This is a genomic window from Aureimonas flava (assembly GCF_003583935.1).
Lineage (GTDB): Bacteria > Pseudomonadota > Alphaproteobacteria > Rhizobiales > Rhizobiaceae > Aureimonas > Aureimonas flava.
In genome coordinates this window covers 1-57,671 of record NZ_QYRN01000010.1, presented here as the reverse complement: position 1 = coordinate 57,671, position 57,671 = coordinate 1, and the positions used below count along the sequence as shown (strand labels likewise).

Here is a 57,671-nt window from a genome sequence, read left to right as displayed (position 1 = left end):
GCGCCGCTGATCGGCGTCGTCTACGCCTCGCTCGACTTCGACGCTGCCAAGGAACCGGAAGCCGCGCCCGCCGCGCCGCTGGTGCCGGCCGTCCCGGTCAAGAAGTCGGTGACGCCCGACTACTTGATCTGCCTGGAGGACGGTAAGCAGTTCAAGTCGCTGAAGCGCCACCTCAAGACGCATTACGACCTGACGCCCGAGGCCTATCGTCAGAAGTGGGGCCTCGCGCCCGACTATCCGATGGTCGCCGCCAACTACGCCGCCAAGCGCTCCGAACTCGCCAAGAGCATCGGCCTCGGCCGCAAGGCCGCCCCGGAAGCGGAGCCCGAGGTCGCTCTGCAGGCGGACGAACCGGCGCCGCGGGCCGAGGCGGCCGACGAGAAGCCCGCCAAGCGCCGCCGCGCCCCGAAGAAGGCGGCCGCCGCGGAGTAGCACGACCGGCGGGCCGTCCGCGGCCCGCCTCCGACCGCGACTGCGCGGGGGCGCCGGCCCGGATCGGTCGTAAGGTCCCGCCGCGCTCCGCCCGCCGTTCCGCGACCCGATGCGACAACGCGACCCGCGTGTGTCGCGGAACGATTGCTCCGCCCCGCTATTGCGCCCTTCGACGCAGCCGGTCGGAGAGATCCCACGATGAGACCGCTTCCCACCGCGTTCACCGTCCTGCTGCTCGCGGCCGGGGGGCTCGCGGCCACGTCCTACGTCTACGGCTGGCCGGCGCCGCTGGCGGCCATCCTGCCGGGCGCGGGCGAGCGGGACGAGGAGACCGAGGACGCGGAGCCGCCGACGCCGGTGGTGCTGGCCGAGGCGGGCCTTGCCGACATCGCGCTGACGCTCGAGGCGGTGGGCGACACGGTGGCGCGCGAAAGCGTGACCGTGACGGCGCGCGTGTCCGGCCGCGTTGAGACGATTGCCTTTACCGACGGGCAGGACGTGGCCGAGGGCGACATCCTGGTGCGCCTCGACCCGGCCGACGCGCAGGACCAGGTGCGCGTGGCGGAGGCCGCCGCCGAGGAGGCGCGCCAGGCATTCGGGCGTGCCGCTCGTCTCGCCGAGGATGGAACCGGCCCGCGCGCGGTGGCGAACGACCTCCAGCGCCAGGCCGAAGCGGCCGAGGCCGAGGTCGCCTCGGCGCGCGAGCGGCTCGACGACTACAACATCCGTGCGCCCTTCGCTGGGCGCCTGGGCCTGCGCAACATCAGCCTCGGCGCGCTGATCCAGCCGGGCGGCGAGGTGGCCGTGCTTGATGCGGTGGACCCGATCGAGATCCGCTTCACCGTTCCCGAACGCTATCTCGGAGAGATCCGCATGGGCGCGCCGATGGAGGCGGCCTCCGTCGCCTTCCCCGACGAGCGGTTCCGCGGCGAGGTGACGGCGATCGCCACCCGCGTCGATCCGGCGCTGCGCACCGTGCTCGTCGAGGCCAGCGTGCCGAACGGCGAGGAGAAGCTCCTGCCGGGCATGCTGATGAACGTGACGCTGGAGACCGGGCAGCGCGAGGACGCGGTGACCGTGCCGCCGATCGCCGTCCAGATCGAGGGCGCCAACCATTTCGTGTTCGCCGAGACCGAGGGCAGGGCCGAACGGGTCGAGGTGCGCGTCGGGCAGCGCGACGCCGACCGGGTGGAGATCGTGGAAGGGCTGGAGGCGGGACGCCGCGTCGTGGTGGAGGGCTTCCAGGACCTCGCCTCGGGCCAGGCGATCGAGCCCCGTGACCGGTCCGAGGGCGACCCGCCGCCGGCGCGCGACGGTCCCGAGGCCGGCGACGCGCGGACCGCCGCGCCTGCTGCGCGCGGCTGACGCGCCATGCGGCTCCTCGACACCGTCATCACCCGGCCGATCCTGGCCGCCTCGTTCAATCTCCTGCTGATCGCGGTGGGCATCGGCGCCATCCTGTCGCTGCCGATCCGGGAGTTTCCCGACGTCGATCCGCCCTCGGTCACGGTCAACACGATCTATCGGGGCGCCCAGGCCGAGGTGGTGGAGCGCGAGGTGACGCGCATCATCGAGGAGAACCTGTCGGGCATCGCCGGCATCCGGCAGATCCGATCCACCACGCGCGACGAGAATTCCGACATCGACCTCGAATTCCTCGCCGGCACCGACATCGACGCGGCCGCCGCCGACGTGCGCGACAAGGTCTCGGCGGTGCGCAACGACCTGCCGGACCTCGTGGAGGAGCCGGTGATCGAGAAGGCCTCCGCCGACGACCAGCCGATGATGTATCTCACCGTGCGCTCGGACGAGTACGACACGGCCGCTCTCACCGACCTCGTGGACCGGACGGTGGTGGACGCGATCGGCGCCGTGTCGGGGGTCAGCCAGGTGCAGATCGGCGGCGAGAAGCGATACGCCATGCGCATCTGGCTCGACCGGCGCGCCATGGCCGCGCGAGGCGTGACCGCGGGCGACGTCTCGGCCCGCCTCGAGGCGGAGAACATCGAACTGCCGGCCGGCGAGCTCGAGACCGCCACCCAGGCCATCACGCTCCGCGCCGACACCCGCTTCGCCTCGGCCGACGAGTTCCGCGAGCTCTCCCTGGTGGATCGCGGGGGCCAGCGCGTGCGGCTCGGCGACGTCGCCACCGTCGAGGTGGGGGTGGAGGACCGCAATTCCGGCTTCCGCGTCGACGGGGGGGACGCCATCTCGCTCGGCGTGGTGCGCCAATCCAACGCCAACACGCTGGAGATCGCGCAAGGGGTGATCCGCGAGCTGGAATCGGTGCGCGGCCAGATCCCCGCATCGGTGGAGATCGCCGTCGGCTACAACGAGGCCGTGTTCATCCGCGAAAACCTTGCCAACGTCGCCTCCACCCTCCTCCAGACGGTGGCGGTGATCGTGGTGGTGATCTTCGTGTTCCTGGGCTCGGTGCGCTCCACCGTGATTCCGGCGGCCACCATTCCCGCCTCGGTGATCCCGGCGGCGATCGTGGCGGTGGCGCTCGGCTTCTCCTTGAACGCGCTCACCATCCTCGCGGTGATCCTGGCGATCAGCCTGTGCACGGACGACGCGGTGGTCATCATGGAAAACATCCGGCGTCGCCAGCAGGCGGGCGAGCCGCTGCTCTTGGCGGCCGCGCGCGCCACGCGCCAGGTCGGCTTCGCGGTGTTCGCCAGCGCGCTGGTGCTGATCGCGGTGATCCTGCCGCTGGCCTTCCTGGGCGGCAACGTGGGCCTTCTGTTCCGCGAGTTCGCGGTGGTTCTGGCGGCCATCGTCGCCTTCTCCACTACGGCGGCGCTGACGCTCGCGCCGATGCTGTCCTCCAAGCTGTTCGCCGACCGGTCCGAGCCGACGCGGATGGAGCGCTTCGTGGGCGCGAGGCTGGAACGGCTCGGGCGCGGCTACAAGCGGGTGCTCGGCGCCGCCGTGCGGCACGTCTGGCTGACCTTGCTGGCCGGGCTCGCCTTCGCGGGCATCGGCGTCCTCGCCTTCGGCGCGGTGCCTGCCGAGCTCGCCCCCGACGAGGACCGCGGCGCCATCATCGTGCGGGCCGAGGGGCCGGAAGGCGCCTCACCGGCCTACATGTCCGAGAAGATGCGCGCGCTGGAGGCGGTCGTGCGCCGCGCCAACGGCGAGGACGGCCCGCTGCGCGCCATCCTCACCGTCCTGTCGCCCGGCCGCACCGGCCAGGGCCAGCCGACGGTCGGCATCCTGATCGTGCAGCTCCGGGACTGGGCCGACCGCGACGAGACGCAGATGGCGTTCCAGGAGCGCCTCCAGGACGAGCTGCCCGCCGTGACGGGCGTGCGTGCCTTCGCGATCAACCCGAACGGGCTCGGTCAGGGCGGCGGGCGGCCCGTGTCCATAGTGGTGAAGGGGCCGGACCGGGCGGTGCTCGACGCCTGGTCGCAGCGGATCGTGGAGGCCGGCCGCTCGATCCCGGGCCTCGTCAATCTCGATTCCGACTACGACGACACCAAACCGCAGATCCGCGTCGGGCTGGACCGCTCGCGCGCCTCGGCGCTGGGCGTGGACGCGCGCGCCATCGGCGAGACCCTCCAGATCATGTTCGGCGAGGCCGAGGTCACGCGCTACGTGGAGCGCGGCGAGGAATACGAGGTCATCCTCCAGGCCCGCGCCGACGACCGGCTGACGCCGGGCGACATCGACAACGTCTTCGTGCGGGCCGGCGGCGGCGAGCTGATCCCCCTGTCCAGCGTGGTGACCCGCGAGGAGACGGGCACCGTGCGCGAGCTGGAACGGCTGGACCGCCAGCCCTCCATCACGATCGGCGCCAACCTCTCGCCCCGCCTCTCGCTCGGCGACGCGCTCGGGCAGCTCGAGCGGATCGCGCGGGACACGCAGCCGGCCGGCACCGAGATCGCCTATACCGGCCAGAGCCTCGACTTCCAGGAGACCGGCTCGGCGGTCCTCTTCATCCTCGCGATGATCCTGGTGCTGGTCTACCTGCTGCTCGCCGGACAGTTCGAGAGCTTCGTCCATCCGCTGGTGATTCTGATAGCCGCGCCCGCCGCGCTGGCCGGGGGCGTGCTGATCCTCTGGGCGATGGGTCAGACGCTGAACATCTACAGCCAGATCGCCATGCTCCTGCTGATCGGGCTGGTCGCCAAGAACGCGATCCTCCTGGTGGAGTTCGCCAACCAGCTCCGCGAGGAAGGCGCCGAGCCGTTCGAGGCGGCGGTGGAGGCGGCGGGCCAGCGGCTGCGCCCGATCCTGATGACGACGCTCGCCACCATCCTGGGCGCCGTGCCGCTTCTCCTGGAATCGGGCGCGGGCGCGGAGGCCCGCACCACGGTCGGCGCCGTGATCGCCGCCGGAACCACGCTCGGAACCGCGCTGACGCTGTTCGTGGTGCCGGCGCTCTACGTCCTCCTGTCGCGCTTCTCGCCCCCGCGCAACGCCCTGGAGGCCGAGCTCGGCAGGCTGGAGCGCGAGCACCCCGCCGAGGGGCGGGCCGAGCCGGCGGAGTAGCCGGCCGAACGCGCCGTCAGCGGGCCCGCGCCTTGAGCCAGCGGTCGAAGGCGACGGCCAGAATCAGGATCAGCCCGATCACCACCTGCTGGGTGTAGGAGGAGACGTTGTTGAGCACGAGCCCGTTCACCAGAACCCCGATCAGCGCCGCGCCGATCACCGTGCCGCCCACCGTGCCGACGCCGCCGAAAAGGCTGGTGCCGCCGATCACCACGGCGGAGATCACGGTCAGCTCGTAGCCGATGCCCGCCACGGCCTCCGCCGAGTTGAGGCGTGCCGCGAGCACGAACGCGGCGAGGCCGCAGAAGAAGCCGACGATCAGGTAGACCGAGACGAGGATCGCGTCGACCTTGAGACCCGACAGGCGCGCGGCCTCCGCGTTGCCGCCGACCGCGTAGACCGCCCGGCCGTAGCGGGTGTAGCGCAGCACCAGATGGCACAGGAGGGCGGCCGCGGCGAAGATGACGACAGGCACGGGCACCGGCCCGACGAGACCCGTGCCGAACCACCGCATGGAGGCGTCGAACCCGGAGATCGGCCCGCCGTTGGAGAGGGTCAGCGTCAGGCCGCGGAAGATCGTCAGGCCGCCGAGCGTCACAACGAAGGGCGGAACCTTCAGCCGGGTGATGGCGAGACCCTGGATGGCGCCGCACAGCGTGCCCACGCACAGGGCCGCCAGCAGCGCCGCGAACCAGCCGTAGCCGCCCGCCGCCGCCCCGCCCAGCGACAACGTGTTGGCCGCCCCGCCCTTGGCCACGATCGCCGCCGCCATGCCCGCCAGCGCCACCAGCGAACCGACCGACAGGTCGATGCCGGCGGTCAGGATCACGAAGGTCATGCCGAGCGCGATCAGGCCGGTGATCGAGATCTGGCGCATGACGTTGAACAGGTTGGTGGGATTCAGGAAGTTCGGGTTCACCAGCGCGAACACCGCCATCAGCACCAGGAGGAACAGCAGCGGCCCGAAGGTCTTGAGGACGCGGAAGAGATTGACCGGGCGACGCCGCGCCGCCTCGTCGATCGCGCTCATGGGCGGGCCTCCTTCGGGCGGCTCAGCGCCATCAGCGCCATCAGGGATTCCTCGCTGGCGCGGTGCGCCGGCATCTCGCCGGTGACCCGGCCTTCGCGCATGGTGACGATCCGGTCGCTCACCGCCAGGATCTCGGGTAGCTCGGACGAGATCACGAGCACGGCGATGCCGCGCGCGGCGAGCGCGACCAGGATCTGGTGCACCTCGGCCTTGGCCCCAACGTCGACGCCGCGCGTCGGTTCGTCGACGATCAGGATCTTGGGATCGCGCGCCAGCCAGCGGGCGAGGACCACCTTCTGCTGGTTGCCGCCGGACAGGCCGGCGATGAGCTGGTCGGGGCCCGCCATGCGGATGTTGAGCGCCTTGCGATAGGCCGCGAGGTCCCGGCTCTCGCGGCCCTCGGCCATGAAGCCGAGGGCGCCGGCGTAGGCCGCGAGGGAGGCGACGGAGAAGTTCGGACGGATGCCGAGCGCGGGGAAGATCGCCTGATGCTTGCGATCCTCCGGCACGAGGCCGATGCCGTGCCCGATCGCCTCGGCCGGCGAGGCCGGGGCGATCGGTCGCCCGTCGAGGCGGATCTGGCCGCCGGCGATCCGGTCGGCGCCGAAGATCGCGCGGGCGAGCTCCGTGCGACCCGACCCGACCAGCCCGGCGATCCCCAGGATCTCGCCGGCCCGCAGGTCGAGATCGACGCCCTTGAGGACGATCGCATGCGGCGCCTCCGGGTTCGGCAGCGTCCGGAGGCCGCGCACCGACAGGCGCACCTCGCCGGCCGGAGCGCGCTCGGCGGGGCGGGCGTAGAGCTCGGACGCGGCGCGCCCGACCATGCGCTCGATCACGGCGGGCACCGGAATGGGATCCCGGTCGCGCCGAAGCTCGCCCGCCAGGCGCCCGTCGCGCAGCACCGTCATCCGGTCGCAGACCTCGGAGGCCTCCTCCAGCCGATGGGTGACGAACATGATCGACACGCCCTCGGCCTTCAGCCGGCGCATGATGTCGAGGAGCCGGGCGACCTCGGCCTCCGAGAGGGCCGAGGTCGGCTCGTCCATGACGATCACGCGCGAGGACAGGCTGAGCGCCCGCGCGATCTCGACCATCTGCTGCTCGGCGACCGAGAGCGCCGAGACCGGGGTCCGCACGTCGAGCCGCAGCCCGACGCGCGCGATCGCCCGACCCGCGACTTCGCGCATGGCGCGCCAGTCCACCAGCCCGAGGCGGTTCACCGGCGCGCGGCCGACGAAGATGGTCTCGGCGACCGAAAGCGTCGGGATCAGCGAGAGCTCCTGGTAGATCGTGACGATCCCCGCCCGCATCGCCTCGCTCGGACTGGCGAAAGCGACCGGCCGGCCGTCGAGCCGGATCTCGCCGCGCGTGGGCGGCTGGACGCCGGACAGGATCTTCAGGAGGGTCGACTTGCCGGCGCCGTTCTCGCCCATCAGGCCGAGGATCTCGCCGGGATGAAGGCGCAGGGACACGCCGTCGAGCGCGCGCACGCCCGAGAAGTCCTTGACGATGCCGCGCATCTCGAGAAGCGGGGCGGCGGCCGGAACGGCCGGCGGGGGAGCGGAAGGCGCCAGCATCGGCGGGCGGCCCGCGCCCGCCCGGCCGACGCCGTGCGGCGTCCGGCCGGGCGCGGGCCTCGTCCTCAGCCGGCCTCGCCCAGGCGCTCGGCCTTGTCGAGATTGTCCTTGCCGATCACGATCGGCGTCAGGAGAACCTGCGACTGCGCCGGCTTGGTGCCGTCGCGGGCGAACTCCACCGCGATGCGCACCGCTGTCCGGGACTGCTCGCCCGGGAACTGCTCCACCGTGCCGGCCAGCTTGCCGTCGCGCACGGCCGCCAGCGCCTCCGGCAGGGCGTCGAAGCCGTAGATCAGCACGTCCGTATGGCCCGCGGCCTCGCAGGCCTCCATCGCGCCCAGCGCCATGTCGTCGTTGGCGCAGACGATCACGTCCGGCTTTCCGTGGGCGGTCAGGCCGGCCTCGGTCACCGAAAGGGCCTCGGCGCGGGCGAAGTTGGCGGTCTGCTCGAAGACGATCTGGTACTTGTCTTGGCCGTCCAGCACGGCGTGGACGCCCTTGTTGCGGTCGATCGCCGGGCCGGCGCCCGGCTGGCCCTGGAGGTGGAAGATCTTGGCGCCGTCCGGTTTGGCGGCGATGATGGCGTTGGCCTGCGCCTCGCCGCCCTTGGCGTTGTCGGCGCCGACATGGGCGAGGATGCCCTCCACCCCGTCCACGCGCCGGTCGATCGTCACCACCGGGATGCCGGCCTGCACGGCCTGTTCCACCGCCGGGGCGAGCGAGTTCACGTCCAGCGGCGAGATGACGATGGCGTCGACCTTCTGGACCACGGCGGCCTCGACGTCGCCCGTCTGCTTGGGCGCCGAGTTCTGGCCGTCGCTCTCGATCAGCGTGATGCCGCCGATCGACTGGGCCTCCGCCTTGATCTGGTTCAGCATGTGGACGAAGAACGGAAAGCTGAGGCTCGGCACGGAGCCGAGGATCGTCAGCTCGGCGCCCTGCGCCAGACTTCTTCCGGCGCCGAGGGCGACCACGCCCAGGGCAGCCGACGACAACAGGAACGAACGCCTGTTCATGATCTGTATCCTCCCGGTTCGGCCATCGCCCCCCGCTCTCCGGCGGTTCGGTGCAAGGCGCGGTCACGGTATCACGCGCGCCTGGGCGTGCAAGACGCGCAGCAGCCGGGCGTGCGTGAGAGCGCGTGGCCGCGCAAAGATCGGCCGGAGCGCTCCGTTCAGCGGGAGGGCCGCGTGAGAAGATAGGCGGCGACGCAGGCGAGGATCGCCGCGACACCCGCCACGACGAAGCGGGGAGCTCCGGACCACGCCAGGATCCCGAGGCTTGCGCCCATGGACAGGACGGCCAGGACCTTGGCGCGGCGCGGCACCGCCCGACGCTCGCGCCAGTTGACGAGGAGCGGCCCGAGCCTTGGATGGGTCTCTATCCGCGCGGCGAGTTCCGGCGATCCGCGCGCGGCCGCCCAGGCGGCCAGAAGCAGGAAGGGCGTGGCCGGCAGGCCCGGCAGCACCACGCCGGCGAGCGCCAGGAGAAGCGACACCGAGGCGAGGGCATGGAAGGCGAGGCGGCGCAGACGGCCGCCTTTCGGCGCGTGACCCGACGCGCCGATGGCCCCCTGCCCCTCCGTGTCGTCGGGGGGCGCGGTCAGCGGACCCGCCGCCACGAGGCTCGGGCCCGCCGGCGCACGCGTCAGGACGTCGATCCGGGCCGGTTCCGAGGCGCGGGCGCTTCGGCGAAGCCGACGTCCAGCACCTCGATCAGGCCCTTCAGGTGATGGCGCACCTCCGGATTGTCGATCCGGCTCAGCGCCGCCGACAGCGTCTGCGCACCGGACGCCTCCGGGGCGCACTCGCCGTCGCCTGGGCCGAGCCCCGCGAAGAAATAACCGGGCTCGACCTGGAACAGAAGCGACAGGTTGTAGAGTCGACTGGCGCTCAGGCGGTTTTCGCCGCTCTCGTACTTTCGGATCTGCTGATAGGTCAGCCCGAGGTTCCGACCGACCCCGCCCAGCGTCATGCCGCGACGCTCGCGCACGGCCCGCAGCCGATTTCCGATGTGCACATCGACGGGATCTTTGCTGGTCACCAGGAACTCTGCAGCGTGAGACATGCCCGGTACCGGAACGGGTCCGCGCGGGCATGCCCGACCGCGACCCATCGACAAGATCGATCGAGCGCAGCCGGAATGGATGGAGGGAAGGCAGCCGACGTCCGTCGCCGGCCCTTAGATACCGGGTGAACTCGGCCGACCGAGATTCGTTCCCGGCAAAGATAACGTTGCGTCACGGCCCAGGAGTTAAGGCCGCGACGTGGCGGAACTGCGACAATCCATGGATCACATCGGCGGGATCGGGCGTTGGGCGATGGGGAACGCCGCCAACGCTCGAGGGGAGCCAGCATGAAGTCCGCCGCCCGCCGCCCACGTCGCCTCCGCCTGCAGACCGGCGACATCGTCGTCGGCGCCGCCTCGCTCGGACTTCTGGGCGCCATCGGCCTGTTTGCCAGCCGCTCGCCGCCCGACGACGACGACGACGACCTGCGTGGCGACCTCGGGGCCGGTCTCGGGGCGGGGTCGGCGAAGGGCGGCTTCCGGGACGAGGGCGTCGGCCACGCCGACGCGTCGGCCGTCATGGAAGGCGGGCGTGGGCGCAGGGCCGAGCATCCCGGCCAGATTCCGGCGCGGGGCTGGAAGGACGTCCTGTGGCGGACGGTGCAGGAATTTTCCGCCGACCGGCTGATGCTGGTCTCGGCCGGCGTCACCTTCTACGTGCTGCTCGCTTTGTTCCCCGCGATTACGGCCATGGTGTCGATCTACGGCCTGTTCACCGACGCCTCCAACTTCGGTGACCAGATGCGCCTCCTGTCCGGCTTCCTGCCCGGCGGCGCCATGGACATCATCTCGGAGCAGATGGCGCGCGTCGCATCCAAGGGCGACGCGAAGCTGGGCTTCGGCCTCGTGTTCGGTCTCGGGCTCGCGCTGTGGAGCGCCAATGCCGGCATGAAGACGCTCTTCGACGCGCTCAACATCGTCTACGAGGAGGAAGAGAAGCGCAGCTTCGTCCGGCTGACGCTGGTGTCCCTGTTCTTCACGCTCTGCGCCATCGTCTTCCTGATCCTGGCGCTGGCAGCCGTGGTGGTCCTTCCCATCGCGCTGGAATTCGTGGGACTGGGCGGGGTCGAACCCTGGCTCCTGTTCCTGCGCTGGCCGCTGCTTCTCGCGGTGGTGGTGGGTGGACTGTCGATCGTCTACCGGTACGGGCCGAGCCGGGCGCGAGCGCGCTGGCGCTGGGTCACGCCCGGAGCGGGCCTCGCCGCCCTGCTCTGGGTGATCTTCTCCATCGCCTTTTCTTGGTACGCCCAGAACTTCGGCAACTACGACGAGACCTACGGATCGCTCGGCGCGGCGATCGGCTTCATGACATGGATCTGGGTCTCCACCATGGTCGTGCTCGTGGGCGCCGAACTCGACGCGGAGCTGGAGCATCAGACGACGCACGATTCCACCACCAGCCCGCCCCGGCCGATGGGCCGGCGCGGCGCGACCATGGCCGACACGCTGGGCGAGGCGCAGGGCTGAACGCGCGGCGCGGTCCATGGCGCACGGCGTGACGCTGGGCCTTGCCCCGACGGGTGGCGGAGCGTAGGGGAAAGGTGACCCTGAAACTCCACATAGCCGCCCGATGCCTCGACCAAAGCTCCATCGCCGGGCCCTTCTCGCCGGACTGATCGCCGCCGCCGGCCTGCCCCGCGCGGTGCCGGCCGCCGCGCCCTTTCCGCGACGCATCGCCTGCTTCGACTACGCGCTGGCCGAAACCCTGCTGCTTCTGGGGGTCGAGCCGGTGGCCGTGATGTCGGCGGCGGACTGGCCGACCTGGACGGGCGAGCCCCCCCTGCCCCCCGGCGTCGCCGATCTCGGCGCTTCGCAGGAACCCAACCTCGAACGGTTGGCCGCCATCCGGCCCGACCTCATCCTGTCGACCGACTACACCGCGATGGTCGAGCCCGCCGCCGCGCGCATCGCGCCGGTGGAGCGGCTCAGCATCTACGGCGCGGCGTCCGACCCGCTGCCGCGGGCGCGCGAGGTGACGCTCGCGCTCGGTGACATGCTCGGGCTGGCGCACCGTGCGGCCGACGCCGTCGCGGGGGTGGATGCGCAGATGGCGGCGCTGCGCGACCGGCTTCCGCCGAACCCGCCGCCGCTTCTCATGGTGGCCTTCATGGACACGCGCCATGCCCGCGTCTTCGGCCGCGCCAGCCTGTTCGGCAACGCGGTGGAACAGATCGGGCTGCGGAACGCCTATCCGGGCGAAGTGAACCCCTGGGGCTTCGCCACGGTGGGCGTGGAGGAGCTGGCGCCCTTCGCCGACGCCTTCCTCCTGTCGATCGACCCCGCTCCCGCCGACACGTGGCCGACGCTGGCACGCAGTCCACTCTGGACCGAGCTGCCCTTCGTGCGCGAGGGACGTGTGCGACGGTTGGCGCCGGTGCTCACCTTCGGCGCGATGTCGTCGGCCGCGCGATGCGCCCGGCTGGTGACCGAGGCGCTGGCGGAGCAGGCGGCATGAGCGCCACGGCGCTGCCGCGCCCGCGAGGCGGCCTGCTTCTCCTGGCGCTCGGTCTGCCGGCGCTGGCGCTGGCGGCCTTCGTGGTGTCCGGCCCGCTCGCAGCCCTCGTCCGGATGCCGGCGGCGGAGGGCTACGACGTCGGCCGCATGGTGCTTCTCTACGCCACCCTGCCCCGGTTCGCGATGGCCGTCCTGTGCGGCGCCGCGCTGGCCGCCTCCGGCGCCTTCATGCAACAGGCCTTGCGCAACCCTTTGGCCTCGCCGACGACGCTCGGCGTCGAGGCCGGCGGCCGGCTGGCCCTCGCGCTCGCCACGCTCGTCGCCCCCGGCTTGTTCGGCTGGGGCCGCGACCTCGTGACCCTGGCCGGCTGCGGCGCCGCGGCGCTCCTGGTGTTCGCGCTGGTGCGCCGGCGGCATTTCGCGGCCGTCTCGCTGATTCTCGCCGGACTGGTGGTCGGCCTCTATGCCGGCGCCCTGTCCGCGCTTCTGACCCTTCTCAACGACCGGTACCTCGCCAGCCTGTTCATCTGGGGATCGGGGTCGCTGTCGCAGCAGGGCTGGGACCCGTTCTGGGCCTTGTCCGCGCGCCTCGCTCTCCTGGTCCCGCCCGCGCTCCTGCTGATCCGCCCGCTCGGCCTTCTCGACCTCGACGACGCCAGCGCGCGCGCGCGCGGCCTCGACCCCGCCCGGCTGCGCGGACTGGCCGTGCTGCTGGCCGTGGCGATCTCGGCCTTCACCGTGAGCGCGGTGGGCGTGATCGGCTTCGTCGGGCTCGTCGCCCCGCTGCTGGCGCGGCTGTCGGGCGCCCGATCCTTCGGGGGGCGTCTGGCGCTGTCGGTGGGGCTCGGCGCGGCGATCCTCCTCCTGACGGACGCGGCCCTCCAGGCGGTGCCCACCCCTTCCGGCACCTTCCTGCCGACGGGCGCGGTCACAGCGATCATCGGCGCGCCGCTCCTGCTCCTGCTCCTGCCGCGTCTGGCCGCCGCCGACCGGGCACCGATCCCGGCCGAACCTGCCGTCCGGCAAAAGCTCGGCCCCCCACGCCCCGGCCGGCGCATCCTGCTGGCCCTTCTCCTTCTGGCCGGCCTCGCGGCTGTGGCCCTCTTCGTCGGCCCCGATCCGGTGACCGGGCGCTGGGGGCTCCTGTCGCCCGCGCTGTTTTCCGAGATCCTGCCGCTGCGCTGGCCGCGCATGGTCGGCGCGGGTGCGGCGGGCGCGATGCTGGGGACGGCGGGCCTGCTGCTGCAGCGCCTCACCGGCAACGAGATGGCGAGCCCGGAAGTGCTGGGCGTCGGCGCGGGCGCCGCCTTCGCCGCCGCGGTGGTCCTGTTTCTCCTGGCCGCGCCCGGCCCGGCGGCGATGGGCACGGCGGCCGTGGCCGGCAGCCTCGGCGTGATGGCCGCCGTGCTCGCCTTCGGCCGGCGCTCCGGCTTCCAGCCCGAGCGCGTTCTTCTGGCCGGCATCGCCCTGAACGCCCTTCTGGACGCCGTGGTCGGCCTCCTGTCGGCGAGCGGCGACCCGCGCGCGCTGATGCTGTTCGGCTGGATGGCCGGCTCCACCAGCGGCATGACGCCGGCGGCGGCGCTCGGCGCCGGGGCAACGGCGGCGACCCTGGTGCTGCTCGCCGCACTGGCCGCCCGCCCGCTCGCCATCCTGCCGCTCGGCACCCCCGTCTCGCGCGCGCTCGGCGTGCCGCTGGGGCGGACGCGGCTCGCCCTGTTCGCCCTGGCCGCGCTGCTGACGGCGGCCGCCACGCCGATCGCCGGTCCGCTGACCTTCGTCGGGCTGATGGCACCCCACCTCGCCCGCCTCCTCGGCGTCCGGCTCCCGATCCCGGCGCTTGCCGTGAGTGCCCTGTCGGGCGGGACGCTCCTGATCCTCGCCGACTGGCTCGGGCGCACGCTCGCCTTTCCCTGGACCCTGCCGACCGGCATCGTGGCGGCCCTCGTCGGCGCCCCCTGCCTGATGCTGCTTCTCGCACGCGGGACACACGCCCGATGAACCACGTCTCAGCCCCGCCCCGCCCCGCTCTCGCCTTCGCACTGGAGGACGCGTCCTTCGCGGTTCCCGGCCGCGTGCTTCTCGAACCGCTCACCCTCGACCTGCCGCCGGGGCGCGTCGTCGGGCTGGTCGGCCACAACGGGTCGGGCAAGTCGACGCTGCTGAAGCTCCTCGCCCGGCAGGAACGGCCGACCTCGGGGCATGTGCGCTTCGGCGGGCGCGAGCTCGGCGCCTGGGGCGAGCGCGACTTCGCCCGCCACGTCGCCTACCTGCCGCAGACGACGCCGCCCGCGCCCGGCCTCCTGGTGCGCGAGCTCGCCGCCCTCGGGCGGTATCCCTGGCACGGGCCGTTCGGGCGCTTCTCCGCAGCCGACCGCGCCCATGTCGAGGAGGCCCTGGAGGCGACCGGCACCCTGCCTTTCGCCGACCGGCCGGTGGACGCCCTGTCCGGCGGCGAGCGCCAACGTGCCTGGCTCGCCATGCTGGTGGCCCAGGACGCCGGCTGCCTGCTCCTGGACGAGCCGATCTCGGCGCTCGACGTCGCCCACCAGATCGAGGTGCTCGGCCTGGTGCGCCGTCTCAGCCACGCGAGGGGCGTCGGCGTGGTGGTGGTGCTGCACGACATCAACATGGCCGCCCGCTTCTGCGACGAGATCGTTGCGCTGAAGGGCGGACGACTGGCGGCGCGCGGTGAACCCGAAGCGGTGGTCACCGCCACGGCACTGGAGCGGATCTACGGCGTGCCCATGGCGATCCTCGCCCATCCCGGCCGGCCCGAGCCGGTGGCGATCCCCCTGTGACGGGAGGACCCCGCAACGGGCCGACCAGATCGTAAGTTAGTTCAACTATAAGTCGATATTAGATGATATCCCATCTTGACGCCTCGTGACCATGCCGATAACTCGCGCCGTCTCAACTCCGGATTGAGTGGCGGTCGTTGGAACGACTGCGGGAGGAACCGTGAGCCGCGCCGTCGCGATATCGCCGAGGGACGACCATCTGCTTCGCACCGTGAAGGGTTCGCAAGCCGCGCCGCACGGAACGTGCGCCCGTCGGAACGTGTTCCGACACCACGTGATCACATCGGACGACTTCGAGAAGCTGACCGAGGCGGCGGACACCCCACACGTGATCCGTCCGCTGGGCCTCCGCACGCCCGAGTTCGACCTGTCCGGGGTCTGCGTGCCCGATCTGGCGATCTGGACCGTCGCCTCGCCTACGGGTCTCGAAAGCGTGCCGGTCGCCGTTCGTGACGCCTTCACGATCCGCATTCCGCTGGATGGCGGCCTGGTCGTCCGATCCGCCGGCCATGAGCGCGAAGTTCCGGTGGGGAGCGCCAGCATCCTCCAGTCCCAGGAGACGCTCGCCACCCGCTTCGAGCCGGGCGCGCACGTTCTGTGCTGTGCCGTGGGCATGCGCGAACTGGCGATCCGCCGCGAGGCACTGGAAGGCGAGCGCGCGCCGTTCGTCCGCTTTCAGCCGACGGTGAAGCTCGAGGGCCCGCGCCTCAACGCGCTCGTGCACACGATCCGTCAGATCGGTGCCCACATGGGCAGCATGGCCGATATGCTGACGGGACCGCTCCTTGTCGATCTCCTCCTGAACCAGATCCTGTCGGCCTGGCCGAGCGACAGCTCGGACGCATCGAGCAACGCCGCGGCCGTCGTGGCGCGTGGTGTGGACTACATCGAGGCTCACCTCGGCGAGGCGCTCACGGTGGGCAGCGTCGCGGCGGCCGCCCGGGTCAGCGTCCGCACGCTCCAGTCGGCCTTCCGGGCCCATACCGGCCGCACGCCCCTCGGCTACATCCTCGACCGCCGCATGGAACGCGCCCATGCCGACCTCCTGGCCAATGGCGGGCGGCTCGCGGTGTCGCAGATCGCCTATCGCTGGGGCTTCCTCCACATGGGCGAGTTCTCGCGGCGCTACCGCCAGCGCTACGGCTGCACGCCCTCGCAGACGAGCCGCCGGGTCGCCTGACGCCGCGACCGGAGGGTGGGGCGGACGAACGACGCTCCGGTCGATTCAGGCCGAACGCCCCGACGAGGCGTCGGCCCCCGCGCGTGGCTCCGCCAGGGCGAGCGCCCGGCCCATCGCCTGCCGGAGGCGCTGCCGGAAGGGGATGTCGTAGAACTGGGTGAGGAGCGGCGTCGCGAGGCAGAAGGCCGCGACGAGGCCGACCATGCCGACCCAGGGCGGAATTCCCGCCTTGCCCGCCGCGAGGCTGCCGATCGAGAGCAGCGAATAATGCAGCGCATAGACCGGATAGGAGATCTCGCCCAGCCATTTCGCACCGAGGAACGACCGGCTGTTCGCCCCGAGGATCAGGAAGGCGGGCGTGAGCACGACCACGAACACGAGGTCGTAGAGCGGGTGCGCGATCGGCGCGGCCAGCGCGGCGAACAAAAGGGCGACCAGGAGATAGGGATTGAGCGTCAGCGCCGGGAAACGTTCGCGCAGACCGTGCAGGAGCAGGCCCATGGAGAACGAGAAGATCACCCGGACCAGGCCGACATGGAAGGTGTCGATCGTGCCGCCGGCGCCGAACAGGCCGGCGTAGGCCACCGGCACGAGGAGGACGCCCGAGACGAGGAGCACGCCGACCAGCGCGCCGCTGGTCAGCAGCCCCACCCACCGCGCATAGGCGAGGTTGGCGATGATCTCGAACATCAGGGACCAGGCCGGCACGTTCAGGAACATGTAGGCGCCGACGATCGGGGTCGGCAGGAGAACGAGGTTGAGCGTGCTGCCGGAGACGAGCTCCTCGATCGACGGCGCCCCCGGATCGCCAAGCAACAGGAGCGCCGCGCCGCGCATGGACGCGAGAAGGAAGCCGAGCAGGAGCACCGGATAGAGCCGCGCGATGCGCAGCATGGTGAATTCGGCGAAGGACATCCCGTCGAGGAGCCGCCTGCGGTAGGCGTGGGCGATCACGAACCCGCTCAGCGCGAAGAAGAAGTCCACCGCGAGGTAGCCGGACGGCGCCCTCAGGTGGGGCACTGCGGCGATGTGGTAGAGCACGACGGCGAGCGCCGCGACGCCGCGCATGCCGTCGAGCGCCAGGTAGTGCCGCGTCATGGCGTGGCGGCCTTTCCCGCGAGGTTGCCCTCCGTCGCCCCGAAGCGGCGCGGCGCCCCCCGCACCCGCGACGGTGCCGCCGGCGGGCGGGCCGCCGCCTCGTTCCGGTGGGTGCCGCAGGCGGCGAACATGCCGACCAGCACGAGGAGGAAATGGGTGGGGGTGGCCAGCGCGTTGTCGGTGATCGAGATGGCGAGGAAGCCCGCCAGCGCGAAGAGCGGGACGGGGTCCCGCCCGCCCCATATCGTCTTCGTGTACCAGACCGTCGCGACCAGGAGGATGTAGAAGACCCAGACCCCGACATGGCCGAGTTCGACCAGGAGCCGCAGGTAGTCGTTGTGCGCGGCCATCGAGGAGAACAGGATGTAGATCTCGCGCGGCGTCGACCAGTACTGGTGGCCGAAGCCGATGCCGAAGTCGGGATACCTGGCCGAGAGCTCCTCCAGCCACGGCCACATGATCTCGCGCCCGCTCAGCCCGCTGCCCGACATGCGCGCCGCGTAGCGCACGTAGGCGATCGGCCCGATCACGCAGGCCGCCGCGACGCCGGCCGCGATGCCGGTGATCTTCTGGCTCGCGGTGCGCCGTTTGGAGAACAGGAAGGCCAGACCGCACACGCCGACCGCCACCGCGAGGGCGACGCGCGCACCGGTCGCGATCATCACGCCTGCGTTCAGCAGGAGGAGGATATAGTAGCGGGGTCGTCCGAGTTCCGTCAGGAGCAAGGAGGCCAGCATGCCCGACATGGCGAACCCACCGAGGAACGCGGCGTTGAGGGAACCGGAGAAACGGTTCTGCCCCGTGTTGAACTCGACCGGGAAGGCGGTGCGCAGTCCCGCAACCTGGTACATGAGCCCGAGGACGGAACAGGCGACGGCGAACCAGGCCGCCGAGATCAGGACCGTGTCCCGGTCGGCGGCGGTGGGCCGCGCCGACAGGAGCAGGTAGATCAGCATGTATTGGTTCAGGGCGTTGAGCAGATAGGACCACTGGAAGTCCGGGTAGTCGGTCATCGACCCCAGGAAGAAGATCATCACGGTGACGATCAGGAGATTGGCCAGCGCGAAGGGGTTCAACTCCCGGCCGACCAGGAACAGCGCGCCTGCCAGCAGGAACAGCGACTTCACCAGCGCGTTCGCCGCCTCGATCTTGAAGAGGTCGCCGAGGTTCAGGATGAAGGCCGCGTAGGCGGCCAGATACATCAGTCGGAATGGCATCGCTGGCCGGCCCTGCGTCGCGTTCGGGTGGACACTGCCCGATCGGCGTGTCCGCCACAAGGCGGTGCACCGCAACATGCCGCGCTGGACCGTCGGGCGGTGCCTGGTCCCGCACGGGGTTGGGAAGCGGGACGGGGTCGCAGATCCCGGCCTCTGACCCCCGCGGAGATGGAGGCGCCGCGTGCGGGTCGGGCGAGCAGGATGCGGTCGTCGGCGAGCGCGACGCTCTTGTCGATGAAGGCGATGTCCTGGGCTGCGGCCGAACCGGTGCCGTCGGCGTCGCACAGCAGGGAGCCGGTGGCCGTGTCGCGGATCACCCGCGCATGGTCGGCCGTCGCCTCGGCGCCGATCGAGAAGTCCGAGGCGTCGACGATCGCGTCGACACGGCTGCCCGCCTGCGCTGTGACGTCCCCCGAGGCGGGGAGCAGGCGGTCGGATACGGTTTCGTCGCCGAGACGGGTGCTCGCGCGGCCCCCGGTCGGCTCGACCGGCACGTCTGCGCGCGCTCCGGTTCGCGGTCCATTCGATAGGATTGGGAGGCTTGCGCCGCGTCCGGGCTCGGCCCGGTTCGGCTCGCGACCGCGTCAGGACGAGGACGAGGCCCCCGTCGCGGCTGCGGCGCGCGCTTCCCGCACGCGGACCTCCTCCGCCTCCCACAGCGCGTTGCCGGTCGCGTTGGCACTGGGAAAGCGCCCGTAGGGACCGACCTCGACGTCGCTGCGGATGATCCGCGCCGGGTTGCCGGCGACGACGGAGCGGGGCGGCACGTCCTTGGTGACGACGCTGCCCGAGCCGACGATGCTGCCGTCGCCGATCTGGATGCCCGGCAGGATGATGCTACGGGCGCCGATGAAGCAATGTCGGCCGATGCGGGTGTGGAGATAGAGGCCGCGCGTCATGTCGTGCGTGAGGATCGCGGCATCGAACGCCACGTAGCTGCGCTCGCCGACATGCACGCCACGCGGAAACGTCTTGTCGAAGCGCGCGCTCAAGGAGAAATTGGCCGTGGGATGGATATCCATCTGCCAGACGCGGCAGTAGATCCACCACTTCGACCGGACGATCAGCTTGCGGATCCCGAGGAAGCGGTTGAGGCTGGGTAGCGTTCGCGCCTTGGACATACCTATTCCGTTCTCCAGCTTGGCATCCCTGCCGCGCCCCCGAACTCGACCGGCGCGGGAAACGCCGCCGGGCTGCGGCATCGAGGATGCTGCATCGCAATGACGACGGTTCTAGCCGCATGCGTGCCTGTTGGATAGATCGGGCCCGGCGCGCCGCGCGTGGACGCGGTCGCCCCGCGGCTCAGGCGAAGAGGACGTTCGCCGCCGTCAGCGCCGCGAGCTTGGTGTTGAGCAGCGTGACGCTGGAATGGTCGGCGATCTGGATCGTCACGTCCGTGCCGATCTGATGCGCGCCGGCCATCACATCGGCGAGACTGTGGAAGCCCGTCCCTTCGAAGCTGAGGATGTCGCCACCGGCCGAGGCCGCGCCGCCCCGGAAGTCCCGGACCACGTCGTTGCCGCCGTCCGTGCGGAACACGAACGTGTCCGAGCCGCCGTTGCCGGTGAAGAAGTCGTCCGACGCCGTGCTCACGAACCTGTCGTTGCCGACGGTGCCGAGCACGTGGCGCTCGTCCGGCGTCGTGACGTTTCCGGCCGCATCCTCGGCCTGGAAGGTGAAGACGTGCATCTGGTTCGGATCGGCCACGAGCTTCTTGAACCAGGTCGTCGTGGCCGAATTCACCGTGGCCGTGGCGACGCCGTCCTGGAACACGGTGACCTGCACCGGCGTCTCGCTGATCGTGCCGCGAAGCTGCACGTCGCCCGAGGCCGTGGCGGTCAGCCGGGACACGGTCATCTCGGGTGCGTCGTGGTCGACCACCACGTCCCGCCAGCGCGAGACGCTTCCCGTGTTGCCGGCGATGTCGGTCGCGGTGGCGGTCAGGCGGTGGCTTCCGGCCGCGAGATCGCTCACGGCGAAGGACCACGTGCCGTCCGCGGCAGCGGTGGTGCTGCCGATCGCGACGCCGCCGTCGTAGAGGTCCACCCGGGACAGCGCCTCGGCCGTGCCGGTCATCACCGCCGCGCCGTCGTTGCTGTAGAGCTTGCCGTAGGCGCCCTCCATCACGGGCCTTGCGGGGCCCGTACCGTCCACCACCATGGAAACGCTCGCGGAGGCCTCGCTCCTGTTGCCGGCGACGTCGGTCTCGATCACCGAGAAGACGTGCTCCCCGTCGTTCAGCGTCCAGGTGTCGAAGGTCCAAGCACCGTCGGCGTCGGCGACGGCGGAGCCGATCACTCTCGCCCCGTCGAGGACCTTGATGCTGGAGCCGGCCTCCGCCAGGCCCGACAGCGTCGCCGTCCGGGCGTTTGTGATGCCGTCGCCCTGGACGCCGCTGTCGACGAAGGCGAGGGTCGGCCGGTCGGCCTCCGGCGTCTTGGTATCCACCAGCAGCTTGTCGCCGAGATTGCCGCCGAGCGTGCCGGCGTCCACCGCCAGCCCGGTCACGGACGAGCGCACGGCCGCGTCGCCGAGCTTCAGCCCGACCGCCGAGAGGTCGGCCGCGTCCTCTCCCGCGGCCACCTTGTAGGTGAAGACCAGGGTGTCCCGCCCGTTGCCGTAGGCATAGTTCGCGACCGCCCCGTTGCTGAGGGCGACGCCGAGGCCGCTGCCCTTGACGTTCACCACCTCGTCGAAGTGCACGGCGAGCAGGACCGTCTCGCCGGCCCTGGCGGACCCGTCGGAGTTCAAGAAGCTGAAGCCGAGCGCGACGGAGGCCGGCGCCACCGGCTGCGTCGCGCCGCCGTCCGCGGCGCCGGAGGATCCCGAACCGGCCGAGACCGCCGCGCCGAGCGAGGCGGTCGTGTCGGACAGGCGCCACTGGACGTTGGCCGCCGTGAAGGCGCCGGCGTCCACGCCCTCCAGCGTCGCCAACGCGGTCCAGCCGCCATTGCCGTCGGCGGCCTCGATCAGCGTGTCGGCGCCCGCGGCCGTCGCGCGCAGCTCGCCGGCCGCGAGCGGATCGCCCGTGCCCCAGCCGAGCCGAGCCGCGAGCACGGACACGTCGATGATGTCGCCGTTCGCCCCGGCCTGGAAGTCGGTGATCGTGTCCCCGCCCTCGGCGAGCGCGTGATAGGCGAAGCGGTCGCGGCCCTCGCCGCCGGTGAGGCGGTCGGCCTCCGCGCCGCCCCAGAGGTAGTCGCTGCCGCCTGCGCCGTCGAGGACGTCGGACCCCTTGCCGCCCAGGAGCATGTCGGCCGAGGACGAACCGGTCAGGACGTCGTCCAACTGGGTGACGGAGTCCTTGATCGTCGAGTTCACCATCGACACGACGCTGGACTTGAAGTTGTAGCCCTTGCCGACGCTCTCGAACACGCTGTCGGTGACCGTGTTGTTCCGCGTGTCGCCGGAGATCATGAAGCTGTATTTCTGCGTCTCGCGCGCCACGACGTTCGAGATCGCCGCGTCGCGGCCATCGCCGTCGCCGTATTCGAAGAACTGCAGCGCGTAGTCGTTGTTGACGCCGCCGCTGTCCTTCAGGCCGTTGCCGATGCCGCGGAAGTCCGCGATCATGCGGGAATCGAAGGCGAGCACGTTCTCGTAGAGACCGTCGCGCGATTCCGAATGGAAGTCGAAGGCGGCGCGGTTCGCGTCGTAGGCGACCGCGTTCTGGGCGTGGAACTCGATGTCGGCGCCGTAGCTGGTGGCGCTGGTCGAATTGGCCGCGTTGCCGACGCCGTGGACGATGACCGCGTGGTTGGAATGCTCCACGAACAGGCCGTTGATGTCCGTCGAGTAGGAGGCCGAGGACTGCACGCCGGCATAGACGTTGTGGGCCGACACGTCGGTGACCTCGGCGTTCACCCCGTTGACGATCTTCACCCCGATGCTGCCGTTGAGAAGGTTCAGATCGGACACTTCGGCGTTGACGACGTTGCGCAGCTGGATGAGGTCGGCGGCCGTGCTCGCGGTCTGGAAGTCGCCGCGCCCGCCGTCGATCGTGCCGTTCTTGATTGCGAACTCGGCGGTCGAGAAGGTCGCGGCGCGCACGTTGGTCTGGTACAGGGTCTGATCTACCAGGGCGCCCTTGAGGACCACCGTGTTGCCGTGGATCGCGACCACCTCCGCCGCCTGGCCGAGCCGCGTCGGCTGACCGTTGTCGGTGGAATCGATGTGGTCGCCCGGCAGCGCGTCGTCGGACACGACCTTGACCCAGCTTCCGACCTTCAGGTCCGAGGGAAGCTCGCCGTAGGTGATCGTCGCGTTGCCGTCCTGGCTTCCGAGCACCACGGACGACAGGCCCGACGGCTTCGCGTCGACGTAGAGGATGCTGTTGGCGCCACTGCCGACCAGGGTGCTGCCGTTCAGATCGAGCGTGACGTTGTGCTCGCTCAGGAACAGGACGATCTGCTTGGTGATCGCGATGGTCGCGTCCTTGGGCAGGATGAGGGTGCCGCCCGTCGCCTTCAGCGCGTTCAGCCCCGTCTCGATATCGGCCTGCGTTGCAGATGTTCCAAGCTGAATGGTCTGGGCCATGAAAATCCCCGAAACGCTGGGCACGCGATCGACAGCGCGAAGTTCAGTAAACCCACCCTACAGAACAAACTTTTTCAGACTGCTCATCGATCCGAGCAATTTTAAATCAAAACCTATATTTGATGTTGCTTGTCGGCTCCGGGTTCCCCGATATCGGCGCGGCTCGCACGCCGCCTCGATCCACAGCGTGCGGACCCGCGCGCCGACACACCCCGGGTCGGGCGGTTCGAGCGATAGGAGGATAGAGATCGGGGACGGGCGCGACGGTGGCATCGCGCGCGGCGCGCGCAAAGCCGAAGCGCCGCCCGGTCGCTGGAAGGGTTCGGCGCCCGGAACCGCCGGGCGAGGAACCGGCGCGGGCCGGGGCTAGCCGCCGTCGCGACCTACCGCGACAGGCGGCGCGGCGCCCTTAGTGCGCGCAGGCGCCGGGCTGCGGAGGCGACACGCGATCGCTGATGTTCATGGCGATGAAGGGCGAGGACAAGGGCCCCAGCTTGGCGGCCGCGCATTCGAGGCGATGCGAGATGGCCGGGTCGGCATGCCGGAAATGGTCGCGCAGCAATTCCACGAACGACGGCAGGGCCTTCGGCATCTCCTGGGGTTTTGGGGAATAGGCGCGCAGCAAGGACGGGTCGTCCCAGGCGTCGAGGGTGAAGCGCGTGACGGCCGCAAGCTGGCTCGCCTGCGCGCCCGTCAGCTCACGGCCGTTCGCCTCGACCACGCGCACCAGGAGCGCGATCGCGTCCAATGCGAAGATCTGGTAGTGCAGCGCCTTGCCGCCCCGCCGCAGCTCCTGCGGCATGGCGCCTTCGGCGGTCGCCGTGCCGAGCGCCCGCCCGAGCTGGAAGGCGGCCAGATCGACGCCGCCCTCGTCGCCGCGCGCGATGGCCAGCATGGCGAGCGCGGTGGCGCCCCAATGGGCATGGTTGGTGGTGGGCTTGCTCCAGCCGGACGCCCGCGGCGACGGCGGCAGTTCGGGGAAGCCGCCGCCGATCGCCTCGGACAGCCGGCCGAACCAGGCGAGCACCTGCGCGCGCTCGCCGGCCGGCCATTCGCCCCGGTCCGCCGCCTGAAAGCCGTTCACCGCCCCGATCGCCGTCCAGCTCGCCAGGAGCGCGGCCTGGCGCCGTCCGTTCGCGTCGTTCCGGTCGTGCCCTTCCAGCATCGCACCGGCCCGCGCCCAGGCGACCAGCATCTCCTGGAGGCACCGGGCCGCACCCGCGCGGCGCGCAGGCTCGCGCTCGTAGCGCGTGAGCCACAAGAAGATCGCGCCCTTGAAGCGCTCCATGCCGTTGATGCGGCGCACATAGGCGCCCATCTTCTCCCGGTCCACGACCGACTGGCTGGCGCCCGGTCCGTAGAACGAGAACAGGCCCGACATGTCGACCGTCGGCTTCACGACGTGCCCGCACCGCACCGCCTCCTGCGGTTCGGAGGGCGAGCCAACGGCCTGCGGCAGGTCGAACGGATAGCACGGCGCCGAGAGGGCGGGCGCCACGCCGAGAACCGCAGCCAGCGCGGCAAGGACCGGGATCGCTCCGGCCGGGCGCGACCGCGCCTCGCGTATCGGTTTCATCGGCACATCCTTCTGCGCATCGGCCGGGCGACCCGCTCGGGCGACCGGTTTCGGACCCATTCGTGGCGAAGGCACGACGGCGCCCCGGGCGACCCGCCGCAACGGCCGCACGCCCCTCGTGCCCTCGACGACCAAGTTCTTCACCACAGCGGCCAAGCAAAAACACAACCTTTGCGTGCAGTTGACTCGTCAGGGCGAGTTCTGTCTAACCCCGCCTCGACCGGATCCAAGCTGACGGGAAGTCGCCTCGGCCTCCGACTGCTTGACCACCGTATCGGAATCAAGCGATATCCTGGAATTGTGCGACGCAGCAAGAAGCAACGCGGTGAGCCATCGCGCATCGCGCTTGGAAGACCGGCCCTTTCCGTCCGGTCGTAGCCGGTGCCGCCGGATGGCTCCGGCAGGATTTCGCGGGGACATGTGACCTCAGTCAGAACGAGCCTGATCTGGTCCGCCGCGCGCAACTGGGGCACGCGACTTGGATCGGTCGTTGTCTTCATCGTCGTCGCGCGGGTGCTGCCCCCGAGCCAGCTCGGACTGTTCGCCACCGCCGCGACGGTGATCGCGGTGGCCGAACTGGTGGCCGAGAACGGTCTCGGCGAGGCGGTGGTGCAGGCGCCCGAACTCGACGAGCGCATGCTGTCGGCAGCACTGATCGTCAACGTCCTTCTCGGCGCGGCGGTCGCCGGCGTGCTGCTCCTGGCGGGCCCCTGGCTCGAAGCCGCGCTGGACGCCTCGGGCCTCGGCGCGATCCTCAGCGTCGTCGTGCTGGTGATCCTGCTCAACGCGTTCAGCTACGTCCCGCAAGCCTATCTGCGGCGGCGGTTCGAGTTTCGTTGGCTGGCCTTCCGGGCGCTGGTGGCCACGGGCGTCTCGGGGGCCGTCGGCATCGCGATGGCGCTGTCGGGCTTCGGCGTCTGGAGCCTGGTCGCGCAGGCGCTGCTGGCCGCGCTTCTGAACCTCGTCCTGATCTGGCGCGCCAAGCCCTGGCGTCCGCGCCTGGTCGCCCCGACCGCCGCCGCGCCCCTGTTCAAGGTCAGCGGCCACATCTTCGGCTCCAAGCTGGTCGACTTCGTCGCCAACCGAGGCATCGAGCTCGCCATCGCGGCCGGCGCGGGTCCGGCGGCGCTGGCGCTCTGGGTCATGGCGTCCCGTCCCTGGGCGGTGCTGATGCAGCTCATCTCGGCGGTGACGATGGACGTCGCGCTGCCGAGCTTCGCGCGGCTCGCCTCCGAACGCGACGCGCTGCTGCGCGCCTACTACGTCTCGATCCAGACCACGGTCGCGATCGGCACCCCGGTCTTCGTGCTCCTGGCCATGGTCGCGCCCGAGGTGATGGCCGTGCTGTTCGGCGACAACGGCCGCGACGGCGGCTTCGTGCTGACGCTTCTGTCGCTGCTGGGCGCGATGCAGCTCCTCCAGTACTACAACGGAACTCTGCTGAACGCGCTGGGGCTATCGCACAAGTCGTTCCGGATCTCGCTCGTCAAAGCCGCCGCGATCAGCGTCGCTCTCTTCGTCACGTTCGGGCAAAGCCTCTGGAACGTGGCGCTGGGCTTCACGGTGGCGCAGGTCCTGGTCACCCCGCTGAGCTTCGCGATCGCGAGCCGGGCGGTGAACTATTCGATCTCGCACCTCCTTCGACTGATCGCGCCCTTCCTCCTGGCCGAGGCGGTCGCCTGCGCCGCCATCCTTCTTGCGAGGGAATGGGGGCCGCACATCGACAGCGCACTCCTGCGCGGCCTATCGCTCGGCGTGCTCGGCGGCGTCACCTATCTCGCCGCCGCCTTCCTCTTCAATCGGCATGCCCTGATGCGGATCGTCTCCAGCATCGTGTCTCGATAGATACGGAGTTCCCATGACCATCGTAGACGGCAACAAGAAGACGTTCCGGGAGCTTGCCCGCGAGGCGATCGTGGGACCGCGCATGTTCCGCGAATGGAAGGGATTGCTCCGCACGCCCGTGCGTCGCGTGGCTCCGGGCGCCGCCATGAAGGTCGCCATCGTCCCCAGCATGCCGAGGGATCCGTTCGGGTCGCGCGGCGACGAGGCGATGGCCCAGGCAGTGATCGACTCGCTGCGCCAGATCGGCATCACGGGCCCCATCGGAATGGTCACGGAAAAAGCCTCCCTGCCGCCCCAGATCGCCGCCCAGGGCGTGGTGGCCGAGCCGTGCTGGACCACACCATGGCGGCTCGCGACGGTCTTCGACCGGATCAAGGACTATGACGCGGTCGTCGTGATCGGCGCCGACGTGATGGACGGCTACTACTCCAGCATCTCCTCGCTGCGCCTTTGGATGGTGGCCGATCTCTTCAGTCGCGTTCGGACCGCCGGCATCACCACGGGCTTCTCCTTCAACGCGTCGCCCCGCTGGCCCGTGCGGGCGTTCCTGAAGCTGCGGGGGAACTCGCCGATGGTCGTCAACCTTCGCGATCCGGTCTCCTTCAAGCGGTTCGAGAAGGCGGCGCCCGGCGTCGGCCGGCTCGTCGCCGATTGCGCCTTCCTGCTTCGGCCCACGACCGGCGAGGCGAATGCCGCAGCGCGAGGATGGATCGAGGACCGGCGCGAGACGACGACGGTGGTCGGACTGAACGTCCACCCGATGCTGTCGCCCGAACGCGACGCGGAGACGATCGAGAGCATCGTCCGGGCGACGGCCGAAGCCGTCCGCACCCTGATCGACAAGCGCGACGTGTCCGTCCTTCTCCTGCCGCACGATTTTCGGGCCAGCAACATCGGCGACGTCGCCATGCTCGATCGGGTGGCGCGCCAGATCGATCGCCCCGATCGCGTGCGCGTGCAGTCCAAGGAGTTGTCGGCGTCCGACATCAAGGGCCTCGCCAGCCAGTTGGATCTGGTGTTCTCGGCGCGCATGCATCTTGCGATCGGAACGCTCGGGTCCAGCGTTCCGGTCGTCGGCATCAACTATCAGGACAAGTTCGAAGGCCTGTTCGAACAGTTCGGTCTGCCCAAGGCCTTCCTGATCGACCGCACGCGCGCCGGCGACGCCGCGCTCATGACGCGCGTCTTCGACGAGGCCTTCGTCGCTCGTGCCGATCTGCGCGCGGCGGTGGAAGCGCGCGTCGGGGCCGTGAAGGCGCTGTCGCGCTCGACCTTCGACGCGCTCACCGGCACGTTGCACGGATGAGCGGTTCCGTCGACGGGTCGCCGAAGGCCGCACCGAGGGCCGTGCTGGTCTGCGAGGAGGTGCCGGTCGCCGGCACCAACGGCGCGGGAAGCTACAACCTCACCATCCTGCGCGCCCTGCGCCTGCTGGGATGGCGGGTCGACCTCCTGGTGACCGGACGACGCGTGCCCGCGACGATGCCGCAGGCGGACTGGGGCGGGCACGTCGACTTCCTGCATGCGCGCCCCGTCGGGCGCTTCCTGGTGCCGACCTCGCCCGGCGCCCTGGCGCGCTCGGCCTACCGGCTTGCGAAGCGCCGACGCGCCGCCGACGTGCGGGCGGCGGGCCGCATCGCGATCGGCCGTTTCCTGGGCGAGACGGAGGTCCGGGCCGTCGGCCGCCGCCTGGCCGCCTCGCCGCCGGACGCGATCTTCGTCGACACGATCTTCCGCGCGGGCGTGCTGGACGCCGCGCCGGCCGAGACGCGCCACCGCGTGCTGATCGGCCACGACGTCTTCCACCACCGCGTCGCCTCGCTGCGCGCCAACGGCTTCGAGGCCGTTCCCGCGGTGGACCGCGACGCCGAGGCGCGGCTCTACCGGCAGTTCTCGGCGATCGTCGCCATCAACGCGGCGGACGAGCGCGCCGCCCGCGAAATGGCGCCGCAGGTGCGGCTCGCCACGGTCCTGCCCAGCGCCGGCGTCGGCGACTCGCCGCTCGCGGCGGACGGACGACCCGCCGCCGAGCATCGCCTGTTCTATCTTGGCAGCGTCGGCGCCCACAATGTCGACGGGCTCGCCTGGTTCCTCGATGCCGTGTGGCCGGCGGTCCGCGCCCGCCTTCCCGACGCGAGGCTGGAGGTCGCCGGTGCGATCGCCGAACGCTTTCCGGCCCCGGTCGAGGGGGTGACGTTCCACGGACGGGTGGGCGATCTCGCCGCTCTCGCCGGCGGCTGCGCGACGGCGATCAACCCCGTGCGCATGGGCAGCGGCATCAAGATCAAGATGGTCGACTATTTCGGCCTCGGCCTCACCTGCGTCGCGACGCCCAAGGCCGCGGAAGGCTTTCCCGAGGATCCGGCGCCGCCGTTCGAGGTGGCGAGCGAGGCGGAGTTCGCGCAAGCCGTGGTGGAGCAGCTCCTCGACACCGACCGGAGGACCGCGCTTGCCGGGCGCATCCCGGCCTATCTCGCCCTGTTCTCGGACGCCGTCGCCGCCGAGCGGATCGCGGGGCTCCTGGAGGGCTGAGGCCGGCGCGCCCGGACGCGCGTCGGCCCGGTCGGCGCGCTCAGACGCCCCGCACGGCCCTGCCGTCGGCCTGGGGCGCGAGGCGCGCATAGGCCGCCACGTATCGCGCGGCCTCGCGGTCCCAGTCGAACTGCGCGTCCGCCAGCGCCTTGGCCCGCTCGCCGGCGGCGCGGCGCAGCTCGAGATCCTCGATCAGCGGGCGGGCGGCGGTGGCAAGGCCCGCCGGCGTGGCGTCCGCGGCGTAGCGGCCGGCCTCGCCCAACAGGCGGCGGGTCTCCGTGAGGTCGTAGGACACGGACGGGATGCCGAGCGCGGAATACTCGAACACCTTGTTCATGCTGATCTTGTCGTTGTACTCGTTCACCGGGTCGGGGATGATGCCGATGTCGAAGGTCGACAGCGCCGCCAGGAGGTCTTCGCCGCGCAGATAGCCGGTGAAGGTGATGTGCTCACCGACGCCGAGCTCGCCCGCCAGCCGCTTCACCGATTCCAGCGCCGGACCGTCGCCCACCACCACCGCCCGGATCGACCGGAGGCCGTGGTCCGTCGCGAGGTGATGCACGCAGCGCACCAGATGGTCGACGCCGTCCTGATCGGCGATGATGCCGACATAGCCGAGCACCGTCTGCGCCCCGGCCCGCAACCTCTCGTCGGGCGCGACGCGACGGATGCGGGCCTTGTCCGGCACGCTGTAGACCGTGACCACGTCCTCCGGCTTCTTGCCGCCGCGCGAGATGGCGAGGCTGCGATAGGTCTCGTTCGCCGAGATCACGAGGTCGGCGGTGCGGAAGGTCGCCTTCTCGGCGAGCAGCAGCAGCTTGTGGAAGAAGCCCTTGCGCTCGAACTTCGCGACGAAGAGCTCCGGGCAGACGTCGTGGTGGTCGAACACGAACCGCTTGCCGAAGAGCTTGAAGGGCGCGGCGACCAGGAAGATCAGGTCCGGCGGGTTGCAGGCCTGGATGACGTCGAAGCCGCGCCGGCGGCCGACCTTGAACAGGAGGCGCATCTCGTGGAAGAGCGCCGCCGCGTATTCGAACAGGAAGGCCGTGCGGCCGGACGCCTCGAGCGGCAGATCGTGCCGGAAGATCTCGATGTCGTCGATCGTCTCGAAGGCGGCCGAGAACTGCTTGCTCTTGGGGCAGATCACCGAAACCGTCCAGCCCGCGTCGCGCAGCGCGCAGGCCTCCTGCCAGACGCGCCGGTCGAGCGGCACGGGAAGATTCTCGACGATGATCACGCAAGACGGCATCGCGGGCCCTCAATTCCTCGGGGACGATCGGTCGTGCGCAGCGCGGCGCCGGCACCGACATCCAGCCTATAGAGGATGGAGGTCTAACTTGCTGCGGCGCAGCAATCAAGGTTCGGCGGCCGCGCCGCCGGGCGACCGCGGGCTATGGTGAAGACCGGCGCTCGCGCCCCCGACCGAGGCTGATCGTCGTGGCGGCGGCCAGGTAGGTCGCCAGGTAGGCCGCCATGCCGGGGATCTGGACGGAGAAGTCGACCAGGCCGTGCAGGGAGACGAGGATCACCGCGCCCAGCGCCAGCAGCGGGACGGCACGCAGGCGCCGCCGCTGGCGCAGGCCGCGGACGAGATTGGCGAGGACATGGGCGTAGCCGAGGAGAAGCACCGGCACGAAGCCGACGCCGAGCCCCACGAGGCCCTCGATATAGACATTGTGGGCGCGCAGGATGACGTCCGTCGGCGACACGCAGCCTGCCGTGCGATGCATCGGAAACACCGAGGCGAAGGTGCCGAACCCGGCGCCGAACCGCCAGTTCTGACCGAAGGCGTCCAGCGCCGACCAGTAGAGGCACAGGCGCACGCCGTCGACGCCATGCACCTCCATCCGGTAGATCGTCAGCCCGCCGAAGAGTCCGGCGACCAGCAGGACCGCGAGCGCCACCGTCCCGAAGGCGAGAAGCGCGCGCCGCCACGACGCCGGGTGGGCGGTCCGGGACCGGCCGTTCCGGTCCAGGATCAGGAACGGCGCGACCGCGATGACGGCGACCATCGTGGACAGGAGGGCCCCGCGCGAGCGCGTCAGGAACAGGGCGATCAGCACCACGAACGCCGCCAGGACCAGCGGCCAGGCGGCCGGCCGCCGCTCGCCCGCGCGCGGCGTCGGCATGTGCCTCTCGCCGCCCCGGCGCGGCAGCGCGCGGACCGCCAGCGTCGCCACGATCAGGCTCGCCACGCCGAGAAACGTGCCGGCGGTGTTGCGGTTGACGAAGACGCTGGTGAGGCTGTCCAGGTAGTCGGTCTTCTCGACCAGCAGCAGCCTTCGAGGGAAGAAGGCGACCTGCGCGATGCCGAAGAGGGCGAACGCGACGCCGAACGCCCCCAGCCAGAAGAGGAGGCGCAAGGCCCCCTCGTCGCGCGGAAACAGCGCCAGGGCGGCCGCGTAGAAGACGAACGGCGAGACCAGGAGGAAGGCGGCGTCGAGCGTCGCGGCGGGATCCACCGAGACGGCACCGCCCGGGATCCCCGCAAGGCGCGACACGAAGCTCCACAGCGGGTTGGCCAGCGGATTGCCGACGAAGCTCCAGGACTGGAGAAGCAGGAAGGCCGCGAGGCCGCCCGCCATCACGAGCGCGAGGCGGAAGGAGCGAAACGTCCGCGCCTCCGCCGGCGGCGACAGCGATCCGAGCAGCAGCGCCGTGCCCGCGAGCAGCAGCGCTCCCAGAAGCGCCACGGGCGACACCGCCCCGCGCAGCGCCACGCAGACGACCAGCGCGACGAGAAGCAGCGCGCGGCCCGCGAGCATCCGGCGGGACGTCCCGCTTTCGGCGAGCGCCGAGGCACCGCCGCGACCGGGGAGCCGCCTGGGGAGCCGACCGGCCGAACGCCGGACTGGAGCCTCGCGCTCCGCGTGTGGGGAAAGGGATCCGGTCATGGCTTGGATCGACGTGTCGTGCCCTGTTCTCGGCCGACCCGGAGGGCGGTCCTCGGCGCGGCGGGGTGCCGTGGGGGTCGGTCGGCGGACCGACACCCGGCCGCCGGCCGACCGTTGCTTAGCGCAAGGTGAGGTCGCCCGCCACCGGGCCCGGCGCGTCCGCGCCACAGTTTCCGCAGCGACGGAGCGGCGGCGCAGGCGGTTCCGCACGCGCTTCACCAAGCAGTCGTCAACGTTAACGAAATCTCATCGTCGCCGCCGGGATCCGAGCTTTCTTGTGTTCACTGTTCTATGATAGTTGGATAAGGAGTATTGAATGACTTGTCCTGTGTTGACGTCGAGGTTGGCGATGAGGGGATTCTGGGCTGGGGTGATGGGACTGGCGCTGGTGGCGCCGGCGGGCGGCGCCTTGGCGCAGGACGCCGGGGCAGCTCCGGCCCAGCCGCCGGCGGCCGTGCAGACCGGCGTGACGCCGGCCGCGCCGCCCGCCGAGGACACACAAGCCTCGGGCGAAACCGCGACGGCGACCGGCGAGGCGACGGTGGCGGGCTGGGAAGGCCCCATTCCCGAAGCCCCGGCCGGCGGCCGCAACCGCCTGACCGCCAGCGCGGTGGACGCCTGGATGGCACAGCCCCACGCGCTTCTGGACGACAATCCCGCCGGCGGGCGCGCCATGTCCCAGTTCGTTCGCTCGCTGGCCGGAACCGACAACCGCACGGTGGCGACGCTGGTCGGCCTCGCCCTCCAGCCCGACGTGCGCGACGCGCAGGTCGGCGCGACGGCCGAAGGCCTGGCGAGCGCCATGCGCGACGCGGAGGTCGGGGCCCCGGGATACGCCGCCTATATCCAGTGGGCGGTCGCCCAGTCCGGTTCGCGCGAGCTGATCGAGGCGTTCGAGCGCGCCTCGGGCGCCGAGGAGGACCGCACGGCGGCGATCGGCGCGGGCGGCGGCGGCGGTGGCGGCGCGGGAGGTGGCGCGGGCGGCAGCGGATCGCTGTCCGGCGGCGGCGCGCCCGGGCCCTCCGGTCCGGTCGGCGGGAGTTCGACCGTCGCCCAGTCGGGATACGGTTCGGGTTCGCGCGGGAGCACAGGCAGCGTGGCCTACAGCGAGGGCGACAGCCTGCTGGACGGCGCGTCCGGCCGCATCGTGGTCCTCTGCACGCAGGACGCGAGCGCGACGGGTTGCCAGGTCGTCAACTGAAGGGCGGGACGTCGCGAGGCGGCGTCCACGCCATAATTTGGTCCCGGATTGGCAGACATCGGGGACCGGAAGCCGGGAGGGCCGGCCACGCTCGGGCCGTGCGACACGCGGCGGCGGGCGGGGCCCGATCATCGCCGTCGGCCAGAGCCCGCGGCGCGCCGCTCCGTCGACCCTCCGGTCGTCCGCGGTGCGGCGCGCATCGGGGCCGGCGCCTGTCCAGAAGCCATTCCTGAGGCGTCATGCTGCACTATTCCGAGATGACCGCACACGACAGCGCCGCGTCCAAGGGCGGATCGAGCGAGTTCCTCAACGTCGAGCGTATCCTGGCAATGGTGCGGCGCCAGGTCGGCCTGGTAGTGGCGGCCGTGGCGGCGGGCCTGTTCCTCGGCTTCGTCTACCTGATGACGGCCGTGCCGATCTACACGTCCTACACCGACATCCTGATCGACAAGGGCCAGTCCAAGCTCGTGGACGAGCTGGCCAGCGCCAGCGGCGTGTTCCAGGACGAGGCGGAGATGCTGAGCCAGGTCGAGCTCCTGAAGTCCCGCCAGATCTCCGGGACGGTGGTGGACGAGCTCAAGCTCGACCAGAACGACGCGTTCCTGGCCGGCAACCCGTCTCTCCTGCGCTCCGTGCGCTCGGCCGTCGGCGGCCTGATCGCGGCGGTCCGGCCGGAGCTTCCGGTGGAGCAGGCCGACGCCTCGGCGCAGCGGCGCGAGGCGGCGATCGACATCCTCCAGGGCGGCCTCGACGTCCAGCGCGTCGGCCGGACCTATGTGCTGCGGCTGACCTTCGATTCGCCCGACCCGGTCCTGGCCAGCAACATCGCACGCGCCTTCGGCAGCGCCTATCTCGACGACCAGCTCCAGGCCAAGTACGCCGCCACCCGCCGGGCCAGCAGCTGGCTGCAGGACCGCATCGCGGACCTGCGCCAGCAGTCCTACGATGCCGACCTCGCGGTGCAGAAGTTCCGCAACGACAACGGGCTTCTGCTTACCGGCACCGGCCTCGTCTCCCAGCAGCAGCTCAGCGAGATCAACACCCAGCTCACCGCCGCGCGCGCCCAGACCGCGCAGGCCAAGGCGCAGCTCGACCAGATCGAGGCGATCATCCGGGACGGGCGCACGGACGCCCTGGTCAACGACGCCCTCCTGAGCACCACGATCAACACCCTGCGCGGCAAGTATCTCGATGCCGCGCGGCGCGAGAGCGAGATCTCCAGCAAGCTCGGCCCCAACCACATCCAGTCCGTCCGCCTGAAGGCCGAGATGAAGGAGTACGAGCGGCTGATCTTCGGCGAGCTGCGCCGGATCGCCGAAAGCTATCGCAGCACCTACGCGGTCTCCCGGGAGCGCGAGCGCTCGCTCCAGGCGAGCCTGGCCGAGGTCACCGCCGTGAACGCCGACGACAACACGCTGCAGGTCCGCCTGCGCGAGCTGGAGCGCGAGGCGGAAGCGTATCGCGCGCTCTACGACGACTTCCTGCAGCGCTACCAGCAGACGGTGCAGCAGCAGTCGTTCCCGATCACCGACGCCCGCGTCATCACCGACCCCAAGGTGCCGGACAAGCCGAGCGCGCCCCGCGCGCCGATGATCCTGGCGCTGTTCGCGATGATGGGCGCGGCGGCCGGCACGGGCGTCGCCGGCTTCCGCGAGTATCGCGAGCGCTTCTTCCGCGTCGGCAGCCAGGTGCGCAGCGAACTCGACATGGAGTTCCTCGGCTTCGCGCCGATCCTCGACCCCGAGGAGGTCAAGCCGGGCGAGCAGAAGGCGGCCCCGTCGCAGCTCTGGCCCGCCGGCGCACTGGCGACCTATGTCCGGCGCCACCCGATGTCCTCGTTCGCCGAGACGCTGCGCAACATCAAGGTCGCCGCCGACCTCGGCATGCCCGACATTCCCTGCAAGGTGATCGGCGTCGTGTCCTGCGTCCCGGGCGAGGGCAAGTCCTCCGTGGCGGCCAGCTTCGGCAACCTTCTGGCGCTCCAGGGCATGCGAACGCTGCTGATCGACGGCGACATCCGCAATCCGGGCCTGACGCGCGGCCTGGAGCGCAAGCCCGAGCACGGCCTCGTGGAGGTGATGCTCGAGCAGGCGAATGCCGACGACGTGCTCCTGCGCGACGATCCGATGCCCCTGACGCTGCTGCCGACCGTCATGCGCAGCCGCGTCACCAACACGAGCGACCTCCTGGCCTCGGCGAGCATGGGTCGCCTCCTCACGCGCTTCCGCGGCCAGTTCGACTATGTGGTGGTGGATCTTCCGCCGGTCGGCCCGGTGGTGGACGCCAAGGCCTTCGCGCAGCGGGTGGACGCCTTCGTCTTCGTGGTGGAATGGGGCAAGACGTCCCGCCAGCTCGTGCGCAGCGCGATCGCCAGCAACCCCGTGTTCCACGACAAGTCGCTCGGCGTGATCCTCAACAAGGCTGACAGCAAGAAGATGCGGCTGTACCGGTCCTACGGGTCGCCGGAATACTACGCCTCACGCTACGAATCCTACTACCGCGACTGATCATGTCGGGGCGCCGGGCGGACTGGTTGGCATGCCTGGGGGCGGCGGTGCTGCTCGTGGCCAGTGGCTTCGCGCTGGCCGGCGCGATCTCCGCCGAGCCATGGGTCCGCTACGCGCTGCGCCTGGAAGCGGCGGAGGCGCCCGTGGACATGCCGGGTGGCGTCCGGGACCGGCTGGGCGTGGAGCTGACGCGGGAAGACGCGCCGTCCTGCGGCTGGGATCTGCCGGAAGCGCGGGTGACGGTGGCGTTGGAGCTCTTGCGGCGCAGCCGGTCGGACGATCCCGGCTCGTCGGCGCGCGCCGAGGCGCAGCACACGGCCGAGCGGACGGTCCGTTGGGCGCTCGGCTGCAACGCGGCCGACGGCAACCTCTGGTATCTCATGGCGCTCCTGGAGCAGCGGGCCGGTGCGGACTGGGCGCGGGTCCAGGAGCTTCTCGCCCTGTCGGCCGCGCTCTCGCCCTACGAGGCCGATCTCCAGATCAGGCGGAGCCGGCTCGTGTCGTGGGAGCTGACGCGCGACGACGTGGCGCTGCCGCTCGACCTCGAGGCGGATCTGCGCCGGACGATGGCGACCGCGCGGGTCGGGCCGGCGGCGGCGATCCTGCGCGGCCTGCGCGAGGGCGGCCCGGCGGGGCTGGCGGACGAGCTGGTCGCCGGCCTGCCCGAGGCGCGCCGTCAGGCGCTGGAGGCGGGTACGGGCTGGCGCCGCTCCACGTTCGGGCGACCCGAACGGTATCGCCGCTACGACTATCGGCCGTTCGGCGAACCGGACCGCTGAGGACCGGCCGGGGCGGCCGAACACAGGCGACAGGGCGGGTGCTGCGACCCGCTGGGCCGCCGCACCGATACCGGGCCGCGCGCCCATTCGGGAAATCGAAAGCGTGGCCGGACTAGGATCTTGCCGTTCGCCCGGCTTCGGGAAACGGACCGGGCGACATCGGACGGGGTTGAGCGCATGACGGAATCTTACGGGGGCATGAAGCGCCCTGGCCGGAATCTGGAGCTCCTGCGGGCGATCGGCACCTGCCGATGGGCCTTCGTGGGCATTGCCCTTCTGAGCTGCGTCCTGAACGTCCTGTTCCTGACCGGCTCGTTCTACATGCTCGAGGTCTACGACCGGGTGCTGCCGAGCGGCAGCGTGCCCACGCTTGTGGGTCTCGCGATGATCGTCGCCGTGCTCTACGTGTTCCAAGGCCTGATCGACGCGATCCGCGGGCGCCTCCTCGCCCGGGTCGGCACCGCCGTGGACGCGCAGCTCAACGGCCGGACCCTCCAGGCGCTGACGCGCCTGCCGCTGATGACCGCCGGGGTCGACAGCACCCAGCCCTCGCGCGACCTCGACACGATCCGCAACTTCCTGGCGAGCCCCGCGCCCACGGCCCTGTTCGACCTCCCCTGGATCCCCTTCTATCTCGTGATCTGCTTCGCCTTCCATCCGGCGATCGGCTGGGCGGCGACGGTCGGCGGCCTGATCCTTGTGGTGATCGCGCTGTTCACCGAGATTTTGTCGCGAAAGCCGGTGGAGACCGCCTATGTGCTCGGGCGCCAGCGCAGCACCCTGTCGGACACATTCCGGCGCAATGCCGAGGTGCTGCGCGCCATGGGCATGGAAGGGCGCCTCGGCCAGACCTGGACGTCGATCAACGACCAGCTCGCATCGGCCCAGCAGCGCAGCGCCGACCTCAACGCGGCGCTCGGCTCGACCTCCAAGGTCACGCGCATGATGCTCCAGTCGGCGGTCCTCACGGTCGGCGCCTATCTTGTGATCGATGGCCTGGCCACCGGCGGCATCATCATCGCGAGCTCGATCCTGAGCGCCCGGGCCCTCGCCCCGGTGGAACTGGCGATCGGCCAGTGGCGCTCCTTCATCTCGGCCCGTACGAGCTGGCAGCGCCTGTCGGGCATCCTCCAGCACCTGCCGGTCGCCGCGGAGCCCCTCGACCTCCCACGCCCGTCGCGGCAGCTTTCGGTGGAGAATCTCAGCGTCGCCCCACCGTCCGGCCGCCTGCCGATCGTGCGCGACGCCAGCTTCCGCGCCAAGGCCGGCGACGGCATCGGCATCATCGGGCAGAGCGCGTCGGGCAAGTCCAGCCTGGTGCGGGCGATCGTCGGGGCCTGGGCGCCGCTGCACGGCGCGGTGCGCCTGGACGGCGCGTCGATCGACCAATGGTCGCCGGACCGGCTCGGCGTCCATGTCGGCTACCTTCCCCAGGAACTCCAGCTCTTCCCCGGCACCGTGGCGCAGAACATCGCGCGCTTCGATCCGACCGCGACGCCCGAGGAGATCGTCGAGGCGGCCACCGCCGCCGGCGTCCACGAGATGATCGTGCGCCTGCCGGACGGCTACGAGACCACCACGGGCGAAAGCGGCCTCGGCCTGTCGGTGGGCCAGCGCCAGCGGATCGGCCTGGCGCGCGCCCTGTTCCGCAAGCCCTTCCTGGTCGTGCTGGACGAGCCGAACTCCAATCTCGACGCCGACGGCGAGGTCGCCCTCACCAACGCTTTGGCCGGCGTCCGGCTGCGCGGGGGCATCGTCATCGTGGTCGCCCACCGGCCGAGCGCGCTGGTGGCGATGAACCTCGTGCTGATGATGGCCAACGGCCGGGTCCAGGCCTTCGGTGACAAGGACGACATCCTGGGCCGCGTTCTCGCGCCCGTGCCGGCGGCCTCGGCCGTCGCGGACGGCCGCCCCTCCCCGCAGCAGATCCGGCAGAACCCGCAGGCGGAATCGGCATGAGCAAGCTCCTCTCGCAGACCACCCATCGCTCGATCCGCCGTCATCTGACGGTCGGCATCGCCCTGGTCGCGCTCCTCGCCGGCGCGGTCGGCGGCTGGGCGGCCAACGTCTCGCTGGCGGGTGCGGTGATCGCCAGCGGAACGCTCGTGGTGGACACGGCGGTGAAGCAGGCGCAGCACCCGCTCGGCGGCGTGGTGGAGACGCTGGCGGTGCGCGAGGGCGACCGGGTCGAGGCCGGCCAGCTCCTGGTCCGCCTCGACGCGACCCAGGCCCGCACGACGCTCCAGATCGTGGTCAAGCGCCTCGACGAGGCCCTGGCCCGCAAGGCGCGCGCCGAGGCCGAGCAGACCTCGCGCGCCACGGTCGCGGTGCCCCCGGAGCTGGCGGACCGCATCGACACGCCCGATGTCCGGGATGCCATGGCCGGCGAGCGGACCATGCTCGAGCTGCGCCGCGCCGCGCAGGACGGGCAGAAGACGCAGCTGCGCGCCCGCATCGACGATCTGGACGCCACGATCGTCGGTCTCGACGAGCAGGTGGCGGCCAAGGACGAGCAGCTCGCGCTGATCGACCAGGAGCTCGCCGGCGTCGAGGCGCTGGTCCAGAAGAAGCTCGTCACCTCGACACGCGCGACGACGCTCAAGCGCGAGCGGGCCGAGACGCTCGTCGAGCGCGGCCAGCTCACCACCATGATCGCCGAGGCGCGCGGACGCATCTCGGCCGCCAAGCTGCAGATCGTGCAGGTCGACCACGACGCCCGCGAGGCGGCCTCGCGCGAGATCCAGGAGGCGCGCACGCAGATCGCCGAACTGGTGGAGCGCAAGATCGCCGCCGAGGACGAACTCCGGCGCATCGAGATCCGGGCGCCCCAGGCGGGCGTCGTCCACAAGCTCGCGGTTCACACGGTGGGCGGCGTGATCCGGCCGGGCGAGACGATCATGGACATCGTCCCGCTGGAGGAGAAGCTCGGCATCGAGATCAAGGTCCTGCCTAAGGACATCAACGACGTGCATGTCGGCCAGGGAGCCAAGCTGCGGTTCTCCGGCGTCAACCAGCGCACGACGCCCGAGGTGGCGGGAACCGTCACGCGCGTCGCCGCCGACGTCTCCGAGGACAAGCGGACGGGCCTGCCCTACTATTCCGCCCGGATCGACGTGCCGAGCGAGGAGATGGCGAAGCTCCAGGGCCTGCGGCCGGTTCCCGGCATGCCGGTGGAGGCCTTCGTCCAGACGGGCGAGCGCACCGCCCTGTCCTACCTCGTCCAGCCGCTGTCGGATCAGGTGTCTCGCGCCTTCCGGGAGCGCTGACCGGCGGGCACCACTCACGGGTGTCGCGCAAATGCCACCCTCCAATTTTCTATGAAATTTAACAGCTGGACTGCATAGGATGTTGCGGCGCGTCAGATTATGTTTTGCGGCCGGGTCATTGAGTCCGTCGGATAGGTGTGTCGATTTGTATAGTTCAAAGACGATCGGTCTGACCTTGGGCCTGCTTGGGGCCCTTACCTCCGCCGGCTGCACCACCCTGCCCCGTTCGGGACCGGACGATCAGCGCATTCGCGACGAGGCGACCGTCTACTTCGCCGCCGACAAGAAGAAGCCGCTGACCGACTATGTCCTGGTGGATCTCACCGAGACGGTGCTGGGCTACTTCCCCAAGCAGTCGCAGGGCCTTGCCAAGGGCTTCGGGCCCAGCCGCCGCGGCGCGCCGGAACTGCCGCTCGGCAACGGCGACACGATCCAGATCACGCTGTTCGAATCCTCCGCCGGCGGCCTGTTCATCCCGGCCGAGGCCGGCAGCCGCCCCGGCAACTTCATCACCCTGCCGGCGCAGACCATCGACACGACCGGCCGGATCTCGGTGCCCTATGCCGGCACGCTGACCGTGGCCGGACGAACGCCGGCCCAGGTCCAGGCCGATATCGAGGACCGGCTCGCCAACCGCGCGATCGAGCCGCAGGCGATCATCAACCTGATCGAGAAGCGTTCGAGCCAGGTCTCGGTGCTCGGCGACGTGAACGCGGCCGCGCGCATCAGCCTGAGCGACGCGGGCGAGCGCGTGCTGGACGTCATCTCGCGCGCCGGCGGCATCAGTTCGCCCGCCGAGGAGACCAGCGTCACGCTGCAGCGCGGCGGAACCTCGGCGACCGTGCCCTTCAACCAGCTCGTGGCGACGCCCGCCGACAACATCTACGTCTATCCCAACGACACCATCTACGTGAACCGCGAACGGCGGACCTATCTCGCCTTCGGCGCCGCAGGCCTCAACGGATCGATCGACTTCGACGACATGAACCTGAGCTGGGCGGAGGGCGTGGGCAAGGCCGGCGGCCTCCTGGATTCGCGCGCCGATCCGGGTCAGGTCTTCCTGTACCGAATGGTGGACGCGGAAACGCTGACGCGCATGGGCTTCCCCGTCGCCGGCAAGACGGGGACGAGCTTCCCGGTGATCTTCCGCGCCAACCTGCGCGATCCGTCCAGTCTGTTCCTCGCACAGCAGTTCGCGATGAAGGACAAGGACATGATCTACGTGTCCAACGCCGACTCGGTGGAGGTGGTGAAGTTCCTGGACGTCATCAACGCGGCGACCAGCGGCGTCAGCGGACCGCTGGTGGATGCCGCCTCCGTGCGGACCTCGACGCGCCTGATCACGAACTAACGCGGGCTCCCCCGCGGCCGCTCCGGCGCGCCGCGGGGGAGCGCCGGTGCATCGGCGCGACCGCTGCCGCGTCCCGGCGGCGAGGGTCCGGCTGAGCTTCCCAGGCCTTGGCGCGTTCCCTATCTTGAGGGGGCATTCCCCCCGAAACCCCGTGCGCCGGCGGACCGTCGGCGCCTGGCTCGCAGGACCGTTCGCCGCATGGGTTTCAGCACGATCTCGCGGATGCTGGAACGCCTCCTCGCCCGACCCGCGCCTGCGTCCCCGCCATCGGACCGCGAGGTCCGGCGCAAGCTCGACATCGGCGTCGATCCGATGCGCGCCTATGCCGTCGGCGACGTGCACGGCTGCATCGACAAGCTGCGCCGGCTGGAAGAGGCGATCGTCGCCGATGCCGCCGAACAGCCGAGTTCCAAGCTCCTCGTCTATCTCGGCGACTATATCGACCGGGGTCCCGGTTCGGCGGCGGTGATCGAACACCTCATGGCGCCGCCCCCGGACGGCTTCAGCCGCGTCTGCCTTTGCGGCAACCACGAGGAGGTCCTGATTGACGTCGTGGACGGCCGGCGCTCGCTGGACGACTGGCTGCGCCTGGGCGGCGAGCGCACGCTCCGGTCCTACGGCTACGACCTCACCTACATGGCCAAGCATCGGCGGGGCGGCGGCGGGGATCGGACGGGCGAGATCCTGTCGGCCCTTCCCGAGCGGCACATCGCCTTTCTTCGCCAGCTCCCGTCCGTCCTGTCGACGCCCTCCTTCGTGTTCGTGCATGCGGGCCTGCGCCCCGGCGCTCCCCTCGCCGAACAGCGCGACGAGGATCTCCTGTGGATCCGCGAGCCCTTCCTGACCGAGGGGGCACCCGAGCTCGGGCGCCTCGTGGTCCACGGCCACACGCCCGCCGAGGAACCCGTGGCGCAGCGCGGGCGGATCGGCGTCGACACGGGCGCCTACATGGGCGGGCCGCTGACCGCGGTGCGCCTTGCGGAAGGCACGATGGCGTTTCTGCAAACCCGCTGAGGAGCAGCCACCGAGCTCGGCGGCGGACCGGCTTTGCGCCGCATTTGCGCGGCAGGCTCGATGTCGGCATGCTGGCGGGACCGCGCGCGATCGGGCGCGCCGAAGAGGTGGACGATGAAGGTTTGGCTCCTGGTGCTCGGTCTTTGCGTGATCGCGGGCGGCGCGCGGGCGCAGCAGCCCGTGGACGGCACGCGATCGCTTCAGGAGCGGTCGCAGCGCGAACGCGAGCGGAACGCCCCCGTGCTTCGAGGCGGATCACGCGACGCGCAGCAGCTCGACCAGTTGCTGCGCATGCGCGAGCGCAGCCAGGACCGCGCCCAGCGGCTCCGGCAACCACCGCAGGCTTCCCGCCCTGCCAATACGAAGAATTTGAATAAAAATACAGTCGTCACGCAGTAGATCGGAACGATCCCGCGCAACGGCGGAGAAATGCTGGCTATTTTCGAGCAAAACACGCTCGCTTAAAAATGGAATTAGTCCCTAAACGGGATATCCGAAATCATCGTGTCTTTTGATGCCAGAGAGCGCATTGGAGACCGACATGTTCGCCCGGAACAATTTATCGAAAATCCTATCGACCGCCATCGTGTCCGGCGCGTTGCTTTCCCATGCCGAAGCCGGCAGTCTCGCCCCGTTGCGACAGGAGCGCGCCCTTCCGCAGTCCCGGATGGAGGAGGGAATCAACACGCGCGCGCCCTTCGCCTTCATCCGCTACTGCGTCGCCAGCCCGCAGGCGTGCCGGGTCGGCAAACCGGAGACCGTCGAATGGTCGCCCAGCGTCCGTGCGCTGGTCACCGAGGTCAACAGGAGCGTCAACCGCAGCATTCGCCCGGTGAGCGACGGCCTGTCGGACGTGTGGCAGGCCAACGTCGCGGCGGGCGACTGCGAGGAGTTCGCGCTGACCAAGCGCGAGCGGCTGCTGAAGATGGGCCTGCCGGCTTCCGCCCTTCGGATGGCGGTCGCCACCACCGCTTCGGGCGAAGGCCATGCGGTGCTGGTGGTCAGCACGCCGTCGGGCGATTTCGTGCTCGACAACCGGCTCGACCGCATTCTCCTGTGGCATCAGACCGACCTGACGTTCCTGAAGATCGCGTCCTCGCAGGACCCCCGCCTCTGGCGCCGGCTGGTCTGAGCGCCGCTTCGCAAGGCGGGGCTCCGCCCGCCGCCGAGCGGATCTGAAGGCAGACCGGAAGTCGGCGCGCCACGCCGTGCCCGTGCCCGGGCATGGCGCGTTCCGAAACGACGAGGGCCGCCGGCGCGATGCCGGCGGCCCTCGTCGTTTGGGTTCGTCCTGCCTTGGCCTGACGGTCAGGCGAGCAGGATGTGGTCGTTGGTGAGGGCGACGTTCTTGCCGATGAAGGCGATGTCCTGGGCCACGGCCGAGCCGGTGCCGTCGGCGTCGTAGGACAGGTAGCCGGTGGCCTTGTTGTAGATCACCTGCGCATGGTCGGCCGTCGCCTTGGTGCCGATCACGAAGTCCGAGGCGTCGAGGTAGGACTGGCCGCTGGCCGCGTCGAGGCCGCCGAAGGCGGACCTGGCGAGCTGGATGAAGTCGTCGGTGCCGAAGTCGAAGATCGAGTCGCGGTTGGCCGCGCCCATCTCGGCGAACGCGAACGTGTCGACGCCGCCTTTGCCCCAGAGCTGGTCGTTGCCGAGGCCGCCGGCGATGACGTTGTCGCCGGCGTTGCCGGTGATCAGGTTCTTCAGCTCGTTGCCGATGCCGTCGATGGAGGCGGTGCCGGTGAGGCGCAGGTTCTCGACATTGGCGTTGTCGTTGAGGTTGACCGAGATCGAGGCCCAGATCGTGTCGTTGCCGCCGCCGGCCAGTTCGCCCACCACGCGCTCGCCCACCGTGTCGAACACGTAGCCGTCGTTGCCCGCCGAGCCGCGGAACTCGTCCAGGCCGCCGCGCCCGTCCAGCCAGTCGTTGCCGGCGCTGCCCACCAGCACGTCCGAGTCGGCGCTGCCCTTGATGATGTAGCGCTCGACTTCCGTGACGAACACCGAGCCGCCGGTCTGCGAATAGGAGATCATGGTGCCGAACGAGTCGTTCGACATCACGATCTTCGAGCCGGCCGTCAGCTCCAGCGTGTCGGTGCCGGCGCCGCCGATGAAGTTCACGCCCGGAAGGACGGTGTCGGTCTCCTTGATGATCAGGCGATCGTCGCCCGCACCGCCGAAGAACTGCGAGTAGGCGTAGGTGCCGCCGGTGCTCGCCGTCTCGAACGTGTCGCTGCCGGAGTTGCCGATGACTGCGGCGGACACGTAGCTGCCGGCGATGAGGCGGTTGTCGCCTTCGGGAAAGAAGACCAGCCCGGACACGGTCTGGTTGGAGCGATCGTCGATCATGGGATCTCCTGGAATGACGTATGGGAAGGACCATAAGCACGTCGCTTTGCTACATACAATATAGGTTAGCGGAATATGAACAACCGTGGGAGGAACGACACGGTCCCGACACACCCAGGCGCAAGCCGCCGATCCGGGCGCCCCGACCGATGCCCTGCCATGGGGTCGCCCGGCGAACCGTTCGCCGATCTCGGGCGTTCTCCGCGCGGTGATGCGGCGGCGCGGGGAGCGGGGAGCGGGGAGCGGGAAATGGAGGAAACGGAGCGAGCCGACGAGGCGCTGCGCGACCTGGAGCGCCGGTCGCCACGCGCCGTCCTGGACGTGCTTCTTGCCGGCCAGCGCCGGTCGCTGGATGCCGTGGAGGCGGCTCTGCCCGCGATCGAGCGCGCGGTGGCCGCGGCCGCGGAACGGCTGGGCGAGCGGGGACGGCTGATCTATTGCGGAGCGGGAACCTCGGGTCGGATCGGATTGCTCGACGCCGTGGAGCTCGGCCCGACGTTCGACTGGCCGGACGCCCGCCGCCATGTCCTGCTGGCCGGCGGCGAGGCGAGCTTCGGCCGCACCCGCGAGGGCGCCGAGGACGACGGCGCTGCGGGCCGCGCGGCGCTGCTGGCGACCGAGCCGACGCCCGCCGACGTGTGCCTGATGCTGGCGGCCAGCGGGCGCACGCCCTTCACGCTCGCCGCGGCGGAAGCGGCCCGAGGGGCCGGGGCTCTGACCGTCGGTCTCGCCAACAATCCGGGCGCGCCGCTGCTGGACGCCTGCCAGCACCCGATCCTGCTGCGCACCGGGCCCGAGGCGGTCGCCGGCTCGACGCGGCTCGCCGCCGGCACGGCGCAGAAGGCCGCGCTCAACCTCTTCTCGACGCTCCTGATGATCCGGCTCGGCAAGGTGTTTCGCGGCCGCATGGTGGACATGCGCCCGACCAACGCCAAGCTGCGGGCGCGCGCCTGTCGCATCGTGAGCGAGGTCACGGGCTGCTCGGACGACGAGGCGCTCGCCGCGCTCCGATCCTCCCGCGGCTCGATCCGGGAGGCGATCCTGGCGGTGGAGGCGGTTCGCTGAGACGCGGCGTCAGCCGCGCGCCGGCCAGAGATGCCGCAGGCGCTCGCGCCAGATGCGGCGGCGGTTGAGCCGGCGACGCGCGCCCTCGATCGCGGCCACCGCGTCGGCGACCTGCTCGCCGCGCGGGTCGTCGAGGCCGACCACCAGCGTGCCCACGGCGATCCGCCCGCGCCACAACCGGTTCATCACGCCGTGGTCGGGAACCGTGCAGGAATCGGCGGTGTGGATCGCCGGGTCGGCGACCAGAGCCTGCGTGGCGAGCGCGGCGACCAGCGCGCCGGGCCCGTATCGGCGCAGGCGCTCGTCGTAGGCGGTCTTCCACGCGGCGGCGTGCCCTTGCGCATGCAGCACCACGAGGCTCGCGGCGGCCGCGCCCGCGACGCGCAGCGTGTAGACACGCGCCATGCCGCGTTCGGCCAGCCCGTTCACGGCCTCGCGCGCGAAGGCCGCGCGGTGGCGGTCGATCAGGAGCGCGCTGCGGCGCCGGCCCTTCCAGCCCGAGGCTTCGAGATGGAGGAAGTCCTCCAGCGCCTCGCGCACCGCGCCGGGCTCCGCCGCGCATTCGAACGCGACCTCGCCGAGGTCGGCGAGCTGGCGCAGCCGGCGACGATGGTCGCGAAAACCGGCCGGCCCGAGGGCCTGCCGCAGCACCTCGGCAGGTTCGTGGCCGTCGGCGTCCAGAAACGCGCGGGCCGAGCGGTCGGCCCAGGCGAAGGGCATGTTCGCTTCCTGCGCGGCCTCGGCGAGACAGCGGGCGAGTTCGCCGCCGACCGGCAGATCGGGCAGCACGAGGAGGGGCGGCAGTGCGTGCTCGGGCGCGCGCAGCGCGTCCAGAAGGCTGCGCGCGGTGCCGGCCGGGTCGTCGCGGTCGAGCGGAAGCACGCCAAGTGGCCCGAACGGGTGGGTCCAGGCGCGCACGGCCCCGCGGCGGGACGGGCGCTGCAGGCGCTCCACGGTGAACGGCATCAGGAAGCGCAGACGGCTGCGACGGTCGTCCTCGTCGCGCGCCACCATGAGGCGCACCCGGCGGTCGTCGAGGCGCGGCATGGCGGGCGCGAGGAAGCGCGGCGTGAAGAAGACGTTGGGCTCGAGGGCCCGGGCCCCGAGATGCTCGAGCTCGTCCACCAGGCCGAACACGGCGTGCGCGTCGTAGATCGAGACACGGCGCACGTCGCCGGCGGGTGCGAGGCTTGCGAAGCCATCGAGCGACGGGGCCTCGACCACGCGCCGCGCAGTGGCCGCGATGGCGCGCTCGCCATCGCGTTCGTCCACTTTCCCCAGCGTCAGGTTCGCCACGATTCAAGCCTCGATATGCTGTCGGTCCCGCGTCGTCCTCCATAGGATATTTCTCGTCCCTTAAAGCTTGGTGTGCAGTGCGGTCAGCCGCCGAACCCGCCCCCGTCCAGAAACGCTCTCTCGTCCGCCGTCGTGTCGCGCCCGAGCACGGCGTTGCGATGGGGAAACCGGCCGAACCGCGCGACGATGTCGCGATGCTCCACCGCATGGGGGACGTTCTCCTCGCCGATCTCGTTCATCCAGCGCACGCATTCGTCCTGGTCGTCGAGGGTCTCCGAATGCATCAGCGGCATGGCGAAGAACTGGTTCACGTCCTCGCCGACATGCCACTGGTCGCCCCGCGCGAGCGCCGCCCTGGCGATGGCAAGCGCCTTGGCGTCGGTGGCATAGGCCTGCGGGCTGCCGCGAAACATGTTGCGCGGAAACTGGTCCAAGAGGATCACCAGCGCCAGCGCGCCGTTTGGCTCGTCGGCCCAGGCATCGAACTCGCCCTGCGCCGCGCGCTCGTAGACGTCGCCGAACCGGTGCACGATAGTCTCGTCCAGTTCCCGGTCCTTGACGAACCACCGTTCCGGGCCGAGATCGCGCCAGAAGTCGACGATAGTCTGGGGATCGATCGAGTATTCGCTCATGGAACCGTTCGGCAAATGGGGGAAGGGACGTGGTCGAGGCGAAAGATAGGACGGCGGGCGGGGACGCAAAAGAGCGGCCGGCGCCGGGAGCGATCGATCTGCGGGGGCTGAAATGCCCCCTGCCCGCGCTGCGCACGCGCAAGGCGCTGGCGCATCGCACGCCCGGCGCGACGCTGATCGTGCTCGCCGACGATCCGCTGGCCCGGCTCGACATCGCCCATCTCTGCCGTGAGGGCGGCCACGCGCTGGACGCCGTCGAACCGCTCGACGCGGGCGGCTGGAGGTTTCGCATCCGCACGCGGGGCGGCTGAGACCGGCGCCCGGCGCCGTCTCAGAAGCCGCGCGACGACAGGCTGAGCGGATTGTCGAGGAGCGCCGCGCGGTCGGGCGCGTCGATCCGGGGCGCATGGGCGAAGGCGGCGAGGAGGTCGCGCGCCACCCGTTCGTCCAGCCCCTCGCCGATCAGCACGAAGGCGGTGCGCGGCGCCTCGCCGGCCGGCCAGTCGGACAGGCGCACCGGCGGGTGCAGGTAGGTCCGCACCCCGTGCAGCACCAGGGGCCGGCCCGCGTCCTCCGCTGTCCAGACCACGGCCTTGAGGCGCAGGAGGCCGGCGCCGAAGCGCAGGACGAGAAGGTCGAGGAAGCCTTCGGCGTCGGCACGCGACATGGGGGCGTCGTGCGTCAGCGACAGGGAGCGGATCGCCCCGTGCGCGTCGTGGCGATGCGCGTGCGAATGGTCATGGCCGCAATGCGGGTCGGCGCAGGCGTCTTCGGCGTGGTCGACCTCGCCGAGCCAGCGGCGGATGTCGGCGCGGCGCGTGGCGGGATCCATGAGGCCGCAGCCGAAGAGGTCGCCAGGCCCCGCCTCGGCCACCGCGACCAGCGGCGCGCGCGCGTTGAGATGGCGGATCGCGTGGACCAGCGCGCCGGTCTCCGGCGCGAGGTCCGTCTTGGTGAGCACCAGTCGGTCGGCGCAGGCGACCTGGCGCCGCGCCTCGTGCCGTTCGGCGAGCGAGACCGCCCCGCTCTGCGCGTCCACCAGGGTCACCACCCCGTCCAGCGCAAAATGCTGCACCAGGACCGGGTGTCCCATCAGCGAAGCGAGGATCGGCGTCGGGTCGGCAAGGCCGGTGGTCTCGATCACGACGCGGCGCATCGGAGCGAGCCGTCCGGTCTGCACCCGGTCCACGAGATCGGCCAGCGTGTCCACGAGGTCGCCGCGCACCGTGCAGCAGATGCAGCCGTCCGACAGTTCGACGATACCCTCGCTCGAGCGTTCCACCAGGAGATGGTCGAGCCCGACCGCGCCGAACTCGTTGACGATCACCACCGTGTCGCGCAGGGCAGGGTCGCGCAGGAGGCGGTTGAGCAGCGTGGTCTTGCCGCTGCCCAGGAAGCCGGTCAGGACGGTGACCGGGACGGGCGCGACCGGCCCCGCGGCACCGGCGCTCATTCGGCTGCGGCGGCGGTTTCGGCCGAAGCTGCAGGCGAAGCGGGATACTCGCCGCCCGCTTCCGCGCCCAGCGGCAGCTCGCCCTCGTAGCCGGGCTCGCCGGGGCGGACGGGCCGCCAGGTCGGAACCGGAATGCCGTAGGCGGCGATCAGGCGCGTGCCCGGCTCGACGCCCGGCGCGCCGGCGGCCCCGCCCAGATCCACCGGCACGGCCACGGCCGGACGCTGGAGGTCGCTCATGTAGGGCGAGCCGAAGGTCTCCTCGCGCTTGTCTTCCTCCTGCCGCTCGTTGGCGCGGGCGGTGCGCCCGGCGGCGGAGCAGATGGCGGCGCTGATGTCGGCCGGCGGGCCGCTGGACACGGGCAGGTCGGCCACCGTGTCGCGGATCGAGCGCGGATTGGTGTTGAAGCCGTTCTCCAGGATCTCGGCGGCGGTACGCTCGCGCACGATCGGGCCATCGGCCCCGAGCACCACGGCGATCAGCGTGCGGTTGTCGCGCGTCGCCGAGGCCACGAGGTTGAAGCCGGACGCGCAGATGTAGCCGGTCTTCATCCCGTCGGCCCCCGCGTAGCGGCCGAGCAGCCCGTTGTGGTTCTTCATCGTGCCGTTGCCGACGGCGATGGCCTCGGTGCCGAAATAGTCGCCGAAGGCCGGAAACTCCTTGCGCAGGGCGACCGCCAGGATCGCGAGATCCTTGGCGCTGGAATACTGGCCGGGGGCCGGAAGGCCGTTCGGGTTGACGAAGTGGGTGTCCTTCATGCCGAGCGCGGCGGCGTCGCCGTTCATCCGCTCCACGAAGGCCTCCACCGACCCCTTGCCGAGGGACTGCGCGATGGCGAAGGCCACGTCGTTGGCCGACTTCACCAGCATCATGCGCAACGCCATGTCGAGCCGCATCACCGAGCCCGGCGGGTAGGCCATCTTGGAGGGCGGCTCGGCGGCGGCCGTGCGCGACATCACCACCGGCGTGTCCAGCGAGGCCTCCTGCGCCTGGAGCGCCTTGAGGGCCACGTAGGCGGTCATCAGCTTGGTGGTGGAGGCCGGGTACCACCGCTGCGTGGCGTTGCTTTCGGACAGGACCTTGCCGGTGGCCACGTCCACCACGATCGTGTTGACCGCGAGCGCGGGCTGGGCCGCGACGCTCGCGCCGGCCAGCGCGAGAAGCGCCGAGAACGCTCGGATCGACGGGAGCCGACGGAAAACTGTCATGGGACCCTTCTCGCGAATGCGCGAAGACGCTTTGCGTTCTCTTCGCACCTGCGTTCATATCGTGGCAAGGTGATTCAAGCGTCCACCAAGCAGGCGATTTTCGCCTTTTGATGGCGCGAGACCGGAAGACATCGATGCTCATCGTTCCCGAGATCGCGGCGCGCGCCGCCGACATCGCCGCCTGGCGGCACACGCTTCATACGATGCCCGAGATTCTCTACGACCTGCCCGACACGGCGGCGTTCGTCGCCGAGAAGCTCGCCGCCTTCGGCTGCGACGAGGTGGCGACGGGGATCGGACGCACCGGGGTCGTCGGCATCGTCGAGGGTCGGGAGGGCTCGGGCGGGCGCACGATCGGCCTTCGCGCCGACATGGACGCCCTGCCGATCGCGGAGGAGACCGGCCGGCCCTATGCCTCGCGCCGGCCCGGCGCCATGCATGCCTGCGGCCACGACGGGCACATGGCCATGCTGCTCGGCGCCGCGCGCCATCTGTGCGAGACGCGGCGCTTCCGGGGGCGCGTCGCGTTGGTGTTCCAGCCTGCCGAAGAGGGCGGCGCGGGGGCGTTGGCGATGATCCGGGACGGGCTGATGGACCGCTTCGGCATCGAGGCGGTCTACGGCATGCACAACCTGCCGGGCCTGCCCGTCGGACATATGGCGATGCGGCCGGGCCCGATCATGGCGGCGACCGACGAGTTCGAGGTGACGATCCGCGGGCGGGCGAGCCATGCCGCCCTGCCGCACGAGGGGAGCGACCCGATCCTGGCGGGCGCGGCACTGGTGCAGGCGCTCCAGCAGATCGCGGCACGCAACGTCGATCCGCTCGATTCGCTGGTCCTGTCGGTGACGCGCTTCCACGCCGGCTTCGCGCACAACATCATTCCCGACGAGGCGAAGCTGTTCGGCACCGTGCGCTCGCTGAGCGCGTCGAGCCGCGATCTCGCCGAACGTCGTATCGGCGCGATCGCGGAAGGCGTGGCCTCCACCCACGGCGCGCGGGCCACGGTCGTCTACACACGCAACTACCCGGTCACGGTGAACGATGCGCGCGAGGCCGCCTTCTGCGCCTCGATCGCCGGCGAGGTCTGCGGCAGGGGGTGCGTCGACGCGTCCGCCCCGCCATTGATGGCGGCGGAGGACTTTTCCTTCATGCTGGAAGCGCGGCCCGGCGCCTTCGTGTTCTTGGGCAACGGCGACACGGCCGGGCTCCACAATCCCGGCTACGACTTCGACGACGCCGCCCTTCCCTTCGGCGCCTCCTACTGGGTCCGCCTGGTGGAACGCGCCCTGGCGCCCTGACCGCGACGGAGCGCGGCCGTCAGCGCGCCTGCGTGGGGGCCAGCGCGTCGATCAGCAGGCGAAGACGATGCCGGATCTCGCCGTCGGGGATCCGGCCGAGAGCCAGCGAGGACTGAACGACCTCCGGGCTCGGCATGGCGGCCTCGTCCTGCGAGCCGTCGGCCGCGAGCCCCTCGAAGAAGAAGGTCGGGCTGATCTCGAAGAGCTGGGAGATCCGGAACAGCGTCGCCGCGCTGACGCGGTTGCTGCCGGTCTCGTATTTCTGGATCTGCTGATAGGTGACGCCGATCTGCCGGCCCAGTTCTTCCAGCGACAAACGCCTTGATGTCCGCACCAGGCGCAGACGCGCGCCTACATGAACATCGATCGGATCTCGCTCAGTCTTCGCAGTGGTCACGAAACGCATCCGTTGCAGGATGGACAAACACAGCCCATCGGGAACCTCCCAGGTGCTGGAGCAGTAGTGCGTTACTTATCAAGAATCAACACTCATGCGTACCATTATCACGCAAACTGCCGGTGCGCGTTTCCGATAGTTCTCCTGCCACAGCCTGCGCGTGCATGGAAGCCTTTGGCAGAAGATGGAGACCTGCCACCGCAAGCCACATCACCATCCACACGGGGTTTCCACGCGCGAACAGGAAGGACTCCAGAAACGCGTTCAACAACGTGAAGGTCAGCACCATCAGGAAGAAGTCCGCCGCGCGCGTCGCTTCCGGCGTGCGGGCGTCGACGCGGGCGAAGTCGCGTAGCGGCAGCACCGCCAGAACCAGGACGCCGATCGCTAGCCCCGGCCATCCGAGCGCGATCGCCAGGTCCAGATAGCCGTTGTGCGCGTTGACGATGCCGCGCGGATCCCAGCTCGATCCGAAGGGGAGCTCGGCCTGCATCACGGCAGGCGTGGTCCAGAAGGCCTCGAACCCGGCCCCCGTCCAAGCGCGCGGGCCCAGCGCATGGATCGCGAACCGCCAGAGGTCGAGACGTCCCGTGAAGGTCGTGCCCGGCATCGCCCACTGCAGGAGGTCGTAGAGCAGTGGCGACAGCACGGTGCCGAGCGTCATCAGCCCCGCACAGGACAGGGCGAGCGCCAGGACGACGGTCGGGAGGCGTCGCCCGCCGAAGACGCGACCGGCCGAGACGAGGAGCGCCACCAGCGGCATCAGTCCCAGCGTGGTCTTGGATCCGGTCTTGAGCACGAAGAAGGCCGCCAGGACGGCGATCACGATGCCCGTGACCCACTGCCCGCTGCGCACGAGATAGAGGCCGGCGAAGCACAGGACGGCCATGACCGGGCCGGCGACGTTCTTGTGGGAGTAGATGCCCCGCCACAGCCCGATGTTCGCCGCCTCCAGCGCCTCGTTGTGGATCGCGGCCGCCGGCATCAGCACGACGCCCGCGTACGAAAGCCCGAGAACCGCGAGCGCCGCGGTCGCCAGCGCGAACCGGAAGGCGCGCTCGTCCGGCGCCAGGCACAGCGCACCGGTCATCGCCAGCATGGCGGCCAGCGAGAAGACCACGGCGCGAAACGAGGAATCGGGCCAGATCGACTGCGTCGAGGAGAGGAGAAGCACCAGCGCCATCACCATCCAGGACGGCCGCAGCAGCCGAGCGACGACGGCGCGGGGCGTCACACAGGCGTGGATCAGAATAGACGCCAGGCCGAGACCGCCGTAGCCGAGTTGGTTGACGAGGTTGCCGCTTCCCGCCGGCCCGGTGAAGACCGCCTGGTAGGGCTCGAACGTCACCAGGAGCATGGTCAGGATGAGGGCCGAGATCGCGGCCTTCAGCGCGCGCGCCTCCCCGATGCCGAGCGCGCCGGTCGGCGGGCCCGATACGGACGGACCCGGCGGCCCGAGGTGGGATAGCGAGGCGTGGCGCATATCGGCCGATCATCGGCCATGCGCTCTGAACAGCGGGTTAAGAGCGTCTCGGCGCCCCGGCGCCCCCTGCACCGCCCGCGCCGCCTTCGGCACGCTCGATGTCGCCGGGGCGGTCGCGATGCTCTTCTTCCGGGTCCGGCTCCACCGGGACCGGATCGTCGGCCGGTTCGCGGACTTCGTCCGGGTCCACGAGGGGTTCGGGCGGATCGCCCATCGGAACCGGACCGTCGGGTGGGCCGGGATCACGTCCCGGCCCGAGGGGGAAGTCTTCGATGTTGGACATCGGCGCGTCTCCCGGAATGCCTCTCCGGGCTAAGACGCCCGGCCGCCGCTTCCGTTCCCGGCGCGGGCGATCAGTTCTGGGACGGGCCTGCCGTCTCGTCCTCGTCGTCCTCCTCCTCGCCGAAGGGAAAGGACTCGACCATCTGCTCGACGTCCTCGTAGATCTCGTCCAGGAACTCGATGGCACCGTCCGCGTCCTCGCTGCCCTGCGTCACCAGCATGGCGAGCTGGATCTTCAGGACGTTGGCGACGTCGTCGAGCTCCATGCCCTGGAACAGGGTCGAGATTTTCTCCGAGATGTCGTCGGTCTGGGCATCGGTCAGCATGCTGCGGTCTCCTGTTGGCTGGGATGAGACGAGGACGGATGCCCCGTGGTTCCCCCGAACGCGCCCGGATGGGGCATGCCGCCGCCCGGCGCGTCCGCGCGTCGTCGCGCCCTGCCGTCCTAGAGCATTTCCGGCCGAAGCGGAAACGCTTCGGCGCGGGACGACTTGGCGCAGCGGGAACCGGGAGCCGGCCGGGTCGACCGGTCTCGTGGAGGATTGGATCGGCGTGGATCGGCGACGGGGCACGGGGCGTCGCCCCGAGCTCCGCCCGCGCTATTCGGCCGGTGTGCGCTCCGCCGGTCGGTCGGCCATGCGCGGGTCGGCGGCCATCAGGGCCAGCAGCTCGTCGCGCCGACGCGCGGCTCTTGCCATCGCCTCCTGCTTCACCGGTCCGAACCCGCGGATCGCGGCGGGCAGCGACAGCAGTTCCACCGCCACGTCGCGGTCGGCGGGCCGGGCGCGCGAGAACAGCGTGCGGCAGTCGGCCTCGTATTCGGCGATCAGCCTACGCTCGGCGATCCGCTCGGCCGAGCGAGCGAACGGGTCGAACGGCGTGCCGCGCAGGCCCCGCATCCTGGCAAGGCCTCGCAGGATCGGCAGAACCCAGGGGCCGAAGGCGCGCTTCTTCGGCCGTCCGTTGGCGTCGACGCCGCCGAGGAAAGGAGGGGCGAGGTGGAAGACGCGGCGCCGCGTGCCCTCGAACTCCGCCTCCAGCATGCGCTCGAAACGGCCGTCCGTGTGCAGACGCGCGACCTCGTACTCGTCCTTCACGGCCAGAAGCTTGGCGTAGTTCTCGGCCACCGCCCGTTCGATGCGCCCGTGCGCGCCGGCGGCGGCGTCGGCATGGCGCGCCCGCTCGACCAGGGCGCGGTAGCGCCCGGCCAGCCGCTCGTCCTGGTACCGCGCGAGGAAGGCGGCCCGGTGCTCGACGAGGTCGGCGGTGGAGAGTTCCGCCAACGCCGTGGCATCGGTGCGCGGCCCGAGCATCTCGGCCATCGCGTCCGGCCGGGCCGCCGCGAAGCGCCCCCAGGCGAAGGCGTCGAGATTGGCCTGGACGGCCAGGCCGTTGATCTCGATCGCGCGGACCAGGGAGCCGAGCGAGACCGGGATCATCCCCTTCTGCCAGGCGTAGCCGAGCATCATGATGTTGGTCGCGATGGCGTCGCCGCTGACGGTCTCGGCGAGCTCGGTGAAGTTGACGAAGTCCGCCCCTTCGCCGACCGCGCGGCGGATCGCCCCGGCCACCAGCGTGCGCCGGAAGTCGAAATCGGGATCGCGCACGAACTGGGCCACCGGCGTGAGGTGGGTGTTGACGACCGCACGGGTGCGCTCGGGGCTGAGGAGGCCCGCCGCGTCCTTCGAGGTCGCGACCACGTCGTCGGCCGCAATCAGGACGTCCGCGGCGCCCGAGACGATGCGCGGGCAGGTCACATCCTCCGCCCGGCGGCCGATGCGCACGTGGCTGAGCACCGCACCGCCCTTCTGGGCGAGGCCCGCCATGTCGAGAAGCATCGGCGCGTTGCCGTCGAGATGGGCCGCCATGCCGAGCACGGCGCCGATCGTCAGCACGCCCGTGCCCCCCACTCCGGTGATCGCGATGTTGCAGGGCTCGGCAAGGCTTGGAAGAACGGGCTCGGCAAGACCCGACAGATCGGGCGCCGCTCGCGCGGCTCGTGTCCGCGGCCTGGCCCCCTCCAGCGTGACGAAGGACGGACAGAATCCCTTGAGGCAGGACGTGTCCTTGTTGCAGGTGGACTGGTTGACGTGCCGCTTGCGGCCCCACTCGGTCTCGAGCGGCTCGACCGACAGACAGTTCGACTGGACGGAGCAGTCGCCGCATCCCTCGCACACGGCCGGATTGATCGCGACGCGCAGGTCGGGATCGGCCAGCAGGCCGCGCTTGCGACGCCGCCGCTTCTCCGCCGCGCAGGTCTGATCGTAGACGATGGCCGAGACGCCGGGCGCCTCGCGCAGCGCCAGCATGGCCGCCTCGACCTCGTCCCGGTGGTGGATCTCGGTGCCCGGCGCGAGCTGCGACGCATGGTAGCGCTCGGGAAACTCCGAGACGAGCCAGATCGGGGAGACACCCTCGCGCTGGAGCTGATGGGTGATCTTGGCCGGGTCCAGCGGCCCGTCCACATGCTGACCGCCGGTCATCGCCACGGCGTCGTTGTAGAGAATCTTGTAGGTCGCGTTGACGCCCGCCGCCACGGCCTGCCGGATCGCGAGCTGTCCGGAATGAAAATAGGTGCCGTCGCCGAGATTCACGAAGACATGGGCCTCGTCCGTGAAGGGTGCGGCGCCCACCCAGGCGACGCCTTCGCCGCCCATCTGGCTGAACGTGTCGGTTCGCCGTCCCATCCAGGTGACCATGAAATGGCAGCCGATGCCCGCCAGCCCGCGCGATCCTTCCGGCACCTTGGTGGAGGCGTTGTGCGGGCAGCCCGAGCAGTAGAACGGGGTGCGCGCGAGCGGCGGCTCCAGGCGGACCGCGTCCTCGTCGCGCCGGCGGAAATGGCGCACCCGCTCCTCGATGAAGCTGCGATGCGCCTCATCGAGATGGCTCATCGCCAGGATCCGCTCGCCGATCACCACCGCGGCGGTCGCGACGGTCAGCTCGCGCGCGAGGGACAGGACCGGGCGGTCGTTGTGATCGAACTTGCCGATGATGCGCGGGCGCACGTCGGCGCGCCAGTTGAAGAGCTGCTGCTTGATCTGGTTCTCGATGATCTCGCGCCGTTCCTCGACCACCAGGATCTCCTCCAGGCCCACGGAGAACTCGCGCACGCCCTCCGGCTCCAGAGGCCAGGGCATCCCGACCTTGTAGAGACGCAGCCCCGCCCGGTGGGCGGTGTCCTCGTCGACCCCGAGCTCGCGCAGCGCCTGGCGCACGTCCTCGTAGGCCTTGCCCGAGGCGATGATCCCGAGGCGCGCCCCGGGCGAGTCCAGCGTCACGCGGTCGACCCGGTTGGCCCGGGCGAAGGCGATCGCGGCATAGGCCTTGTAGGTCTGAAGCCGGTTGTCCTGGCTCCAGCGGTCGTCGGGCACGCGAAGGTTGAGACCGCCCGGCGGCAGCTCGAAGTCCTCCGGCAGCACGAAGCGCCGCCGCTCGCCCGACAGGTCGACCGAAGCGGTCGTCTCCACCGTGTCGGCAATCACCTTCATGCCGACCCAGCAGCCGGAATAGCGCGACATGGCGATGCCGAGCAGGCCGAACGCCACGAATTCGTGGATCGAGGACGGGTAGAGCATGGGCATGACCGCCGCCATGAAGGCGTGGTCGGACTGGTGCGGCACGGTGGAGGACTTGGCTCCGTGATCGTCGCCGGCGATCGCGAGCACGCCGCCGAGGGCGGCGGAGCCCGCCGCGTTGGCATGCTTGAACACGTCGCCCGAGCGGTCGACCCCCGGCCCCTTGCCGTACCAGATGCCGACGACGCCCGCCTTGCGCGCGCCCGGCGACAGCCCGACCTGCTGCGATCCCCAGACCGCGGTCGCCGCAAGATCCTCGTTGATCCCCGGCTGGAAATGCACGCCCTCGGCCAGCAGCAGGTCGCGGTTCGCCTGGAGCTGCTGGTCGTAGGCGCCGAGCGGCGAGCCGCGATAACCGGAGACGAAGGCGCCGGTGTCGAGACCGGCCTCGCGGTCGCGCCGCATCTGCACGAGCGGCAGGCGCACGAGGGCCTGCGTCCCGCTCATGAAGGCGCGCCCGTCGGTCGCCGCGTATTTCCGATCGAGCTCGCCTGCACGCGCCATGAGATCCTCCCGATCCGCATCACCACCGGCGGTTCGCCCGCTCTCGTTGGATGGTGATGTAAGGCATGTGCGGCGCACCGGCACGCTGCAGCGCAAGAGGATGGCAGTGAAGGGAGACTCTGTTCCCCAGCGATTCAAAGCGAAGGACGTGGCGTTGTTTCGGCTTCGCGGGGATGTCGTGCGGTATGCGCCGTGGCATGGGTCGCGGTTTGGGCTGGGGGGGCCGGCGTGAGGGGCGCGGCGCTGTGCGCCCTGCCCGTTGGTCC

At 70.8% G+C, this 57,671-nt stretch carries 46 protein-coding genes (1 of these 46 running past the window's edge); 23 read left to right on the top strand and 23 right to left on the bottom strand.

Features of this window, described 5'->3' with window-relative positions:
• The 3 genes from D3218_RS17080 to D3218_RS17070 all read left to right on the top strand — a co-directional run.
• Positions 1–432, top strand: partial view of a Ros/MucR family transcriptional regulator gene (locus tag D3218_RS17080; RefSeq protein ID WP_119541288.1) — the 3' portion only. It extends 93 nt beyond the left edge of the window; 432 of the gene's 525 nt are visible here — the last part of the coding sequence; the start codon falls outside the window, past its left edge; it ends in the stop codon at positions 430–432.
• Between the two features lie 198 nt (positions 433–630).
• On the top strand, positions 631–1,797 hold the full coding sequence (locus D3218_RS17075; RefSeq protein ID WP_119541287.1) for an efflux RND transporter periplasmic adaptor subunit: 1,167 nt from the start codon (positions 631–633) through the stop codon (positions 1,795–1,797).
• A gap of 6 nt (positions 1,798–1,803) precedes the next feature.
• Positions 1,804–4,929, top strand: coding sequence for an efflux RND transporter permease subunit (locus tag D3218_RS17070; RefSeq protein WP_119541286.1), 3,126 nt, complete (start codon positions 1,804–1,806; stop codon positions 4,927–4,929).
• A 16-nt stretch (positions 4,930–4,945) separates the two neighbouring features.
• Here the strand turns inward: D3218_RS17070 and D3218_RS17065 are convergent, their stop codons facing one another.
• The 5 genes from D3218_RS17065 to D3218_RS17045 form a co-directional block, all read right to left on the bottom strand.
• Positions 4,946–5,959: an ABC transporter permease gene (locus D3218_RS17065; RefSeq protein ID WP_119541285.1), complete on the bottom strand. Its 1,014-nt coding sequence runs from the start codon at positions 5,957–5,959 to the stop codon at positions 4,946–4,948.
• On the bottom strand, positions 5,956–7,539 hold the full coding sequence (locus D3218_RS17060) for a sugar ABC transporter ATP-binding protein (RefSeq protein WP_119541284.1): 1,584 nt from the start codon (positions 7,537–7,539) through the stop codon (positions 5,956–5,958). Before D3218_RS17060 ends, D3218_RS17065 begins: the two co-directional genes overlap by 4 nt.
• 65 nt (positions 7,540–7,604) lie before the next feature.
• Complete coding sequence (locus D3218_RS17055) at positions 7,605–8,555, bottom strand: substrate-binding domain-containing protein (RefSeq protein WP_119541283.1); 951 nt, start codon at positions 8,553–8,555, stop codon at positions 7,605–7,607.
• A gap of 158 nt (positions 8,556–8,713) precedes the next feature.
• Positions 8,714–9,160, bottom strand: coding sequence for a YbaN family protein (locus D3218_RS17050; RefSeq protein WP_210209700.1), 447 nt, complete (start codon positions 9,158–9,160; stop codon positions 8,714–8,716).
• 26 nt (positions 9,161–9,186) lie between these two features.
• Entirely contained in the window at positions 9,187–9,558 is a 372-nt protein-coding gene (locus D3218_RS17045; RefSeq protein ID WP_168990578.1) for a helix-turn-helix domain-containing protein, read from the bottom strand.
• A 336-nt stretch (positions 9,559–9,894) separates the two neighbouring features.
• Here D3218_RS17045 and D3218_RS17040 point away from each other — a divergent pair, with 336 nt between their 5' ends.
• From D3218_RS17040 to D3218_RS17020, 5 genes are all read left to right on the top strand, one after another.
• A complete protein-coding gene (locus D3218_RS17040; RefSeq protein WP_119541281.1) occupies positions 9,895–11,073 on the top strand; it encodes a YihY/virulence factor BrkB family protein in 1,179 nt (392 codons plus the stop codon).
• A 103-nt stretch (positions 11,074–11,176) separates the two neighbouring features.
• Positions 11,177–12,061 carry an ABC transporter substrate-binding protein gene (locus D3218_RS17035; RefSeq protein ID WP_119541280.1) on the top strand — a complete coding sequence of 295 codons (885 nt, stop codon included), beginning with the start codon at positions 11,177–11,179 and terminating at the stop codon, positions 12,059–12,061.
• A complete protein-coding gene (fhuB, locus tag D3218_RS17030; protein ID WP_119541279.1) occupies positions 12,058–14,061 on the top strand; it encodes a Fe(3+)-hydroxamate ABC transporter permease FhuB in 2,004 nt (667 codons plus the stop codon). Before D3218_RS17035 ends, fhuB begins: the two co-directional genes overlap by 4 nt.
• Positions 14,058–14,861 (top strand): ATP-binding cassette domain-containing protein, encoded by an 804-nt coding sequence (locus D3218_RS17025; protein ID WP_119541278.1) that lies wholly within the window; start codon positions 14,058–14,060, stop codon positions 14,859–14,861. Before fhuB ends, D3218_RS17025 begins: the two co-directional genes overlap by 4 nt.
• Before the next feature lie 274 nt (positions 14,862–15,135).
• Entirely contained in the window at positions 15,136–16,041 is a 906-nt protein-coding gene (locus D3218_RS17020) for an AraC family transcriptional regulator (RefSeq protein WP_168990577.1), read from the top strand.
• Positions 16,042–16,086: 45 nt separating this feature from the next.
• Here D3218_RS17020 and D3218_RS17015 read toward each other — a convergent pair whose 3' ends face one another.
• The 6 genes from D3218_RS17015 to D3218_RS16995 all read right to left on the bottom strand — a co-directional run bounded on the left by D3218_RS17015 (position 16,087) and on the right by D3218_RS16995 (position 24,468).
• The gene (locus D3218_RS17015; RefSeq protein ID WP_168990576.1) at positions 16,087–17,139 is read right to left on the bottom strand and encodes an acyltransferase family protein; all 1,053 of its coding nucleotides are present in this window, start codon (positions 17,137–17,139) and stop codon (positions 16,087–16,089) included.
• Positions 17,136–18,356, bottom strand: coding sequence for an O-antigen ligase family protein (locus D3218_RS17010; RefSeq protein WP_168990575.1), 1,221 nt, complete (start codon positions 18,354–18,356; stop codon positions 17,136–17,138). The genes D3218_RS17015 and D3218_RS17010 overlap by 4 nt, the downstream gene beginning before the upstream one ends.
• Positions 18,341–18,850 (bottom strand): hypothetical protein, encoded by a 510-nt coding sequence (locus D3218_RS19585; protein WP_136625130.1) that lies wholly within the window; start codon positions 18,848–18,850, stop codon positions 18,341–18,343. The genes D3218_RS17010 and D3218_RS19585 overlap by 16 nt, the downstream gene beginning before the upstream one ends.
• A gap of 90 nt (positions 18,851–18,940) precedes the next feature.
• Positions 18,941–19,477 carry an acyltransferase gene (locus D3218_RS17005; RefSeq protein ID WP_119541274.1) on the bottom strand — a complete coding sequence of 179 codons (537 nt, stop codon included), beginning with the start codon at positions 19,475–19,477 and terminating at the stop codon, positions 18,941–18,943.
• Between the two features lie 181 nt (positions 19,478–19,658).
• A complete protein-coding gene (locus D3218_RS17000; protein ID WP_119541273.1) occupies positions 19,659–22,892 on the bottom strand; it encodes an Ig-like domain-containing protein in 3,234 nt (1,077 codons plus the stop codon).
• Positions 22,893–23,301: 409 nt separating this feature from the next.
• Complete coding sequence (locus D3218_RS16995) at positions 23,302–24,468, bottom strand: alginate lyase family protein (protein WP_168990574.1); 1,167 nt, start codon at positions 24,466–24,468, stop codon at positions 23,302–23,304.
• A 420-nt stretch (positions 24,469–24,888) separates the two neighbouring features.
• On the opposite strand from D3218_RS16995, the gene D3218_RS16990 reads away from it, so the two are divergent.
• The 3 genes from D3218_RS16990 to D3218_RS16980 are packed head-to-tail and all read left to right on the top strand — an operon-like array spanning position 24,889 to position 28,845.
• Positions 24,889–26,313, top strand: coding sequence for an oligosaccharide flippase family protein (locus tag D3218_RS16990; protein WP_168990573.1), 1,425 nt, complete (start codon positions 24,889–24,891; stop codon positions 26,311–26,313).
• A gap of 13 nt (positions 26,314–26,326) precedes the next feature.
• Complete coding sequence (locus D3218_RS16985) at positions 26,327–27,619, top strand: polysaccharide pyruvyl transferase family protein (RefSeq protein ID WP_119541270.1); 1,293 nt, start codon at positions 26,327–26,329, stop codon at positions 27,617–27,619.
• A complete protein-coding gene (locus D3218_RS16980; protein WP_119541269.1) occupies positions 27,616–28,845 on the top strand; it encodes a glycosyltransferase in 1,230 nt (409 codons plus the stop codon). Before D3218_RS16985 ends, D3218_RS16980 begins: the two co-directional genes overlap by 4 nt.
• 40 nt (positions 28,846–28,885) lie before the next feature.
• Here the strand turns inward: D3218_RS16980 and D3218_RS16975 are convergent, their stop codons facing one another.
• A complete protein-coding gene (locus D3218_RS16975; RefSeq protein WP_245415092.1) occupies positions 28,886–30,082 on the bottom strand; it encodes a glycosyltransferase family 4 protein in 1,197 nt (398 codons plus the stop codon).
• Positions 30,083–30,236: 154 nt separating this feature from the next.
• Complete coding sequence (locus tag D3218_RS16970; protein ID WP_168990572.1) at positions 30,237–31,610, bottom strand: O-antigen ligase family protein; 1,374 nt, start codon at positions 31,608–31,610, stop codon at positions 30,237–30,239.
• A 478-nt stretch (positions 31,611–32,088) separates the two neighbouring features.
• On the opposite strand from D3218_RS16970, the gene D3218_RS19855 reads away from it, so the two are divergent.
• From D3218_RS19855 to D3218_RS16930, 9 genes are all read left to right on the top strand, one after another.
• Positions 32,089–32,940 (top strand): hypothetical protein, encoded by an 852-nt coding sequence (locus D3218_RS19855; protein ID WP_168990571.1) that lies wholly within the window; start codon positions 32,089–32,091, stop codon positions 32,938–32,940.
• A 239-nt stretch (positions 32,941–33,179) separates the two neighbouring features.
• Entirely contained in the window at positions 33,180–35,447 is a 2,268-nt protein-coding gene (locus D3218_RS16965; protein ID WP_245415091.1) for a polysaccharide biosynthesis tyrosine autokinase, read from the top strand.
• Between the two features lie 2 nt (positions 35,448–35,449).
• On the top strand, positions 35,450–36,226 hold the full coding sequence (locus D3218_RS16960) for a hypothetical protein (RefSeq protein ID WP_119541266.1): 777 nt from the start codon (positions 35,450–35,452) through the stop codon (positions 36,224–36,226).
• A 198-nt stretch (positions 36,227–36,424) separates the two neighbouring features.
• On the top strand, positions 36,425–38,185 hold the full coding sequence (locus D3218_RS16955) for a type I secretion system permease/ATPase (protein ID WP_119541265.1): 1,761 nt from the start codon (positions 36,425–36,427) through the stop codon (positions 38,183–38,185).
• On the top strand, positions 38,182–39,492 hold the full coding sequence (locus D3218_RS16950; RefSeq protein WP_119541264.1) for an HlyD family type I secretion periplasmic adaptor subunit: 1,311 nt from the start codon (positions 38,182–38,184) through the stop codon (positions 39,490–39,492). Before D3218_RS16955 ends, D3218_RS16950 begins: the two co-directional genes overlap by 4 nt.
• A gap of 145 nt (positions 39,493–39,637) precedes the next feature.
• Positions 39,638–40,843 (top strand): polysaccharide biosynthesis/export family protein, encoded by a 1,206-nt coding sequence (locus D3218_RS16945; protein WP_245415090.1) that lies wholly within the window; start codon positions 39,638–39,640, stop codon positions 40,841–40,843.
• 198 nt (positions 40,844–41,041) lie between these two features.
• Positions 41,042–41,857 carry a metallophosphoesterase family protein gene (locus D3218_RS16940; protein ID WP_245415089.1) on the top strand — a complete coding sequence of 272 codons (816 nt, stop codon included), beginning with the start codon at positions 41,042–41,044 and terminating at the stop codon, positions 41,855–41,857.
• A 114-nt stretch (positions 41,858–41,971) separates the two neighbouring features.
• Positions 41,972–42,256 (top strand): hypothetical protein, encoded by a 285-nt coding sequence (locus D3218_RS16935; RefSeq protein WP_119541262.1) that lies wholly within the window; start codon positions 41,972–41,974, stop codon positions 42,254–42,256.
• Between the two features lie 187 nt (positions 42,257–42,443).
• Positions 42,444–42,989, top strand: a complete 546-nt coding sequence (locus D3218_RS16930; RefSeq protein ID WP_168990570.1) for a transglutaminase-like cysteine peptidase — start codon at positions 42,444–42,446, stop codon at positions 42,987–42,989.
• Between the two features lie 176 nt (positions 42,990–43,165).
• Here the strand turns inward: D3218_RS16930 and D3218_RS16925 are convergent, their stop codons facing one another.
• The gene (locus D3218_RS16925; RefSeq protein WP_119541260.1) at positions 43,166–44,206 is read right to left on the bottom strand and encodes a calcium-binding protein; all 1,041 of its coding nucleotides are present in this window, start codon (positions 44,204–44,206) and stop codon (positions 43,166–43,168) included.
• Positions 44,207–44,455: 249 nt separating this feature from the next.
• Here D3218_RS16925 and D3218_RS16920 point away from each other — a divergent pair, with 249 nt between their 5' ends.
• Positions 44,456–45,271, top strand: coding sequence for an N-acetylmuramic acid 6-phosphate etherase (locus D3218_RS16920; RefSeq protein WP_119541259.1), 816 nt, complete (start codon positions 44,456–44,458; stop codon positions 45,269–45,271).
• Between the two features lie 9 nt (positions 45,272–45,280).
• Here the strand turns inward: D3218_RS16920 and D3218_RS16915 are convergent, their stop codons facing one another.
• A complete protein-coding gene (locus tag D3218_RS16915; protein ID WP_119541258.1) occupies positions 45,281–46,567 on the bottom strand; it encodes a GNAT family N-acetyltransferase in 1,287 nt (428 codons plus the stop codon).
• An 83-nt stretch (positions 46,568–46,650) separates the two neighbouring features.
• Positions 46,651–47,199: a DUF924 family protein gene (locus D3218_RS16910; protein WP_119541257.1), complete on the bottom strand. Its 549-nt coding sequence runs from the start codon at positions 47,197–47,199 to the stop codon at positions 46,651–46,653.
• A gap of 92 nt (positions 47,200–47,291) precedes the next feature.
• Here D3218_RS16910 and D3218_RS16905 point away from each other — a divergent pair, with 92 nt between their 5' ends.
• Positions 47,292–47,510, top strand: a complete 219-nt coding sequence (locus tag D3218_RS16905; protein ID WP_119541339.1) for a sulfurtransferase TusA family protein — start codon at positions 47,292–47,294, stop codon at positions 47,508–47,510.
• Between the two features lie 20 nt (positions 47,511–47,530).
• Here the strand turns inward: D3218_RS16905 and D3218_RS16900 are convergent, their stop codons facing one another.
• Both D3218_RS16900 and D3218_RS16895 read right to left on the bottom strand, forming a co-directional pair.
• Positions 47,531–48,652 carry a CobW family GTP-binding protein gene (locus D3218_RS16900; RefSeq protein ID WP_119541256.1) on the bottom strand — a complete coding sequence of 374 codons (1,122 nt, stop codon included), beginning with the start codon at positions 48,650–48,652 and terminating at the stop codon, positions 47,531–47,533.
• Positions 48,649–49,860, bottom strand: coding sequence for a D-alanyl-D-alanine carboxypeptidase family protein (locus tag D3218_RS16895; protein WP_119541255.1), 1,212 nt, complete (start codon positions 49,858–49,860; stop codon positions 48,649–48,651). Before D3218_RS16895 ends, D3218_RS16900 begins: the two co-directional genes overlap by 4 nt.
• Positions 49,861–49,994: 134 nt before the next feature.
• Here D3218_RS16895 and D3218_RS16890 point away from each other — a divergent pair, with 134 nt between their 5' ends.
• The gene (locus D3218_RS16890) at positions 49,995–51,161 is read left to right on the top strand and encodes a M20 aminoacylase family protein (RefSeq protein ID WP_119541254.1); all 1,167 of its coding nucleotides are present in this window, start codon (positions 49,995–49,997) and stop codon (positions 51,159–51,161) included.
• Between the two features lie 19 nt (positions 51,162–51,180).
• Here the strand turns inward: D3218_RS16890 and D3218_RS16885 are convergent, their stop codons facing one another.
• From D3218_RS16885 to D3218_RS16865, 5 genes are all read right to left on the bottom strand, one after another.
• Positions 51,181–51,585, bottom strand: coding sequence for a helix-turn-helix domain-containing protein (locus D3218_RS16885; RefSeq protein WP_136625129.1), 405 nt, complete (start codon positions 51,583–51,585; stop codon positions 51,181–51,183).
• 58 nt (positions 51,586–51,643) lie between these two features.
• Positions 51,644–53,041: an O-antigen ligase family protein gene (locus D3218_RS16880; RefSeq protein WP_119541252.1), complete on the bottom strand. Its 1,398-nt coding sequence runs from the start codon at positions 53,039–53,041 to the stop codon at positions 51,644–51,646.
• A 37-nt stretch (positions 53,042–53,078) separates the two neighbouring features.
• The gene (locus D3218_RS19575) at positions 53,079–53,324 is read right to left on the bottom strand and encodes a hypothetical protein (protein WP_136625128.1); all 246 of its coding nucleotides are present in this window, start codon (positions 53,322–53,324) and stop codon (positions 53,079–53,081) included.
• Positions 53,325–53,394: 70 nt separating this feature from the next.
• Positions 53,395–53,649, bottom strand: a complete 255-nt coding sequence (locus tag D3218_RS16870) for a hypothetical protein (protein ID WP_119541250.1) — start codon at positions 53,647–53,649, stop codon at positions 53,395–53,397.
• Positions 53,650–53,922: 273 nt separating this feature from the next.
• On the bottom strand, positions 53,923–57,405 hold the full coding sequence (locus tag D3218_RS16865) for an indolepyruvate ferredoxin oxidoreductase family protein (protein ID WP_119541249.1): 3,483 nt from the start codon (positions 57,403–57,405) through the stop codon (positions 53,923–53,925).
• Positions 57,406–57,671 lie beyond the last annotated feature (266 nt).

What these genes read in the sequence shown, in the direction of transcription:
- D3218_RS16910 (WP_119541257.1), bottom strand. Translation starts at nt 47,199, where the DNA reads ATGAGCGAATACTCGATCGATCCCCAGACTATCGTCGACTTCTGGCGC.
- D3218_RS17035 (WP_119541280.1), top strand. Translation starts at nt 11,177, where the DNA reads ATGCCTCGACCAAAGCTCCATCGCCGGGCCCTTCTCGCCGGACTGATC.
- D3218_RS16900 (WP_119541256.1), bottom strand. Translation starts at nt 48,652, where the DNA reads ATGAGCGCCGGTGCCGCGGGGCCGGTCGCGCCCGTCCCGGTCACCGTC.
- D3218_RS16940 (WP_245415089.1), top strand. Translation starts at nt 41,042, where the DNA reads ATGGGTTTCAGCACGATCTCGCGGATGCTGGAACGCCTCCTCGCCCGA.
- D3218_RS17000 (WP_119541273.1), bottom strand. Translation starts at nt 22,892, where the DNA reads ATGGCCCAGACCATTCAGCTTGGAACATCTGCAACGCAGGCCGATATC.
- D3218_RS17040 (WP_119541281.1), top strand. Translation starts at nt 9,895, where the DNA reads ATGAAGTCCGCCGCCCGCCGCCCACGTCGCCTCCGCCTGCAGACCGGC.
- D3218_RS17060 (WP_119541284.1), bottom strand. Translation starts at nt 7,539, where the DNA reads ATGCTGGCGCCTTCCGCTCCCCCGCCGGCCGTTCCGGCCGCCGCCCCG.
- D3218_RS17070 (WP_119541286.1), top strand. Translation starts at nt 1,804, where the DNA reads ATGCGGCTCCTCGACACCGTCATCACCCGGCCGATCCTGGCCGCCTCG.
- D3218_RS16960 (WP_119541266.1), top strand. Translation starts at nt 35,450, where the DNA reads ATGTCGGGGCGCCGGGCGGACTGGTTGGCATGCCTGGGGGCGGCGGTG.
- fhuB (WP_119541279.1), top strand. Translation starts at nt 12,058, where the DNA reads ATGAGCGCCACGGCGCTGCCGCGCCCGCGAGGCGGCCTGCTTCTCCTG.
- D3218_RS17055 (WP_119541283.1), bottom strand. Translation starts at nt 8,555, where the DNA reads ATGAACAGGCGTTCGTTCCTGTTGTCGTCGGCTGCCCTGGGCGTGGTC.
- D3218_RS17005 (WP_119541274.1), bottom strand. Translation starts at nt 19,477, where the DNA reads ATGTCCAAGGCGCGAACGCTACCCAGCCTCAACCGCTTCCTCGGGATC.
- D3218_RS16890 (WP_119541254.1), top strand. Translation starts at nt 49,995, where the DNA reads ATGCTCATCGTTCCCGAGATCGCGGCGCGCGCCGCCGACATCGCCGCC.
- D3218_RS16925 (WP_119541260.1), bottom strand. Translation starts at nt 44,206, where the DNA reads ATGATCGACGATCGCTCCAACCAGACCGTGTCCGGGCTGGTCTTCTTT.
- D3218_RS16985 (WP_119541270.1), top strand. Translation starts at nt 26,327, where the DNA reads ATGACCATCGTAGACGGCAACAAGAAGACGTTCCGGGAGCTTGCCCGC.
- D3218_RS16865 (WP_119541249.1), bottom strand. Translation starts at nt 57,405, where the DNA reads ATGGCGCGTGCAGGCGAGCTCGATCGGAAATACGCGGCGACCGACGGG.
- D3218_RS16870 (WP_119541250.1), bottom strand. Translation starts at nt 53,649, where the DNA reads ATGCTGACCGATGCCCAGACCGACGACATCTCGGAGAAAATCTCGACC.
- D3218_RS17010 (WP_168990575.1), bottom strand. Translation starts at nt 18,356, where the DNA reads ATGCCATTCCGACTGATGTATCTGGCCGCCTACGCGGCCTTCATCCTG.
- D3218_RS17075 (WP_119541287.1), top strand. Translation starts at nt 631, where the DNA reads ATGAGACCGCTTCCCACCGCGTTCACCGTCCTGCTGCTCGCGGCCGGG.
- D3218_RS16955 (WP_119541265.1), top strand. Translation starts at nt 36,425, where the DNA reads ATGAAGCGCCCTGGCCGGAATCTGGAGCTCCTGCGGGCGATCGGCACC.
- D3218_RS16980 (WP_119541269.1), top strand. Translation starts at nt 27,616, where the DNA reads ATGAGCGGTTCCGTCGACGGGTCGCCGAAGGCCGCACCGAGGGCCGTG.
- D3218_RS17015 (WP_168990576.1), bottom strand. Translation starts at nt 17,139, where the DNA reads ATGACGCGGCACTACCTGGCGCTCGACGGCATGCGCGGCGTCGCGGCG.
- D3218_RS16895 (WP_119541255.1), bottom strand. Translation starts at nt 49,860, where the DNA reads ATGACAGTTTTCCGTCGGCTCCCGTCGATCCGAGCGTTCTCGGCGCTT.
- D3218_RS16950 (WP_119541264.1), top strand. Translation starts at nt 38,182, where the DNA reads ATGAGCAAGCTCCTCTCGCAGACCACCCATCGCTCGATCCGCCGTCAT.
- D3218_RS17025 (WP_119541278.1), top strand. Translation starts at nt 14,058, where the DNA reads ATGAACCACGTCTCAGCCCCGCCCCGCCCCGCTCTCGCCTTCGCACTG.
- D3218_RS16970 (WP_168990572.1), bottom strand. Translation starts at nt 31,610, where the DNA reads ATGCTCGCGGGCCGCGCGCTGCTTCTCGTCGCGCTGGTCGTCTGCGTG.
- D3218_RS19575 (WP_136625128.1), bottom strand. Translation starts at nt 53,324, where the DNA reads ATGTCCAACATCGAAGACTTCCCCCTCGGGCCGGGACGTGATCCCGGC.
- D3218_RS19855 (WP_168990571.1), top strand. Translation starts at nt 32,089, where the DNA reads ATGAGGGGATTCTGGGCTGGGGTGATGGGACTGGCGCTGGTGGCGCCG.
- D3218_RS16935 (WP_119541262.1), top strand. Translation starts at nt 41,972, where the DNA reads ATGAAGGTTTGGCTCCTGGTGCTCGGTCTTTGCGTGATCGCGGGCGGC.
- D3218_RS16880 (WP_119541252.1), bottom strand. Translation starts at nt 53,041, where the DNA reads ATGCGCCACGCCTCGCTATCCCACCTCGGGCCGCCGGGTCCGTCCGTA.
- D3218_RS16995 (WP_168990574.1), bottom strand. Translation starts at nt 24,468, where the DNA reads ATGAAACCGATACGCGAGGCGCGGTCGCGCCCGGCCGGAGCGATCCCG.
- D3218_RS17065 (WP_119541285.1), bottom strand. Translation starts at nt 5,959, where the DNA reads ATGAGCGCGATCGACGAGGCGGCGCGGCGTCGCCCGGTCAATCTCTTC.
- D3218_RS16965 (WP_245415091.1), top strand. Translation starts at nt 33,180, where the DNA reads ATGCTGCACTATTCCGAGATGACCGCACACGACAGCGCCGCGTCCAAG.
- D3218_RS16920 (WP_119541259.1), top strand. Translation starts at nt 44,456, where the DNA reads ATGGAGGAAACGGAGCGAGCCGACGAGGCGCTGCGCGACCTGGAGCGC.